The sequence below is a fragment of the Paenibacillus cellulosilyticus genome, assembly GCF_003182255.1.
Lineage (GTDB): Bacteria > Bacillota > Bacilli > Paenibacillales > Paenibacillaceae > Paenibacillus_T > Paenibacillus_T cellulosilyticus.
In genome coordinates, this window is record NZ_QGTQ01000032.1 from 1 (window position 1) to 57,046 (window position 57,046).

61 protein-coding genes, 2 rRNA genes and 1 other annotated feature (1 of these 64 cut by a window edge) are annotated in these 57,046 nt (G+C 50.3%); of the genes, 61 read left to right on the plus strand and 2 right to left on the minus strand.

What is annotated here, in order from left to right:
• The 17 genes from DFQ01_RS25755 to pssA all read left to right on the plus strand — a co-directional run.
• Positions 1-94 (plus strand): 23S ribosomal RNA (locus DFQ01_RS25755); the annotation flags it as partial.
• 237 nt (positions 95-331) lie between these two features.
• A 5S ribosomal RNA gene (rrf, locus tag DFQ01_RS25760) occupies positions 332-448 on the plus strand.
• Between the two features lie 354 nt (positions 449-802).
• Positions 803-2,032: a GNAT family N-acetyltransferase gene (locus tag DFQ01_RS25765; RefSeq protein WP_110046823.1), complete on the plus strand. Its 1,230-nt coding sequence runs from the start codon at positions 803-805 to the stop codon at positions 2,030-2,032.
• A gap of 403 nt (positions 2,033-2,435) precedes the next feature.
• On the plus strand, positions 2,436-2,897 hold the full coding sequence (locus DFQ01_RS25770) for a CtsR family transcriptional regulator (protein ID WP_110046824.1): 462 nt from the start codon (positions 2,436-2,438) through the stop codon (positions 2,895-2,897).
• A gap of 58 nt (positions 2,898-2,955) precedes the next feature.
• The gene (mcsA, locus tag DFQ01_RS25775) at positions 2,956-3,465 is read left to right on the plus strand and encodes a protein-arginine kinase activator protein McsA (RefSeq protein WP_110046825.1); all 510 of its coding nucleotides are present in this window, start codon (positions 2,956-2,958) and stop codon (positions 3,463-3,465) included.
• Between the two features lie 23 nt (positions 3,466-3,488).
• Entirely contained in the window at positions 3,489-4,574 is a 1,086-nt protein-coding gene (gene mcsB, locus DFQ01_RS25780) for a protein-arginine kinase McsB (protein ID WP_110046826.1), read from the plus strand.
• The gene (gene clpC, locus DFQ01_RS25785) at positions 4,571-7,039 is read left to right on the plus strand and encodes an ATP-dependent protease ATP-binding subunit ClpC (RefSeq protein ID WP_110046827.1); all 2,469 of its coding nucleotides are present in this window, start codon (positions 4,571-4,573) and stop codon (positions 7,037-7,039) included. The genes mcsB and clpC overlap by 4 nt, the downstream gene beginning before the upstream one ends.
• 113 nt (positions 7,040-7,152) lie before the next feature.
• A complete protein-coding gene (locus tag DFQ01_RS25790) occupies positions 7,153-7,680 on the plus strand; it encodes a YfiT family bacillithiol transferase (RefSeq protein ID WP_110046900.1) in 528 nt (175 codons plus the stop codon).
• Positions 7,681-8,085: 405 nt separating this feature from the next.
• Positions 8,086-9,087 (plus strand): ABC transporter substrate-binding protein, encoded by a 1,002-nt coding sequence (locus tag DFQ01_RS25795; RefSeq protein ID WP_110046901.1) that lies wholly within the window; start codon positions 8,086-8,088, stop codon positions 9,085-9,087.
• A 399-nt stretch (positions 9,088-9,486) separates the two neighbouring features.
• A complete protein-coding gene (locus tag DFQ01_RS25800) occupies positions 9,487-10,323 on the plus strand; it encodes an ABC transporter ATP-binding protein (RefSeq protein WP_110046828.1) in 837 nt (278 codons plus the stop codon).
• 27 nt (positions 10,324-10,350) lie between these two features.
• Positions 10,351-11,181: an ABC transporter permease gene (locus DFQ01_RS25805; RefSeq protein ID WP_110046829.1), complete on the plus strand. Its 831-nt coding sequence runs from the start codon at positions 10,351-10,353 to the stop codon at positions 11,179-11,181.
• A 35-nt stretch (positions 11,182-11,216) separates the two neighbouring features.
• Positions 11,217-12,626 carry an LLM class flavin-dependent oxidoreductase gene (locus DFQ01_RS25810; RefSeq protein WP_110046830.1) on the plus strand — a complete coding sequence of 470 codons (1,410 nt, stop codon included), beginning with the start codon at positions 11,217-11,219 and terminating at the stop codon, positions 12,624-12,626.
• 50 nt (positions 12,627-12,676) lie between these two features.
• On the plus strand, positions 12,677-14,116 hold the full coding sequence (locus DFQ01_RS25815) for a DHA2 family efflux MFS transporter permease subunit (protein WP_245946888.1): 1,440 nt from the start codon (positions 12,677-12,679) through the stop codon (positions 14,114-14,116).
• 104 nt (positions 14,117-14,220) lie between these two features.
• Positions 14,221-14,613, plus strand: coding sequence for an antibiotic biosynthesis monooxygenase (locus DFQ01_RS25820; protein WP_110046831.1), 393 nt, complete (start codon positions 14,221-14,223; stop codon positions 14,611-14,613).
• Between the two features lie 160 nt (positions 14,614-14,773).
• Complete coding sequence (gene radA / locus DFQ01_RS25825) at positions 14,774-16,144, plus strand: DNA repair protein RadA (RefSeq protein ID WP_110046832.1); 1,371 nt, start codon at positions 14,774-14,776, stop codon at positions 16,142-16,144.
• A gap of 12 nt (positions 16,145-16,156) precedes the next feature.
• Entirely contained in the window at positions 16,157-17,227 is a 1,071-nt protein-coding gene (disA, locus tag DFQ01_RS25830; RefSeq protein WP_110046833.1) for a DNA integrity scanning diadenylate cyclase DisA, read from the plus strand.
• A 111-nt stretch (positions 17,228-17,338) separates the two neighbouring features.
• Positions 17,339-18,082: a CDP-diacylglycerol--serine O-phosphatidyltransferase gene (gene pssA / locus DFQ01_RS25835; RefSeq protein WP_110046834.1), complete on the plus strand. Its 744-nt coding sequence runs from the start codon at positions 17,339-17,341 to the stop codon at positions 18,080-18,082.
• A gap of 311 nt (positions 18,083-18,393) precedes the next feature.
• Here the strand turns inward: pssA and DFQ01_RS25840 are convergent, their stop codons facing one another.
• Positions 18,394-19,083 carry a metal-dependent hydrolase gene (locus DFQ01_RS25840; protein ID WP_110046835.1) on the minus strand — a complete coding sequence of 230 codons (690 nt, stop codon included), beginning with the start codon at positions 19,081-19,083 and terminating at the stop codon, positions 18,394-18,396.
• Between the two features lie 196 nt (positions 19,084-19,279).
• On the minus strand, positions 19,280-19,666 hold the full coding sequence (locus DFQ01_RS25845; RefSeq protein ID WP_425452446.1) for a nucleoside triphosphate pyrophosphohydrolase family protein: 387 nt from the start codon (positions 19,664-19,666) through the stop codon (positions 19,280-19,282).
• Between the two features lie 142 nt (positions 19,667-19,808).
• On the opposite strand from DFQ01_RS25845, the gene DFQ01_RS25850 reads away from it, so the two are divergent.
• From DFQ01_RS25850 to rpsH, 44 genes are all read left to right on the plus strand, one after another.
• Positions 19,809-20,906 carry a PIN/TRAM domain-containing protein gene (locus tag DFQ01_RS25850; protein ID WP_110046837.1) on the plus strand — a complete coding sequence of 366 codons (1,098 nt, stop codon included), beginning with the start codon at positions 19,809-19,811 and terminating at the stop codon, positions 20,904-20,906.
• Positions 20,907-20,983: 77 nt separating this feature from the next.
• Positions 20,984-21,703 (plus strand): 2-C-methyl-D-erythritol 4-phosphate cytidylyltransferase, encoded by a 720-nt coding sequence (ispD, locus tag DFQ01_RS25855; RefSeq protein ID WP_110046838.1) that lies wholly within the window; start codon positions 20,984-20,986, stop codon positions 21,701-21,703.
• 34 nt (positions 21,704-21,737) lie between these two features.
• The gene (gene ispF / locus DFQ01_RS25860; RefSeq protein WP_110046839.1) at positions 21,738-22,229 is read left to right on the plus strand and encodes a 2-C-methyl-D-erythritol 2,4-cyclodiphosphate synthase; all 492 of its coding nucleotides are present in this window, start codon (positions 21,738-21,740) and stop codon (positions 22,227-22,229) included.
• Between the two features lie 352 nt (positions 22,230-22,581).
• Positions 22,582-24,045, plus strand: coding sequence for a glutamate--tRNA ligase (gene gltX, locus DFQ01_RS25865; RefSeq protein ID WP_110046840.1), 1,464 nt, complete (start codon positions 22,582-22,584; stop codon positions 24,043-24,045).
• Between the two features lie 616 nt (positions 24,046-24,661).
• A complete protein-coding gene (gene cysE, locus DFQ01_RS25870; protein ID WP_110046841.1) occupies positions 24,662-25,348 on the plus strand; it encodes a serine O-acetyltransferase in 687 nt (228 codons plus the stop codon).
• Entirely contained in the window at positions 25,348-26,772 is a 1,425-nt protein-coding gene (gene cysS / locus DFQ01_RS25875; RefSeq protein ID WP_110046842.1) for a cysteine--tRNA ligase, read from the plus strand. The genes cysE and cysS overlap by 1 nt, the downstream gene beginning before the upstream one ends.
• A complete protein-coding gene (locus tag DFQ01_RS25880) occupies positions 26,769-27,215 on the plus strand; it encodes a Mini-ribonuclease 3 (RefSeq protein WP_174812864.1) in 447 nt (148 codons plus the stop codon). The genes cysS and DFQ01_RS25880 overlap by 4 nt, the downstream gene beginning before the upstream one ends.
• A gap of 96 nt (positions 27,216-27,311) precedes the next feature.
• The gene (gene rlmB, locus DFQ01_RS25885) at positions 27,312-28,148 is read left to right on the plus strand and encodes a 23S rRNA (guanosine(2251)-2'-O)-methyltransferase RlmB (protein ID WP_110046843.1); all 837 of its coding nucleotides are present in this window, start codon (positions 27,312-27,314) and stop codon (positions 28,146-28,148) included.
• Between the two features lie 2 nt (positions 28,149-28,150).
• Positions 28,151-28,678: an NYN domain-containing protein gene (locus DFQ01_RS25890; RefSeq protein ID WP_110046844.1), complete on the plus strand. Its 528-nt coding sequence runs from the start codon at positions 28,151-28,153 to the stop codon at positions 28,676-28,678.
• A 199-nt stretch (positions 28,679-28,877) separates the two neighbouring features.
• On the plus strand, positions 28,878-29,528 hold the full coding sequence (sigH, locus tag DFQ01_RS25895; protein ID WP_110046845.1) for an RNA polymerase sporulation sigma factor SigH: 651 nt from the start codon (positions 28,878-28,880) through the stop codon (positions 29,526-29,528).
• A 396-nt stretch (positions 29,529-29,924) separates the two neighbouring features.
• Entirely contained in the window at positions 29,925-30,074 is a 150-nt protein-coding gene (rpmG, locus tag DFQ01_RS25900) for a 50S ribosomal protein L33 (RefSeq protein ID WP_110046846.1), read from the plus strand.
• A gap of 18 nt (positions 30,075-30,092) precedes the next feature.
• Complete coding sequence (secE, locus tag DFQ01_RS25905) at positions 30,093-30,302, plus strand: preprotein translocase subunit SecE (RefSeq protein WP_110046847.1); 210 nt, start codon at positions 30,093-30,095, stop codon at positions 30,300-30,302.
• Between the two features lie 23 nt (positions 30,303-30,325).
• Positions 30,326-30,859, plus strand: a complete 534-nt coding sequence (gene nusG, locus DFQ01_RS25910) for a transcription termination/antitermination protein NusG (protein WP_110046848.1) — start codon at positions 30,326-30,328, stop codon at positions 30,857-30,859.
• A gap of 90 nt (positions 30,860-30,949) precedes the next feature.
• Positions 30,950-31,375, plus strand: coding sequence for a 50S ribosomal protein L11 (gene rplK / locus DFQ01_RS25915; protein ID WP_110046849.1), 426 nt, complete (start codon positions 30,950-30,952; stop codon positions 31,373-31,375).
• 138 nt (positions 31,376-31,513) lie between these two features.
• Positions 31,514-32,206, plus strand: a complete 693-nt coding sequence (gene rplA, locus DFQ01_RS25920) for a 50S ribosomal protein L1 (protein WP_110046850.1) — start codon at positions 31,514-31,516, stop codon at positions 32,204-32,206.
• Positions 32,207-32,218: 12 nt separating this feature from the next.
• Positions 32,219-32,379: a sequence feature (ribosomal protein L10 leader region), on the plus strand.
• A 53-nt stretch (positions 32,380-32,432) separates the two neighbouring features.
• A complete protein-coding gene (rplJ, locus tag DFQ01_RS25925; protein WP_110046851.1) occupies positions 32,433-32,936 on the plus strand; it encodes a 50S ribosomal protein L10 in 504 nt (167 codons plus the stop codon).
• A 74-nt stretch (positions 32,937-33,010) separates the two neighbouring features.
• Positions 33,011-33,373 (plus strand): 50S ribosomal protein L7/L12, encoded by a 363-nt coding sequence (gene rplL / locus DFQ01_RS25930; protein WP_110046852.1) that lies wholly within the window; start codon positions 33,011-33,013, stop codon positions 33,371-33,373.
• Positions 33,374-33,465: 92 nt separating this feature from the next.
• Positions 33,466-34,068, plus strand: coding sequence for a class I SAM-dependent methyltransferase (locus DFQ01_RS25935; protein ID WP_110046853.1), 603 nt, complete (start codon positions 33,466-33,468; stop codon positions 34,066-34,068).
• A 549-nt stretch (positions 34,069-34,617) separates the two neighbouring features.
• On the plus strand, positions 34,618-38,163 hold the full coding sequence (gene rpoB, locus DFQ01_RS25940) for a DNA-directed RNA polymerase subunit beta (protein ID WP_110046854.1): 3,546 nt from the start codon (positions 34,618-34,620) through the stop codon (positions 38,161-38,163).
• A gap of 28 nt (positions 38,164-38,191) precedes the next feature.
• Entirely contained in the window at positions 38,192-41,818 is a 3,627-nt protein-coding gene (gene rpoC / locus DFQ01_RS25945; protein WP_110046855.1) for a DNA-directed RNA polymerase subunit beta', read from the plus strand.
• 232 nt (positions 41,819-42,050) lie between these two features.
• Complete coding sequence (locus DFQ01_RS25950) at positions 42,051-42,290, plus strand: ribosomal L7Ae/L30e/S12e/Gadd45 family protein (protein ID WP_110046856.1); 240 nt, start codon at positions 42,051-42,053, stop codon at positions 42,288-42,290.
• A gap of 145 nt (positions 42,291-42,435) precedes the next feature.
• A complete protein-coding gene (rpsL, locus tag DFQ01_RS25955; protein WP_006037954.1) occupies positions 42,436-42,855 on the plus strand; it encodes a 30S ribosomal protein S12 in 420 nt (139 codons plus the stop codon).
• Between the two features lie 67 nt (positions 42,856-42,922).
• Complete coding sequence (gene rpsG / locus DFQ01_RS25960; RefSeq protein ID WP_110046857.1) at positions 42,923-43,393, plus strand: 30S ribosomal protein S7; 471 nt, start codon at positions 42,923-42,925, stop codon at positions 43,391-43,393.
• 35 nt (positions 43,394-43,428) lie between these two features.
• Positions 43,429-45,510: an elongation factor G gene (gene fusA, locus DFQ01_RS25965; RefSeq protein WP_110046858.1), complete on the plus strand. Its 2,082-nt coding sequence runs from the start codon at positions 43,429-43,431 to the stop codon at positions 45,508-45,510.
• A gap of 129 nt (positions 45,511-45,639) precedes the next feature.
• Positions 45,640-46,830, plus strand: a complete 1,191-nt coding sequence (tuf, locus tag DFQ01_RS25970) for an elongation factor Tu (RefSeq protein ID WP_110046859.1) — start codon at positions 45,640-45,642, stop codon at positions 46,828-46,830.
• A 239-nt stretch (positions 46,831-47,069) separates the two neighbouring features.
• Positions 47,070-48,110, plus strand: coding sequence for an ABC transporter substrate-binding protein (locus DFQ01_RS25975; RefSeq protein ID WP_110046860.1), 1,041 nt, complete (start codon positions 47,070-47,072; stop codon positions 48,108-48,110).
• 109 nt (positions 48,111-48,219) lie between these two features.
• Positions 48,220-49,152: an ABC transporter permease gene (locus DFQ01_RS25980; protein WP_110046861.1), complete on the plus strand. Its 933-nt coding sequence runs from the start codon at positions 48,220-48,222 to the stop codon at positions 49,150-49,152.
• 3 nt (positions 49,153-49,155) lie between these two features.
• Positions 49,156-49,950 (plus strand): ABC transporter ATP-binding protein, encoded by a 795-nt coding sequence (locus DFQ01_RS25985; protein ID WP_110046862.1) that lies wholly within the window; start codon positions 49,156-49,158, stop codon positions 49,948-49,950.
• Between the two features lie 263 nt (positions 49,951-50,213).
• Entirely contained in the window at positions 50,214-50,522 is a 309-nt protein-coding gene (gene rpsJ / locus DFQ01_RS25990) for a 30S ribosomal protein S10 (protein WP_006037947.1), read from the plus strand.
• A gap of 39 nt (positions 50,523-50,561) precedes the next feature.
• Positions 50,562-51,185, plus strand: a complete 624-nt coding sequence (gene rplC, locus DFQ01_RS25995; RefSeq protein WP_110046863.1) for a 50S ribosomal protein L3 — start codon at positions 50,562-50,564, stop codon at positions 51,183-51,185.
• A gap of 28 nt (positions 51,186-51,213) precedes the next feature.
• Complete coding sequence (rplD, locus tag DFQ01_RS26000) at positions 51,214-51,837, plus strand: 50S ribosomal protein L4 (protein WP_110046864.1); 624 nt, start codon at positions 51,214-51,216, stop codon at positions 51,835-51,837.
• A complete protein-coding gene (rplW, locus tag DFQ01_RS26005) occupies positions 51,837-52,127 on the plus strand; it encodes a 50S ribosomal protein L23 (RefSeq protein WP_110046865.1) in 291 nt (96 codons plus the stop codon). The genes rplD and rplW overlap by 1 nt, the downstream gene beginning before the upstream one ends.
• Positions 52,128-52,150: 23 nt before the next feature.
• The gene (gene rplB / locus DFQ01_RS26010) at positions 52,151-52,981 is read left to right on the plus strand and encodes a 50S ribosomal protein L2 (RefSeq protein WP_110046866.1); all 831 of its coding nucleotides are present in this window, start codon (positions 52,151-52,153) and stop codon (positions 52,979-52,981) included.
• A gap of 68 nt (positions 52,982-53,049) precedes the next feature.
• Entirely contained in the window at positions 53,050-53,331 is a 282-nt protein-coding gene (gene rpsS / locus DFQ01_RS26015) for a 30S ribosomal protein S19 (RefSeq protein WP_110046867.1), read from the plus strand.
• Positions 53,332-53,371: 40 nt separating this feature from the next.
• The gene (gene rplV, locus DFQ01_RS26020; protein ID WP_110046868.1) at positions 53,372-53,707 is read left to right on the plus strand and encodes a 50S ribosomal protein L22; all 336 of its coding nucleotides are present in this window, start codon (positions 53,372-53,374) and stop codon (positions 53,705-53,707) included.
• A gap of 13 nt (positions 53,708-53,720) precedes the next feature.
• Positions 53,721-54,386: a 30S ribosomal protein S3 gene (rpsC, locus tag DFQ01_RS26025; protein WP_110046869.1), complete on the plus strand. Its 666-nt coding sequence runs from the start codon at positions 53,721-53,723 to the stop codon at positions 54,384-54,386.
• A gap of 2 nt (positions 54,387-54,388) precedes the next feature.
• A complete protein-coding gene (gene rplP / locus DFQ01_RS26030; RefSeq protein WP_110046870.1) occupies positions 54,389-54,823 on the plus strand; it encodes a 50S ribosomal protein L16 in 435 nt (144 codons plus the stop codon).
• Positions 54,813-55,013: a 50S ribosomal protein L29 gene (gene rpmC, locus DFQ01_RS26035; protein ID WP_006037938.1), complete on the plus strand. Its 201-nt coding sequence runs from the start codon at positions 54,813-54,815 to the stop codon at positions 55,011-55,013. Before rplP ends, rpmC begins: the two co-directional genes overlap by 11 nt.
• A 49-nt stretch (positions 55,014-55,062) precedes the next feature.
• Positions 55,063-55,326, plus strand: a complete 264-nt coding sequence (rpsQ, locus tag DFQ01_RS26040; RefSeq protein ID WP_110046871.1) for a 30S ribosomal protein S17 — start codon at positions 55,063-55,065, stop codon at positions 55,324-55,326.
• A gap of 49 nt (positions 55,327-55,375) precedes the next feature.
• Positions 55,376-55,744 (plus strand): 50S ribosomal protein L14, encoded by a 369-nt coding sequence (gene rplN, locus DFQ01_RS26045; RefSeq protein WP_110046872.1) that lies wholly within the window; start codon positions 55,376-55,378, stop codon positions 55,742-55,744.
• Positions 55,745-55,813: 69 nt separating this feature from the next.
• Positions 55,814-56,167: a 50S ribosomal protein L24 gene (rplX, locus tag DFQ01_RS26050; protein WP_110046873.1), complete on the plus strand. Its 354-nt coding sequence runs from the start codon at positions 55,814-55,816 to the stop codon at positions 56,165-56,167.
• 33 nt (positions 56,168-56,200) lie between these two features.
• The gene (rplE, locus tag DFQ01_RS26055; RefSeq protein ID WP_110046874.1) at positions 56,201-56,743 is read left to right on the plus strand and encodes a 50S ribosomal protein L5; all 543 of its coding nucleotides are present in this window, start codon (positions 56,201-56,203) and stop codon (positions 56,741-56,743) included.
• A gap of 21 nt (positions 56,744-56,764) precedes the next feature.
• Positions 56,765-56,950, plus strand: a complete 186-nt coding sequence (locus DFQ01_RS26060) for a type Z 30S ribosomal protein S14 (RefSeq protein WP_006037933.1) — start codon at positions 56,765-56,767, stop codon at positions 56,948-56,950.
• A 32-nt stretch (positions 56,951-56,982) separates the two neighbouring features.
• Positions 56,983-57,046 carry the 5' end (the start) of a 30S ribosomal protein S8 gene (rpsH, locus tag DFQ01_RS26065; protein WP_110046875.1) on the plus strand. It continues 335 nt past the right edge of the window, so 64 of the gene's 399 nt are visible here — the first part of the coding sequence; the start codon lies at positions 56,983-56,985; the stop codon falls past the right edge of the window.

Here is a 57,046-nt window from a genome sequence, read left to right on the forward strand (position 1 = left end):
AGACCCCTGGAAGACGACCAGGTTGATAGGCTCGGGGTGGAAGCGCAGCAATGCGTGCAGCTGACGAGTACTAATAGGTCGAGGGCTTATCCTAAAATCCTTTGCGTAAGTGAAGGTGAAGCAAATGCTAAAGCTAAGGATTCAACATTCGCATCCAGTTTTGAAGGTGTAACCTTCAGGAGACCAATCAGCACCGAGAAGGTTGATTTAGACTGAGGACGAGTAGCGGAGTGTAGGCAAACCCTACATGAGCAACGGAGGCCGAAGGCTGGATCAAGATTCGATGCCGTATATGCTTCACGAGTTACCTCGTGATCATTGGTCGACTACGTTTGGTGTCGATGGCGGAGGGGTTCCACGCGTACCCATACCGAACACGACCGTTAAGTCCTCCAGCGCCAATGGTACTTGGACCGCAGGGTCCTGGGAGAGTAGGACGACGCCAAGCACGAAGTAAGCCGTGTCTTTATGACACGGCTTTTTTGTTGTTTACGGAACGAGATAAAGATATATATTAAGGTCGATCAGCACCGAGAAGGTTGATTTAGACTGAGGAGCATATGCTTCCGATGCTGCTTTTACATTCGTAAAAGCTTAGAGCGTAGGTAACACGTAGCACCTACATGAGCAACGCAGGCGCAGACGGGATCAAGATTCGACGTCGAATATGCTTCACGAATTACTTCGTGATCATCGACCGAGACAAGCGCTAATGGTATTTGGACCGTAGAGTGCTGGAAAAGCAGGACGACGGCAAGCGCAAGGAACCGCTCGTTGTTTACAACGGGCGGCGTATGGTAAGATGATCACTCAAAGCTGGCACTATGCCCGAGGAGGTTCGATTGTTTTGATCATACGTAATATAACGGAGTCTCACTACGAAGAGAGCCTTAATTTGTCCTCTTTCGCTTTTCAGATGTCTTATTCTGACGATGAACGAACTGCGCGACGTGCAAAGTTTCGGCCAGAAGAGAAATGGGGCGCCTTTGAAGGAGATCAATTAATGGCGCAGCTAACTTTGCTGCCATTAACGGTTTACATAAACGGCAGACCGATTCCGATGGGAGGCTTGGCAGGCGTATCTACTTGGCCAGAATTTCGCAGGCAAGGTTTAGTCTCTAAGCTTCTGCGACATTCGCTTGGAGTTATGCGCCGTGACGGTCAGATCATCTCGCTGCTGCATCCGTTCGAGTTTGATTTTTACCGCCGATTCGGTTGGGAGATGTTCTTGGAGCAGCGCCGATATACGATCGCTTCGAACCTGCTGCCTAAGCGATCACAAGCTCCCGGTACAGTTGTACGTCTTAATCAGCCTGACACGCAGACGTTGTCCACGGTTTATGAACAGTATGCACGGCGGTACAATGGCATGCTTTCACGTAATCCACAATGGTGGGAAGAGCGTATCTATGTTAGGAAGCAAGGACAAATCGCTGTATATCGTTCAGAGTCAGGTAAAGCACAGGGCTATATCATTTATGATGTTAAAGAGTCGAAGATGACGGTACATGAATTGGTTTGTTTGAATGAAACAGCTAGACAAAGCTTGTGGACATTTATTGCGAATCACGATTCGATGGCTAAAGAGGTCACAATGGTTGCGCCTATGGATGATGACCTTATTTCCATACTCGACAATCCGCGCATTAAGCATGAGATTATCCCCTACTTCATGGCACGTATTGTGGACATTGAAGCTTTTGCTGCGAACTATCCCTTCGCATCCACAGAAGCTGTGAATGAACTGTGTATTCGCATCGCAGACCGCGATGCAGATTGGAACAATGGCTTTTTTCGTCTACAAGTGGACCCACAGGGTGTTGGTACTTTGACTCGGATCCCTGATCTTCGAGACGAAGATAATCAACATACTGTAACCTGTACCATTCAAACCCTTACTTCTATGCTCATGGGCTATCAAAGACCGAAACGTCTTCACCAATTAGGTCGATTAGCCGGAAACGTTGATACAGTCAAGGTGCTGGAGCGAATCGTTCCATCGGCACAGACGTTTCTATATGACTTCTTCTAACTAACCACAGCCTCATCCACATTCTCCACAAGGCAGCGTCTAATAGCGATGCTGCCTTTGTCATCCACATGTGCAGAACATTTATCATAATGAATGAAAGTTGTGGATATACAAAAAGAGCTGGCTACGTATAAACCTTCAGCATACTTCCCACCCTAGTAATGTCATAGTCACAACGTAGGATGGACGAACTGTCAGACAATTGTGACGAATATGTCTCCAACCTCTTGAAATTCATAAGAAAAGTCGTATAATGAGATCAAGGTCAAAGAAAGTCAAAGTCAACGATGTCGGGTTCGCAGCCCACGCCGCTGATGCGACCTCGCTGTTATCAGCGAATGCAAGCAGGAAACACGCAAGACAACAGACATCCAGTAAGGCGCATCATGAGGGAGGTTGGTGCATGCGTAACATTTCCGATCTCATTGAACAGTATTTGAAACAGCTGCTTCAAGAAAGCACTGAAGGTGCGGTCGAAATTCAACGCAACGATCTGGCCGACCGTTTCTCTTGTGTTCCTTCGCAGATCAATTACGTCATTAGCACACGCTTCACGTTAGAGAAAGGATATGTAGTCGAGAGCAAGCGAGGCGGTGGCGGATATATTCGTATCCAGCGCGCAGAATTACCAGCTCTAAAGACGATTACCTTGTATCTAAGTGAGGTTATTGGTGATCAGATCGACCAGAATGCCGCAGAGGGCCTTATTTATCAGTTGGAGGAAGCCCGCCATATCTCGAAGCGCGAGGCGAATCTGATGAAGGCGGCAATGGCACGCGATACGATTGCGTTGAAGCTGCCGCTGCGTGATGAGGTTCGAGCGAGGCTTATAAAGGCGATGCTGATCTCCTTGTTAGCGAAGTGAAGGATCGAATTGGGCGCAGGAGTCATGGTGCTTAGATAGGCGAAGGAGGGATGGCGGCTTGATCTGTCAGGAATGCGGAAAGAAGCCGGCAACGCTTCATTTTACGAAAATCGTGAACGGAGATAAGAACGAGATTCATATTTGTGAATCATGTGCCCGTGAGAAAGGGGAAGGAATTCCCGGATCCTCCAATGGGTTCTCCATTCACAGCCTGCTGTCCGGCTTGCTTGATTTCGAACGGACAGGACAGGGAGCGAAGCAGGAAACGGTTCGTTGTGAAGATTGTGGTTTGACGTACGCACAGTTCAGCAAGATCGGCCGCTTCGGCTGCAGCTCTTGCTATAAGAGCTTCGAGAACAAGCTCGATCCGTTGTTCAAGCGGGTACATGGCAATACCGTGCATGTTGGTAAAATTCCGAAGCGATCTGGTGGGATTATCCAGACGCGTAGAGAGATCGAACGGCTTCGTCGTGAAATGGCGACCCGTATCGATAACGAGGAATTTGAAGCTGCGGCACAGCTTCGCGATCGAATACGTGAGCTGGAGCGAAGAGTGGAAGGGCTTTAAGCGCGAAGGGAGGATTATTGACTTTGTCCAAGAGACGTTTTGCCGAGCATCCGCTCAGCGATTGGATGAAAGGAAAGGGTCCCGAGTCGGAGATCGTCATTAGCAGTCGTATCCGAGTCGCGCGCAATTTGCGTACGTACCCTTTCCCGATGCTGGCGACAAATCAGCAGTCACTTGAGGTGATGAACCGGTTAACGGGTGTTGCCTCGCAGGGAAAGCTGAGCGGCATTGGCCAATTCGATATATACAAACTAAGCGAGCTAACCGAGCTTGAACGGCGGGTACTGGTCGAGAAGCATCTCATCAGTCCGAACCTGGCGGGCGAGTCACGTAACGGAGCGCTTGTGTTGAACGAAGAAGAATCAGTCAGCATCATGATTAACGAGGAAGATCATTTGCGCATCCAATGTCTCTATCCGGGTTTTCAAATCCGTGAAGCATGGCAGTTGGCCAGCCGCATTGACGATATCTTTGAAGCGGAGGCGGATTACGCCTTCGACGAGCGAAGAGGATTTCTAACAAGCTGTCCTACGAATGTAGGAACCGGCATCCGAGCATCGGTCATGATGCATTTGCCGGCGCTGGTGTTAACCCAGCAAATCAATCGTATTTTATCCGCAGTTGCACAGGTTGGCCTTGCTGTTAGGGGAATTTATGGCGAAGGCAGCGAGTCGACCGGCAACCTGTTTCAAATTTCGAATCAAATTACGCTTGGTCAGTCGGAAACTGAAATTATCGACAACCTGTACAGCGTAGCGCTTCAAATCATTGAACATGAGAAGGCAGCCCGCAAACGGCTGGTCGCTGAGAACCCCATTCGAATCGAGGACCGGGTCAATCGTTCATATGGTGTACTCTCATATGCTGCGATTATGGACTCGAAGGAAGCGGCGCAGCGGCTGTCCGACATTCGACTAGGCATTGATCTGGGGATGATCAACGGGGTATCGACACAAGCGATGAACGAGCTGCTCGTCATGACGCAGCCGGGTTTTCTACAGCAGGTGTTCAATGAGGCGCTTAGTCCGGAGGCGAGGGATATCCGGCGGGCGGAGCTGATTCGGAATCAAATTTCGCAGCACAACAATCATGGGGGTGTATCGCAATGATGTTCGGAAGATTCACGGAACGTGCGCAGAAGGTGCTGGCATTGGCTCAAGAGGAAGCTGTAAGACTTGGTCATAACAATATCGGAACGGAGCATATTCTGCTTGGTCTGATTCGCGAGGGCGAAGGCATCGCAGCGAAAGCACTCATTGGCCTTGGCCTTGGACTGGAAAAAATTCAAGATGAAGTCGAAGCGCTCATCGGCCGCGGCCAAGAGCAGCCTTCGAATATTGCATATACGCCGCGTGCGAAGAAGGTCATTGAGCTCTCGATGGATGAAGCGAGAAAGCTCGGCCACACCTACGTTGGCACAGAGCATATTTTGCTCGGACTCATTCGCGAGGGCGAAGGGGTTGCAGCACGCGTGCTGAACAACCTGGGGATCAGCTTGAACAAAGCACGCCAACAAGTGCTTCAGCTGCTTGGCAGCAGCGAAGCGGTTTCGAGCAGCCACGGTGCGCCATCTAATGTTAGCACGCCTACGCTGGATGGACTCGCACGCGACCTGACGGCATTTGCCCGCGAAGGCAATCTCGATCCGGTCATCGGCCGCAGCAAAGAAATCGAGCGTGTTATTCAAGTCCTTAGCCGCCGCACGAAGAACAATCCGGTTCTGATCGGTGAGCCAGGGGTTGGTAAGACGGCTATCGCAGAAGGATTGGCTCAGAAAATTATTGCAGGGGAAATCCCAGAGACGCTGCGTGACAAACGCGTCATGACGCTCGATATGGGCTCGGTCGTTGCAGGTACGAAGTACCGCGGCGAATTCGAGGATCGTCTGAAAAAGATCATGGACGAAATCCGCCAAGCTAACAATATCATCCTGTTCATCGACGAGCTGCATACGCTGATTGGTGCAGGCGGCGCGGAAGGTGCAATCGACGCATCAAACATTCTCAAGCCGTCGCTGGCGCGCGGCGAGCTGCAGTGCATCGGTGCAACGACGCTGGATGAGTATCGCAAATATATCGAGAAGGACGCTGCGCTGGAGCGCCGCTTCCAACCAATCACGGTTGATCAACCGACGCCAGAAGAAGCGATTCAAATTCTTCACGGTCTGCGCGATCGCTACGAAGCGCATCACCGCGTGAAAATTACGGATGAAGCGATTGAGCAAGCGGTTAAGCTGTCGGATCGTTACATCACGGATCGTTTCTTGCCGGATAAAGCAATCGACCTGATCGACGAGGCTTCGTCCAAAGTACGCCTCAAAACGTATACGGTACCGCCAAACCTGAAACAGCTGGAGAACCGTCTGGAGGATATCCGCAAGGAGAAGGATTCCGCGGTTCAATCGCAGGAGTTCGAGAAAGCGGCGGCGCTGCGAGATACGGAGCAAAAGCTGCGCGAAGAGCTCGACGTCACGCGCAATCAGTGGAAAGAGAAGCAAGGCCGCACTGATTCCGAAGTAACACCGGAGGATATCGCGCAGGTCGTTGCAAGCTGGACCGGCATTCCAGTCAGCAAGCTTGCTGAGGAAGAAACGCAGCGTCTGCTGAAGATGGAAGATATTTTGCACGATCGTGTGATTGGTCAGACCGATGCGGTTAAAGCAGTTGCGAGAGCAATTCGCCGTGCACGCGCTGGTCTGAAGGATCCGAAGCGTCCGATCGGCTCGTTCATCTTCCTCGGCCCTACGGGTGTTGGTAAGACGGAGCTTGCACGTGCGCTTGCGGAATCGATGTTCGGCGATGAGAATGCGGTTATTCGCATCGACATGTCCGAGTACATGGAGAAACATTCGACATCGCGTCTCGTCGGAGCGCCTCCAGGGTATGTTGGTTATGAGGAAGGCGGCCAGCTGACAGAGAAAGTTCGCCGCAAACCATATTCGGTTGTGCTCCTCGATGAGATCGAGAAAGCACATCCAGAAGTATTCAACATCCTGCTGCAAGTGCTGGAAGATGGACGCCTTACGGACTCGAAGGGCCGCGTTGTAGACTTCCGCAATACCCTGATCATCATGACGTCTAACGTTGGTGCGGATCAGATCAAACGGAATTCGACGCTGGGCTTCACGGCTGTACAGGATGCTAGCCGCGAGTTCAACCAAATGAGAGAGAAAGTGCTGGCTGAGCTGAAGAAGAGCTTCCGTCCAGAGTTCCTCAACCGGATCGACGAGACGATCGTATTCCACTCGCTCGAGCAGGAGCATATCGCACAGATCGTTACGCTCATGTCCGATGAGCTGCGTAAACGTCTGAAAGAGCAAGAGGTTGACTTCGTTCTGACGGATGCAGCGAAGACTTTCCTCGCGAAGGAAGGCTTCGATCCGCAATACGGTGCTCGACCACTCCGCCGCGCGATCCAGAAACATATCGAGGACCGCTTGTCCGAAGATCTGTTGATGGGTACCATTACGAAAGGCGACTCGCTCATCATCGATGAGAAGGATGGCGCGCTTGTCGTAAGCCATGCAAGCAAGGAACCGGAGTCGGTTGATAACGCTGAACCGGCGAATAAGTAAGTTTGAATGATTAGTGCAAGACATCGTGCGGCCATGCGCTGCACGATGTCTTTTTTGTTAGAATAGGTTTAGGTCGAAATCATGATGAAGGAGCGAGATGGAGGATGAGTGAGCTGGATGATCTGCGGTTCCCGATTGGACAGTTTGCAACTGTTGAGCCAGTAGATGCGGAGCAACGAGCGCATTGGATGGAAGAGATCGAACGGCTCCCGGAACAATTGTGTGAAGCGGTGGCAGGGCTAAGTGATGAGCAGTTGGATACGCCGTATCGAGCTGGTGGGTGGACGGTCCGTCAAGTGGTCCATCACCTGGCGGACAGCCATATGAATTCGTATATTCGATTTAAACTTGCCGTGACGGAGGAGCTTCCGACGATTAAGCCTTATTACGAAGATCGTTGGGCCGAGCTATCCGACGGGGCGCATGCACCTATCGAGCTGTCTCTGACTTTGCTCAAAGCGCTGCATGCACGGTGGGTCTATTTTATCAAGAGTCTCCGTCCAGAGCAGTTCGAATGTGCATTCATTCATCCGGAGCATGGTCGGGCGATGAAGTTGAATGATGCGCTGGGCATGTATGCGTGGCATGGCAGGCATCACGTCGCACACATTATGGGACTTCGCAGTCGGAACGGCTGGTAGATGTTGAATACAGAGGGGCTCTGTACCGGATAAATTAAATCCGCTGCAGAGCCTTTTATGCTATTGACAGATATGGAAAGGAATACTATGATAATAATCACAGTAAATTCATAGGAATTGTAGTATTAACTAGTCCGACAGGGCTGTTAATACGCCGACCAGACTGCTGGAGGTCTTTACGACGGAATTCATTCCGAGTAAAGGCCTCTTTGCGTTACGGGGGCAGAAGAGAGATAAGTTGGAGAGGGCGTGTTGGAGATGACAAAAGACAGACAATCGCGAGTGAATCATGAGTATGAGGCAAGCTTTAATTGGGATTTGGATCGGCATTTGAGCAGCCGCAGAAGAAGGCCGCTCGGGGGATCGCGCTTGGCGTGGGGAGCTGCAGTTATCTCCCTGCTAGCCATGCTTACGCTGGCCGGATGCGGCGGAACTTCCAAGTCAACAGCCGCAAGCGGTGGCGAGGGGGATTCACAATATGAAACGCTTGAGCTCCGCTATCAAGGCGGCGTCGGCTCAGTTACTTATCCGGAGCTTGCAGAGGCACTTGGTTATTTGGCCCCGATCAAGCTGAAGTGGATTGGCAATACGATTAGTGGTCCACAGGATATTCAGACGGCTGCGACGGGTCAATCGGATTTCGGAGGAGCGTTCAATGGCGCGATCGTGAAGCTCATCTCTGCAGGGGCGCCAGTGAAGGCGGTTATTGGTTATTACGGCGTAGATAAGGATACATACATCGGATTCTACACCCTTGACGATAGTCCGATTAAGACGGCGAAGGATTTGATCGGCAAAAAAATCGGTGTTAACACGTTAGGCGCGCACTCTGAATTCGTCATCAAAGAATACCTTCGCCGCAATGGTCTGACGGAGGATGAGATTAAACAAGTAACACTCGTCGTCATCCCTCCGGTTAACGCAGAGCAGTCATTGCGTCAGAAGCAGATTGACGTCGCCGCATTGGGCAGCATTTTGCGGGATAAGGCGTTGGAGCGCGGTGGCATTCGGCCGCTGTTTACCGACTATGATCTGTTCGGAACATTCACCGCAGGCAGCTACGTCTTCACCGACAAGTTCATTAAAGAAAATCCAAACACGGTGCGCAAATTCGTTGAAGCAACGGGCAAAGCGATCGAGTGGGCACGCACAACGCCACGTGAACAGGTTATCGCTAAGTACAAAGAAATCATCGATAAACGAGACCGCAAAGAAGACACAACCGCGATTCAATACTGGAAAAGCACCGGTATCGCCGGAGCGGGCGGATATATTCGTAAAGATGAGTTCCAAGTTTGGACCGACTGGCTCGTCAAAGACGGCGAACTGAAGGAAGGCCAAATCAAACTCGAAGACCTCTACACCAACGAATTCAGCGCCTTCAAGGACACCGAAGAAAAGAAATAAGCAACCGCAGCACCCAAAAAATAGAGAGCTCGCAAGAGCAGGCGAACGGGATTAATATAACGGGTTTGTAGTAGTCCACACGCAGTATCAGCACACGTACCCCTCTATCCTCGAAAGAAGTAGTCCATACGAATAGTCTGCCGACAAATAATCGTTTCTTAGTCCCACCGGACAAAAGCCTTGTCACACCGTGACAAAGCGGGCACCCGCTCGAAGCACGAAGAGTGCGTCCTTCGGGAGTCCAGAGGGCGACGCCCTCTGGAGCCCTCCCCTCAGGGGAGGGTTTGGGTGGGGTGTAAAAGTGTAAAAGTGTAAAAAAGCTACGGGCGCAGCCCAGTAAATTAAAACTTATCTCTCCCCTTAGCAAGGGGGGGGACTCAAAGGGGGAGGCTACCACCTATGATCCAATTCAACAACGTATCCAAAACATTCAAAGTCCGCAACGCGGCTGAAGGCCGAGGCGCCTTCACCACCTTCACAGCCGTTAAGGACGTGAATCTGGAAGTTAAAGATGGCGAGTTCATGGTCATCGTAGGCCCGAGCGGCTGCGGCAAATCGACGCTGCTCGATATGCTGGGCGGATTGACGAAGCCATCGTCCGGTGAGATTTTGCAGAGCGGTCGGCCGATTACAGGACCTGGGCTCGACCGAGGCATCGTGTTCCAGCAATATGCGTTATTCCCATGGAAGACGGCGAAGCAGAACATCGAGTTTGGACTCGAAGCAAAAGGTGTGCCGCGTAAGGAACGGAGCGAGCGCGCGAGTTATTTTCTCGCATTGGTGGGGCTGGCCGGCTTTGAACAACGTTACCCACATGAATTATCCGGTGGCATGAAGCAGCGGGTCGCGATTGCGCGTAGTCTCGCCTATGACCCCGAGGTGCTGCTCATGGATGAACCGTTTGCCGCGCTGGACGCGCAGACGCGGGAGACGCTGCAGGGTGAGCTGCTTCGCATATGGGAACAGACGAAGAAGACGATTATTTTTATCACGCATGGCATTGATGAGGCGGTTTATCTCGGGCAGCGGGTTGCGGTTATGACGTCACGGCCCGGAACGATCAAAGAGATTATTGATATTCCGATCGATACGCGAGGCGCGGAGGAAGATATACGGTCACTGCCAGAGTTCGGCGAGCTGCGGCATCAAATTTGGGAGCTGCTTCGTGAGGAAGTATCGAAGGCAGAGCTGTTGGAGCGCAGCAAGGCGCAAGGTCCGGTTGGCAAACGTGCTTAACCAATACAAGTAAGGAGATGAGAGCATATGGCTGTTATTGATAAAACGGTATCGGTTCCGCTTGGCACAGGTGCGAGAGTGCCGTCGCTGCCGCTCGGGCTGCTGCTCAAAGCAGTAAAACGCAGCATCGCGATCGTAGTGCTGCTTGCAGTTTGGGAGATCGTCCCTCGGGTCGGTTTGGTACAGGCGACCTTTCTTCCACCGTTCAGCAAAGTGGCCGAAGCGTGGTGGGCGCTCTTCACGGGTGGCGATTTGGCGGTTCATTTTCAAGCGAGTATTGGTCGTTCCTTATTAGGGTTTGGGCTAGCCATTGCAGCGGCAATTCCGCTTGGTCTGTTGATCGGCTGGTATCCGAAGGTTGCTGAAGTGCTGAACCCCCTTCTGGAGCTGTTCCGCAATACGGCCGCGCTGGCGCTGCTGCCTGTATTTACGCTGATCCTCGGTATCGGCGAGACGTCTAAGGTTGCACTTGTGTTCTATTCCTGCTCATGGCCGATTCTACTCAATACGATTAATGGGGTTAAAAATGTCGACCCGCTGCTCATCAAATCCGCTAAATCGATGGGTCTTGGATCGCTGCGGCTGTTCCAGAAGGTTATTCTTCCGGCCTCCGTTCCGACGATCTTCACGGGCATTCGGCTGGCAGGCGCTTACTCGATTCTCGTTCTTATCGCAGCGGAGATGGTAGGGGCGAAGGCAGGCCTTGGTTATTTGATTAACTACACGCAGTTTAACTTTCAAATTCCGGAGATGTATGCGGGCATCATCACGATCTCGCTGCTCGGCATTTTGTTCAACCAGCTGCTAGTGACGCTGGAGCGCCGATTCTCCTCTTGGAAAACGCAATCCAACGATTAATGATTAATCCGATTAATCTCTAGGAGTGATAATTAATGAGCCAAACCAACCTAAATCAATCAAACGCTTCGTCCAGTCCGTCCGAACCTTCCAGACAGATACGCCTTGGTGCATTCATGATGATTCCGGGCCATCACGTTGCAGCATGGCGCCACCCAGAAGCACAGGCAACAGGCGTATTGGACTTTAACTTTTATAAGAAGCTTGCTCAGACAGCGGAGCGGGGCAAGTTCGATATGGTGTTTCTCGCAGATGGCTATGCCGTTGCGGAACGATTCCCTGAGGCACTCGAGCAGACCGTTAACGTAAGGCCGGAGCCGTTCACGCTGTTGTCGGCGCTCAGCTCGGTTACGGAGCGGATCGGTCTCGCGGGTACTGTATCGACGACGTATAACGAACCGTTCCACGTCGCACGTAAATTTGCATCATTGGATTATTTGAGCGGAGGACGTGCAGCATGGAATGTAGTAACCTCAGGTAGTGATGCCGAGGCACGTAATTTCAATCTCGACAAGCATGTCCAGCATGATCTTCGCTATGAACGGGCAGAGGAGTTCGTCGATGTTGTCGCTAAGCTGTGGGACAGCTGGGATGATGATGCGCTGCTGTACGACAAAGCTTCAGCTCGTTTCGCAGATCGCTCGAAGGTGCAGGCGATTGATCACAAAGGGAAGTTTTTCAGCGTTCGAGGTCCACTTAACGTAGCTCGTCCGATACAGGGTCATCCGGTTGTCATTCAAGCTGGCGCGTCCGAACCGGGCAAAGAGCTGGCTGCGCGCACGGCAGAGGTGATCTTCACTGCGTGGCAGACGCTGGAGGAAGCACAGAAGTTCTACGCTGATGTAAAGGGACGTCTGGCGCGATACGGCAGAACACCGGATCAGCTCAAAATTATGCCGGGCGTCTTCCCGATTATCGGTCGGACAGAGGAGGAAGCGTTAGAGAAGAAGGCGCTGTTCGAGCAGCTTATTCCTGAGCAGGCTGGTGTAGCGCTGTTATCTGGACTCATCAGCTTCGACCTGTCTGGTTATCCAGTAGATGGGCCGCTGCCTGAGCTTCCACAGCTATCGCAAATTAATGGCGGCAAGAGCAGATTCCAGCTGCTGAAAGATCTGGCCGACCGCGAGCAGCTTACTATCCGCCAGCTGTATCAGCGCATTGCTGGAGCGCGCGGCCATCGCGAAATCGTTGGAACGCCTTCGCAAATCGCCGATCAGCTGCAGGAATGGTTCGAGAACGGAGCGGCGGACGGCTTCAACATTATGCCGCCTTACCTGCCGGGCGGGCTGGATGAGTTCGTTGATCTCGTTGTGCCAGAGCTTCAGCGCCGCGGCTTGTTCCGACAAGAATACGATGGATCGACCTTAAGAGAAAATCTCGGACTGCAGCGGCCTGCTAGACAGCATGCTTCTACACCAGCAGAGGCTGTGCGGGTGGCGGAGTGAGAGCTGCATCCGCCAGCAGCGTTCAAACATTGGGCCGGGGAGGAAGTCGCATGCTGCTCGCGACGCTCTTCCTCGGCTCGTTTCTATCAATCTACCATGTCGTTTCGTTGAACGCTGTGCTGCCGGGGTTTATTGCAATTTATCAGGCAGATCTGTCGACGGTTCAATGGTTAATGACGGGATTCACGCTTGCAACGGGAATGGCTGCTCCAGTCAGCGCGTATCTGGAGGAGCGCTTCGGCATGCGCAGACTGTTCCTGCTGTGCGTTGTTTTACTGACCGTTTGTTCCATCTTATGCTCACTGGCTTGGAACATCGGGTCACTCATTGTGTTTCGAACGCTGCAGGGGATCTTTTGCGGCATTATGCAGCCGTTGACGCTATCGATCATCTATGGGTCGATGCCGCCTGAACGCCATTCAACGGCACTCGGCTGGTGGACAGCCTCCACTATTCTGGGACCGGCGCTAGCTCCTACGGTCAGCGGATGGCTGATGCAAAATGATTGGCGGCTCATCTTCTGGATTACAGTGCCGCTTGGCTTGATGGTCTGGCAGTTTGGAAGACATACGCTTCCTGCGGGAAGCAAGATCGCTGTGAAGCGGCCGGACTGGTTAAGTCTCATTGCTGTCTCGGGTGGAACGATGGCGATGCTGCTGCTGTTCACCAATTTGAACCGATGGGGGATTGCGTCGTTTCTATCGCTATTTTGTGCCACGTCTTCGATTGTATGGATTGGTTTGTTCGTCTATCGAAGTCTGCGGCAGGAGCACCCGCTGCTGCAATTACGATTGTTCAACAATCGGATGTTTACCGCGAGTCTATCGGCGTCCCTTATTCTTATTACGGGACTCTACTCGGGCATCTACTTCATACCATTGTTTCTTCAGCAAATACAAGGGATGACGCCGATGCATGTTGGTCTGCTTCTGCTGCTTCCTGCTTTATCAATGACGTTAACGACCACGATTTCGACTCGCTACTATGAGCTTATTGGTCCGCGCAAGCTAATTATTGCTGGAACGGTGCTGCTCGTGGCTGCAACCTGGCAGTTCCGTGAGCTTACCCCAAGCACAAGTCACGGGTATGTCATACTGTGGATGACCGTTCGTTATGTTGGCATTGGATTGTCGATGACGCCGTCCATGAATGCAGGGATGTCATCGGTTGAGCAGCATCTATCGGCCCATGCGTCTGCACTTATTAACTGGATTCGCCAAGCAGGCGGTGCGCTTGCTCTCGGTATGATGACGGCTTATTTCACTTCTCGAACGCTGCATTATGGGGGTACGCCAAACACGGGGGCTTCGACACCTGCTGCAACTGCCGCTTACATGCATGGTTTAAGCGATGTTTTTCTACTTGCCAGTATTGTCACAGCTCTCGGAATACCATTAGCGATGCTTCTTCGAAGGAATAAGAGGAAAGGAGAGATGTCACTTATTCTCTCGAATGATGCGGAAGCGGGTATAAGCAGTGGTAAGCCTTAAGAGGTGGCTCCTGTGTTCTCCTCATTTGTTCTGCCTGTCGATGACTGGTATACTACTTCATTAGAATACAAGCCATGAAGTGATTGGCAGAGGGAGGACGCGGTATGATACTTGTAACGAACACGATCTCGATTCGAAAGGGACATGGACGTACGGTTGCTGAGCGGTTTAAGAATCCGAAGGGGGTTCATCAAATGCCAGGCTTCGTTCGGATGGAGCTGCTGCTCTCCGAGGGAGTCGAAGAGCATGACGAGCTGAAGGTCAGCACGCTGTGGGAGTCCAAGGAAGCTTTCGAAGGCTGGAAGAACAGCGATGCTTTCAAGCAGGCTCATGCTCACGCGGGCAAAGGCAAGCCAGCGCAAGCGGGAGCGGAGAAAGCGGGCGAAGCGCCGTCGCATCCACATGCAGGTCAGCACGCCACGTCGGAGGAAGGTCCAATCATGCTGGGCGCGAAGCTATCCATGCATGAGCTGCTGTTCACACAACTGGCTGAATAAAACGTATGGCTGTCTGATGAAACGATATACGTAGCAAGACGTAACGTAGGGGAGGACGCCGCCAGGGCCTCCCCTTTTTGCCGCGCTTTCTAGGGGTTTCTATTGGTACGTGAAAATGGTAAACTTTGATTGTTAACGTTTACTGCTAAGGGAGTCAACAATGGCTAAAATAAAAGTGAAATTCGCCTGTACCGAATGCGGTACCGAGTCCCCTAAATGGATGGGCAAATGCCCAGGCTGCGGCGCTTGGAACTCCATGGTGGAGGAGAAGGAAACGGTAGTTCGTACAGCTGGAGCAGCGGGCGCTTCTGTTTTTCAAACGAAAGAAAAGCCACGTTCCATCATACACATAGAAAGTGATCAAGAACCTCGCATCGATACGAGGCTTGGCGAATTGAATCGCGTCCTCGGTGGCGGTGTAGTGCCAGGCTCGCTAACGCTTGTCGGCGGAGATCCGGGCATCGGCAAATCGACCCTGCTGCTTCAAACTTCACACTCTTTAGCTGCTAGCGGCTTACGGGTGCTCTATATATCGGGCGAGGAATCGGTACGCCAGACGAAGCTGCGTGCCGATCGCCTTGGCTCGCTGTCCGAAGAGTTGTATGTACTGTGCGAGACGAATGTCGAATCGATACGAGAAGCGATCGAAGCTGTCAATCCGGCACTTGTCGTCATCGACTCCATCCAGACGGTATTCGACCCGAATGTACAGTCAGCACCAGGCAGTGTGGCACAGGTTAGAGAATGCACCTCGCACTTCATGCGAATCGCCAAGATCAAAGGAGTGGCTACCGTTCTTGTCGGGCACGTGACGAAGGAAGGGGCAATTGCGGGACCGCGTCTGCTTGAGCATATGGTTGACTGTGTGCTGTACTTCGAAGGCGAACGGCATCATACATACCGGCTGCTGCGTGCGGTGAAGAACCGGTTCGGCTCGACGAATGAGATCGGTATTTTTGAAATGGGAGAGGACGGACTTGGAGAGGTGGCGAACCCATCCGAGTTGTTCCTGTCCGAACGGCCGCTTGGTGTGGCGGGTTCAACGGTTGTTGCGAGTATGGAAGGCACGCGTCCCGTGCTTGTCGAGCTGCAGGCGCTAGTCGCACCGACGAACTTCCCATCTCCACGCCGGATGTCGGCTGGCATCGATCATCATCGAATGGCGCTCCTAATTGCGGTATTAGAGAAGCGAATGGGCATGTTTCTACAAAATCAGGATGCGTACTTGAACGTTGCAGGCGGCGTGAAGCTAGACGAACCAGCTGTTGATCTTGCAGCAGCTGTCAGCATAGCATCCAGCTTCCGAGACGCGCCAACTCGTCCTTTCGATGTGATCTTCGGCGAGGTGGGGTTAACAGGCGAGGTCCGTGCTGTATCCAGAGCAGAGCAGCGTGTAAGGGAAGCAGAGAAGCTGGGCTTTAAACGGGTGATTATGCCTGAGAACAGCTTGAAGGGTTGGAAAGCGCCGTCTGGAATCGAGATTATCGGCGTATCAACCGTAGCGGAGGCGCTCAAGGCAGCGCTCGGATAGAGGGGGCACAATATGAAGGAGCAGAGAGAGCTAGAAGTCATGCATCAATTGCTGCAGCTGGTCGCGCCGGGAACGGCGTTCCGCGACGGATTGGAGAACGTGCTGCGCGCGAAGACAGGTGCACTGCTCGTCGTCGGATACAGTCCTGAAGTAATGGAAGTCGTCGACGGCGGGTTTTCGATCAACTGCGATTTTACGCCAAACTACTTATATGAACTCGCAAAGATGGACGGAGCTATCATTCTGAGCGAGGACTTGAAGCGGATTCTATATGCGAACACACAGCTCATTCCAGACAGCTCGATTTCATCGAGCGAGACAGGTATTCGCCACCGGACGGCGGAGCGGGTTGCGAAGCAGACCGGTAAGCTGGTCGTTTCAATTTCGCAGCGCCGTAACGTCATTACGCTATATCAAGGCAATTTGCGCTATGCGCTTAAAGATATGGGTGTTATTCTTACGAAGGCCAACCAAGCGATTCAGACGCTTGAGAAATATAAGGCCGTGTTGAACCAAGCATTCACGAACCTGTCAGCAGCAGAATTCGAGGAGCTTGTAACGCTGCAGGAAGTAGCCCATGTTATCCACCGTGTTGAGATGGTCGTACGTATCAAGATGGAGATCAAGCGATACGTGACAGAGCTTGGTTCAGAAGGACGCCTGATCGGCATGCAGATGGATGAGCTGGTTGGCGGCGTTGAAGAGGATGCATGGTTCTTGCTCAAGGATTACGCGAAGGATAATTCAGACGATCGAATCCGTGATATCCGGATGGCTTTCAAGAAGCTTAGCAACGATGAACTGATGGACCCTCCGCACATTCTCCGCCTGCTGGGTTATCCGGGAACGTCAGCGGATGACGCTGTTTCTCCGCGCGGTTATCGACTGCTGCACAAGATCCCACGCCTTCCGATCGTGGTCATGCATAATCTGGTTGAACGGTTCCATCACCTCCCGCATATTGTGATGGCAACCTATGAAGAATTGGACGAAGTGGACGGTATTGGCGAGGTGCGCGCGCGTGCCATCAAGGAAGGACTCAAGCGGATTCAAGATCAAATGTTCATTGACAGGCAGATCTAAATCCCATAGAATGAGGGAATGCGTGCCCGAATGGGTGTAGATGGAATTTTATTGTTGAGCGAGTGTACGTGATATGATTTATTGGGCATAGTAGAGATGAGGTGGAACGAAATGATCACAAAGTCGATACCTAGCCTGTTTACGGTAGGCAATCTCTTTCTTGGAATTGTCGCCATAATTCTCGTGTTTAATGAGAAGCCCGAATTGGCGGCCATGATGGTTATTATAGCCATGCTGCTGGATGGCGTGGATGGTCGAATTGCCCGTGCGCTTAATGCACAGAGCGAATTCGGCAAGGAGCTTGATTCATTGTCGGATGTTATATCCTTCGGCGTCGCTCCTGCATTCATTATGTATGTTGTTGCTTTTCAAGATTTGAACCAGGCGGCGTCCTGGATTATCACGGCGTTGTTCCCGATTTGCGGAGCACTGCGGCTGGCCCGCTTTAATGTCATATCCGGTATGCCTGGTTACTTCATCGGACTTCCGATCCCGGCTGCTGGCGGCGTACTCTGTACGCTGGCGTTATTCTACAAGGACATTCCCGCTGCTGTTCTGATGGCGAGCACATTGCTGCTGTCGTTCCTGATGGTTAGCACGGTGAAATATCCGAACTTCAAGAAGATCGGCATTCCGAAAGGCGCAATCTGGGTTGTCCCAATTGTCGTCATCGTGGCGGTTGTTCTTGGCTACTTGTTCCCTAAGCATCTGTCGAAGATCATCTTCGTACCGCTGCTGCTGTATGCATTATATGGCTTAAAAAAAAACGTTAGTGCCGTTGTGCGTCTAACCTCCCGCAAAAATCGCAGACGTCGTGCTGCAGAAGAAGCGGCTAAGTCGGAGCACAGCGCTTAAACGATAACCTCGTTAACGATTAACACCAATAAAGAAGGCTTGGCGATTTCGCCAAGCCTTCTTCTTCTTTTAACAGTGTTTAGAATCACTTATTTCAACACGCTTTTCATGTGCGAACAGAAATTGTGCCCCAAAGGGAACGCGTCTCTTAGCGCGCATCAACTTGAACACCGGTTGTCATAATACCAACCCCTTCCGGGTTCCAGGGGACGGGAGTCCCATGGGTCCTCCCTAGCAGGGAGGATTTAGGCGGGGAGAAATATTGATTTTGAAGGGGGGAGTCCTTCAACGGGGTCCAAGGGGGATTGCCTCTAAACCTCGATACTTTCGCCATCCGCTAGTACATGACTGTTCAGTCCGGCCTCTGCCATTTGACGAGCCCATTCGTTAGGATCCTGCGCAATGAGCGAGAACGTATTGTAGTGCATAGGAAGGGTAAGCTTCGGCTGCAGCCATGTTGCAGCTTTCACCGCGTCCTCGATGCCCATTGTGAAGTTGTCTCCAATTGGGAGACAAGCTACGTCAATGGATGCCCACTCTGCAATGAGCTTCATATCCGAGAACAGCGCCGTATCTCCAGAGTGATAGAGTGTTGTGCCATTAATCGTAATAAGGAACCCAGCGGGAACACCGCCGTATTCGAATTCATTATTGCTTAGTTCAATCCCGCCGGAATGCCATGCAGGCGTAACTTTTACGCGGCCCCATTCGAAGTTGAAAGCTCCGCCAATACCCATCGGATGGACAGCGACGCCTTGTCTAGCGAAATACATCGCCAACTCGAAGGGAGCGACAATCGGACAGCCATTCGATTTTGCGATTTGTGCAGCATCGCCTGTATGATCGGCATGGCCGTGTGTAATGAGCACCGCGGTAAGGCCGCTTAGCTGCTCTGGCTTCGTTGTAGCGGCTGGATTGCCAGATAAGAAGGGATCGATCAGAATGCGTGTGCTGCCCGATTCGACGAGAAAGCATGAATGGCCTAGAAACGTTATTTTCATGGTTGGACAACAGCTCCTTTAAGATATCAGCATGGTGATAGAGATAAGATGGGATAGAGGATGACCGATCGATCGAATCTCTAAACCTTACATTAACTTTATCAAAAAAAAGCCGCTGATCAAAATTTGTATATAAAAATAGCCCGGAGCTTAACTGCCCCGGGCTTTTCGCATAGGCGAAAGTGTATGATGATCGTTATCTCATGTTAAACAGACCAAGTGTTGAACATTTGTCAGACTCACGAGCGACGACTTCTTCAAGATTGATATCAAGCAGATTGCAAAGAGCAGACATGTAGAACAGATTGCGTCCAAGCTCAGCACGCAGCACATCGCTGCATTGTTCGCACAATTGACCGTTCATGTGATTCTCCAGCACGGATTGTGCGGCTGTTAGATCGGTATCTACGGCATAAGCTTGTTTCTTTGCATTTAATTCAATGCAGCCGCATTCCGTTACAGCCTTGGCAACGGCACGATTCACGGCAGAGCCGGTTTGGCCGTATTTGGATAAAACGTCGAGCAGACTGCGATGTCGTAGAAGCAGCTCAGATACTTGTTGTTGGAATTGATCCAATGACACTTGCATCCACCTCTCTCGGATTCGGCTTCACGTATAGCTCTATTATAATCTTCCGACCATGGCATTTCAAAAGAAATTGGTTGAGTCAGCGATTAATGGGCGAATGCGCTGACCATAATGAGTAATGGAGGTGGATAAAGCCATGAAACGAATTATTCAAATCATCGGCATTTGGTTAGGCGGATCGCTCGGAAGTCAGTGGCACGCTTGGATGGGCGGCGATCTTTCCTTGTCTATGCTGGGGACTATGTCGCAAAGCGGCGGGTCTAGCATGAATTACTTGTATATCGCATTAGGTGCATTTTGTGGTTTTGCAGCAGCGACAACATTAGCGACACCAATTATGAAGCGGGTGAAGCAGGGCTCCGAGCGGCTTGCAAGCATTCCGGCTGCCGATCTAGTGGCGGGCGCTGTTGGCGTATTCGCAGGCTTAGTATTTTCTGTGCTTCTGTATCCTGCTGTTGCAAAGATTGATGGTATCGGTCTTCTTGTTCCCGTTATACTGACGTTGCTGCTTGGTTATATGGGGCTGCAGTTAGGTTTGGGTAAAAAAGAAGAGCTGTCCGCAGGGCTATCCGCACTGCTTCAGCGTCGCGCGGTTCAGCCGGAGGATGACGGGAAGAGTAAGTATGAAGAGCACAAAATATTAGATACGAGCGTCATTATCGATGGCCGTATCGCAGACATTTGCAAAACCGGATTTATCGAGGGTACGCTCGTCATTCCGGAATTTGTGCTGGAAGAATTGCAGCATATCGCTGATTCGTCGGATCTGCTCAAGCGCAACCGCGGACGCCGCGGGCTCGATATTTTGAACAAAATTCAGAAAGAGCTTGATGTTCGAGTGTTGATCTATGAGGGAGACTTCGAAGAGATTGGTGAAGTAGACAGCAAGCTGGTGAAGCTGGCGAAGGCGCTGGGCGGCAAAGTCGTGACCAATGATTTCAACCTCAATAAGGTGTGCGAGCTGCAAGGGGTATCTGTCCTCAACATTAATGATCTTGCGAATGCAGTGAAGCCGGTTGTGCTGCCAGGCGAAGAAATTGTTGTCCAAGTCATTAAGGATGGCAAGGAGCACGGACAAGGCGTCGCTTATCTGGATGACGGCACGATGATCGTTGTAGAGGGCGGACGGGATTATATCGGTACGACGATGGAGGTGCTCGTGACGAGCGTTTTGCAGACGTCGGCCGGCAGAATGATATTCGCGAAGCCGAAGCTGTTGGAAAAAGCGCAATAACGAGGTATGATGATACTATAATAGGTTTCGACTACGAAACCTTTATGGATCATACGGCGAGGCGGGTAGCGAATAACATGAATGCACAGTGGGGCGTCGTCATCGTGGCGGCGGGCAAAGGCACGCGGATGGGAACGGCGGAGAGCAAGCAGTATCTAACCTTGCGGGACAAGCCAATCCTCGTCCATACGCTGGAGCTGTTCCAAGCGATGGAGGAGACAGCTGCAATTGCGCTGGTCGTTGGACAAGCCGATATCGGCCGATGCGAGGAATGGGTGGCTCAATACGGGCTAACCAAGGTGACGGCCATTGTACAGGGCGGTTCCGAGCGTCAGCATTCGGTGCATCTTGGCTTGAAGGCACTACCGTCGCATCTGCAATGGGTCATGGTGCATGACGGTGTTCGGCCGCTTGTTACACAAACAGCGGTTCGGGCTTGCTGCGAGGCAGCGATGAAAGGTGAAGACCAGGGAGCAGCGGTTATTGCTGTACCCGTCAAAGATACGATTAAACAGGTGAACGATTCAGGCGTCATTATAGCGACGCCTGACCGCCGAAGCTTGTGGGCGATTCAGACGCCGCAAGCTTTTCGTCGTGAATTGCTCATTCAAGCACATGAAGCGGCGGAAGCAGACAGCTTCCTTGGCACCGACGACGCGATGGTCGTCGAACGGATGAACGTTCCGGTTGTCGTGGCAGAAGGCGAATATACAAACATCAAGATTACGACACCGGACGATTTGCCGTATGCGGAATTTTTACTGGCGATGCGGGAGAGGGCTGCAAGTCAGAACTAGAAGCCATGAAAGTTATTAAGGGGGATATCTCAACATGATTCGAGTAGGACAAGGATTCGACGTTCATCAGCTCGTAGAAGGACGCCCATGCATCATCGGCGGCGTAACGATTCCATATGAGAAAGGATTGCTCGGCCATTCGGATGCAGACGTGTTGCTTCACTCGGTAGCTGATGCGGTTCTCGGCGCGCTCGGACTCGGCGATATCGGCAAGCATTTTCCAGATACAGATCCAGCCTATGAAGGGGCAGACAGCGTGAAGCTGCTGGAGCATGTATGGTCGCTCGCGAAGGAGCGGGGCTATAGGCTCGGCAACATTGATAATACGATCATTGCTCAGCGTCCGAAGATGCTGCCTTATATTCCTCAGATGGTAGAAGTGATTGCTCGCGTGCTGGAAGCAGAAGACCTGTCGCAGGTGAATGTGAAGGCGACGACGACAGAGAAGCTTGGTTTCCCGGGCAGAGGAGAAGGAATCGCGGCGCAAACGGTTGTATGCCTCGTGAAGGATGTGCTATCATCTTAGGCATTATAGAGGTAGTTCAAAAAGTCGTCTTTTGATCACGAAGTGAGACAGGAAGCCTATTCGGCGTCGAAGCTTGCGTTCACCTTCGAAGTCCGGAGGTTATGCTTCCGATGTAGGTTTCCGCTGGAAACCTTGTATCATGTAGGTATTGCCTACACTCCGTTCCTCCTGAAGTTATTTGCGATACTTCAAGCGTTACAACCTGCGAGCAAATAACAGCTTCGTAAGCATACGCTTTTCAGGTTCTCGCAATCTTCTCGGTGCTGAAAACCCAACTTTTTGAACACTCATTTATAGAATTTCGTAAGCTGCCGGCATTACACTGCAGGCAATGAAATGGAGGATAACAGGCATGTCACAGCAGCAAATTCGCGTTCGGTATGCGCCATCGCCTACGGGACATCTACATATCGGTAATGCAAGAACGGCCTTGTTCAATTATTTATACGCGCGCAGTCTTGGCGGACAATTCATCATTCGGATCGAAGATACGGACGTAAAGCGCAACGTAGCGGGCGGTGAAGAAAGTCAGCTGAAGTATTTGCGTTGGCTCGGCATGGATTGGGACGAAAGCGTCGACATCGGCGGCGGCTATGGTCCATATCGTCAGACAGAGCGTCTGGATATTTATGAAGAGTACTGGCAGGATTTGATCAAACGCGGTTTGGCTTACCGCTGCTATTGCACGGAAGAAGAACTCGAGGCAGAGCGTGAAGAGCAAATCGCCCGTGGCGAGACGCCTCGCTATTCCGGCCGCCATCGTGATCTGACAGAAGAGCAGCGCCAAGCATTCGAGGCGGAGGGCCGTGTGCCGAGCATTCGTTTCCGCGTAACAGAAGGTAAGACGTATACGTTCAACGATATGGTCAAAGGCGAAATCAGCTTCGACAGCGAAGGCATGGGCGACTTCGTCATCGTGAAGAAGGACGGTATTCCGACGTACAACTTCGCCGTTGTTCTCGACGACTACTTGATGCGTATCTCGCATGTTCTGCGTGGGGAAGACCATATCTCGAATACGCCGCGTCAGCTGATGATCTATGAAGCATTCGGATGGACGCCGCCGCAGTTCGGCCATATGACGCTGATCGTGAATGAATCGCGCAAAAAGCTCAGCAAACGTGATGAGTCCATCATTCAATTCATTGAGCAATACGATACGCTTGGCTACTTGCCAGAAGCGATGTTCAACTTCATCGCGCTGCTTGGCTGGTCGCCTGAAGGCGAGCAAGAGATGTTTACCCGCGAAGAACTCGTTCAAGTGTTTAACGCTTCGCGCCTGAGCAAGAGCCCAGCTGTATTCGATACGAACAAGCTGGCTTGGATGAACAACGAATATATTAAGAAGGCTGAACCGGATCGCATCGTTGCCATGTGCTTGCCGCATCTTCAAGCTGCGGGCCGTGTGGCTAACCCTACGACGGCAGAGTCCCATGCGTGGGTAACCGATCTTGTGAAGCTGTATCAAGATAAACTTCGTTCCGCTTCCGAAATCGTGCCGCTGACCGAGCTGTTCTTCCGTGATAGCGTGGAGGATGAGAGCGAAGCAGCAGAAGTACTGGCTGAAGAGACAGTACCTGCTGTACTGAGTGCTTATCTTGCACAGGTTGAAGGTTCGGAGTCGTTCACTGCGGACGATCAGAAAGCATTGATTAAAGCCGTGCAGCAGGAGACTGGCTGCAAGGGCAAGTCGCTCTTCATGCCAATCCGTGCAGCACTCACGGGACAAACGCATGGACCGGATTTGAACCAGACGATTGCACTGCTAGGCAAGCAGAAAGTCGTAGACCGACTGAAGCTTCGTCTTGGCCGCTAATCTAAGTAGACAAACAGAGGTTAGAATGGGCGCTGTTCCATCACAGCCTCTCTTGTCACTTTGGTATCGATTCGTTATACTGAACGTAATGAACACATAACCACATACTAGAGTGACTGGCTTTGAACAGGAGAAGTACGCTAATACGGGATTCGCAGAGAGGACAACCGTCATGCCGAATCCGCCTTACCCGCGGAATTCGATTGGCATGTGGGCTGTAAGTTGTCTATTCCCGCAGCGATGCTGTTGCACCTGGGAGCCTTGCTCCGATCCGTCTGCGCATCTTTTTGCAAGGCGGGGTAGGCGGCAACGGGAATGCCCCCGTTATTGGGCAGCTGAGACGAACGGTATGCTTCAAGCCGACGCCCATTTTGGGTATGGCAAACCGTTCAGGCAGAGTGGAACCGCGATTCGAACGCCTCTGTAGTCCTTCATGGACTGCAGAGGCTTTTTTTGCATAAAAGCACTCTATTAGATCTGACTTACATTTCAAGATGGACAATTGCATAGCTGTAACGATGGCGGTGCCATTCTAGTTGCAGTGAATTGCTTTTTTGCATAGATGCACCTTGGAGTGGTTTGTATGGTAGGCGGGAATGGGAGAGGGGGAGTGCGGATGTTTAGACATATACGATCGGATATTCAAGCGGTGTTCGATAACGATCCCGCGGCGCGAAGCAGGCTTGAGGTCATATTAACCTACTCAGGCTTGCATGCGATTTGGGCACATCGGATTGCGCATGGCTTCTATAAAAGGGGCTGGTTCGCGATCGCACGTGGGATTTCACAGGTTAGTCGCTTCATGACAGGGATTGAAATTCATCCAGGAGCGACAATCGGCAATCGACTTTTTATCGACCATGGCATGGGGGTCGTAATCGGTGAAACATGTGAGATTGGTGATGATGTCGTCATTTATCAAGGCGTCACACTTGGTGGTACCGGCAAAGAGAAGGGCAAGCGCCACCCGACGATTGGCAACAATGTTGTTATTGCTTCAGGCGCCAAAGTACTTGGATCGTTCAAGGTTGGCGATAATTCGAATATTGGTGCAAATTCGGTTGTCTTGATCCCTGTGCCGGACAACAGCACAGTTGTCGGCATTCCAGGACGGATCGTGAAGCGAAATGGCGAGCGGGTTGGTGATCGGCTTGATCATAATAAGCTTCCGGATCCGGTCGTCGAGATGCTGCGTAAGATGCAGAAAGAAATTCATGATTTGAAGCACGAAGTACAAGACTTGAGGGCGCAAGCGGGAAAGACGCAGGAGAAGGAGCCCGTACTCGAAGGAGAATCCGTATAATGACAGTTTCGATATACAATACGTTGACACGTGCGCAAGAACCATTTGTTCCGCAAGAGGAAGGCAAGGTCAAAATGTATGTGTGTGGTCCTACGGTTTATGACTACATTCATATTGGCAATGCACGCCCGGTTATCTTCTTTGACGTTGTGAGACGCTATCTAGAGAATACGGGTTATGATGTGTCCTATATCGTCAATTTCACAGACGTTGACGACAAGTTGATTCGTAAAGCGGAACAGCTGGGCACTACGGTTCCGGAAGTAGCTGATAAATTCATTGCAGCTTTTAATGAAGATATTGAAGCGCTTGGCGTTCATAAAGCAACGCGCAACCCGCGTGTAACGGACCATATTCCATTGATCGTTGACTTCATTCAAGGACTGGTCGATAAAGACTATGCGTATGAAAGCGGCGGCGACGTTTATTTCCGTACGAACAAATTCGATGAGTACGGCAAGCTGTCGCATCAGAACACAGAAGAGCTGCAGCATGGCATCCGAATCGAAGTGGATGAGCGCAAAGAGCATGCACAGGACTTCGTGTTGTGGAAAGCAGCAAAGCCAGGCGAGATCTATTGGGCGAGCCCATGGGGCGACGGTCGTCCGGGCTGGCATATCGAATGCTCGGCTATGGCGCGCGAGTACCTTGGCGATACGCTCGATATTCACGGCGGCGGCCATGACCTGCAATTCCCGCATCACGAGTGCGAAGTGGCGCAATCGGAATCGCTGACGGGCAAACCGCTCGCACGGTACTGGATGCATAACGGCTACATTCATATTAATAATGAGAAAATGTCCAAGTCGCTCGGTAACGGCATTTCCGTTCGCGAGCTGCTGAAACGAACCAAGTCGAGCGCTATTCGTTACTTCATGCTCGCTACGCATTATCGCAGCCCGTTGAACTTCAGCGATGATACGATTCAACAAGCAGAGAACAGCATTGAGCGAATCGCGAACTGCGCAGGCAACCTGCGTCACCGTCTGAACTCGCTTGCGTCGGCTGACGTATTCGAAGTAGGCGCTTCCTCCGGAAACGCTGAGCTTGATGCTCGCCTGGCTGCGATTCAAGGTCAGTTCGAAGCGAAGATGAACGACGATTTCAATACGCCAGATGCGATTACGGCATTGTTCGAGCTCGTATCTGAAGCAAACAACACGATGCAGCGGCAAGATGTAACGGCTAATGAGCTGAGTGCGTTGCTTGCGCTTATTGAGCAATTCGACAAGACGCTTGGCTTGCTGCCTAACGTGGCAGCGGATGAGCTGTTGGATGAACAGATCGAGAACCTTATTATTGAACGGACGGAAGCGCGCAAAGCGAAAAACTGGGCTCGTGCCGATGAAATCCGTGATCTGCTGGCAGCGGAGAATATCGTGTTGGAAGATACGCCTCAGGGCATTAAGTGGCGGCGCAAATGATCGAAAATGACAACAAAACAATGACAGAAGCGCTCGACTTGCTCGTTCATGAGCCTTCCAAACCAGCAAGGCTCATGAACCCGGTCGTGCTAGCTTACGCGGGTGATGCTGTCTATGAATTGCTCGTCCGCCAATATTTAATTTCGAAGCCAAATCATCAGTCGCATGAGCTGCATCGTGAAGCGACGAAGCGGGTATCTGCGAAAGCGCAGCGCGTGACACTGGAGAAGCTGGCGCCGCTGCTGACTGAAGAAGAGGCTGATATCGTACGAAGAGGTCGCAATGCGAAGTCCGGCAAGCCGCCGAAGAATGCAGACCCTGCCGACTATCGGCATGCGACGGCACTGGAAACGTTGTTCGGCTACTTGTTCTACGAGCGCCGCGGTGAACGGATCAGGGAACTGCTCGCTGTTGCCCTGGATGATGAAGCAACGATGCGCTAAGCGTATGAAACCTGTAAATTACTAAGCAGAGTGACTTTGGATAGGCAGAGTGACTGATGTCACGTTCAAAGATCCTGTTGTCAGGAGAGAAGAAGCATGAAACAACGTTATCCACACAAACCAGAGCGCCGTCGGGACCGTTCGAATGAACAGGTGCGTGTTGCAGAGCGAGTTCAGGAAGAGGAGCAGGCAGCAAGCGAAGAGATTGTAGCAGGCAAGCACCCTGTACTCGAAGCGCTGCGCTCCGGCAGAGAAATTAATAAAATTTGGGTGGCTGAAGGTGCGCAGAAGCATCTGACGGCTCCGATTATTGCAGAAGCGAAGCAGCTAGGCGTAATTGTACAGTTTGCGGATAAGCGTAAGCTCGACACGCTAGCAGGTGATGTGGCGCATCAGGGCGTAATTGCACAGGTTGCTCCTTATCGCTACTACGAAGTGGACGAGCTGCTGGAAGCGGCGAATGAAAAAGGTGAGACGCCATTCCTGCTGGTGCTTGATGAGATCGAAGACCCGCACAACCTTGGCTCTATTTTGCGGACAGCGGAATGTACGGGAGCGCATGGTGTCATCATTCCGAAGCGCCGTTCAGCTAGCTTGACGGCTACGGTTTCTAAGACGTCGGCAGGTGCTGCGGAATATGTGCGTGTTGCGCGTGTAACAAATCTTGCCCAGACGATTGAATTGCTGAAGGAGAAAGGCGTATGGGTAGCGGGAACGGACGTATCTGCTGAACAGGACGTGTATCGGACGAAGTTTGATATGCCGCTCGCGATTGTCATTGGCAATGAGGGCAAAGGAATGGGCCGTTTGATTCGGGAAAAATGCGATTTTCTCGTCAAGCTGCCAATGGCAGGTAAGCTGAACTCGCTCAATGCCTCAGTAGCTGCAGGAGTATTAATGTACGAAGTTCTGCGCCAGCGAAGAGGTAATTAGCAATGAATCGCAAGGATGTGCTTCTGGTCGACGGCTATAACGTTATCGGCGCATGGCCCATACTGCAGCGGCTTCGTGATGAGGAGCTAGAGGATGCCCGCGATGCGTTACTAGATATGCTAGCCGACTACCAAGGGTTTACGGGAATGCTCGTATACGTCATTTTTGATGCACATCAAGTACCTGGCCACGGTGCCAAGTTCAAGCAGCATAGTATTCAGGTTGTGTATACCAAAGAGAAGGAAACGGCTGACGAATGTATTGAACGGCTTGTTGCAGAGCTTACAATGCGGGGGCGGGACATCTACGTTGCGACTTCGGATTTGACTGAGCAGCACGTTGCATTCGGCAAAGGCGCATTGCGGGTGTCGGCCAGAGAACTTCTGGTCGATGTGCAACAAAAGCGGAAGTTGATTCAAGCAACAATACGGGAGTCTGAAGAACGTCCGCGTAAGCGTAATACAGTTGATGGATCGCTGCCGCTCGATGTACGAGCGCAGTTTGAACAGTGGCGACGAGGCAATATGTAAAGCATATGTAAACAGTTGTGACATACATGTAACACAAAACTGACATTCATTGGCCAAAAACTTACAAATCTACTAGATTGTAAGCGTCCGTCCTCGGCCGGATTGGTTGACGGTTAGAAGTTACATAATGTATACTGTTCCTATGCTTGATAGAGTGCGAGTCGAGCAGTGCACGCCTTGCAGGCCGGAGGGATAGTTCGTGAGCATCGACCTCAGAGAAACGAGTACGGACGGATATGACTGCAGAACGGACGAAGATATCGTAGAGGCGGTCCGCGACGGCGATAGCGAAGCGTTGGAGTATTTGATTAACAAGTACCGCAATTTCGTTCGCGCCAAAGCTCGGTCCTACTTTCTAATCGGCGCTGACCGAGAAGACATTGTTCAAGAAGGTATGATTGGCTTATATAAGTCGATTCGTGATTTTAAGGGAGACAAATTGTCTTCTTTCAAAGCGTTTGCTGAGCTTTGTATCACTCGGCAGATCATTACAGCAATTAAGACAGCGACTCGTCAGAAGCATATTCCACTGAATTCGTACGTCTCGCTGGACAAGCCGATTTACGACGAAGATTCTGATCGGACACTGCTTGATGTGATATGCGGTACACGCGTATCGGATCCAGAAGAGTTGATCATTAATCAGGAAGAGTTCGTTGGATTAGAAGATAAGATGTCGGAGATATTGAGCGATCTTGAACGCAAGGTGCTCATGCTTTATTTGGATGGTCGGTCGTATCAAGAGATTGCAGTCGATTTGGATCGACATGTGAAATCAATCGACAATGCGCTGCAGCGTGTCAAGCGCAAGCTTGAACGCTACTTGGAGATTCGAAACATTGGTGGATGACTTTTATATCGGTTATTGGATAAAGACTCGCGATGCGAGTCTTTTTATTTTTGTGAGAGAGCGTTGTCGATGTTGTTGGCTGGTGGTGCGTAGAGAAGCGTTGTAGATGATAGAAGTTCCGTATATGCACGAGTATGTCTATTTTGCCGAAAATTGGCCATACTGCTCCAAAGGGTGCCCGATGACGCCTTGTTTGTGCGAAATCCAGCGTTGACGCGCGTTTGCTGCTCCTACTGCCAAATATATTGTTGAATATATCGGCATTGACACGAAAATTGCGATATGATAATCTGTTTGGGTAGGTCTAAAACTGCAATTTTCACCTATTGGCTCAGGAATCAATTTTGATTCAACATATTAGAGCAACACTAAGTACAGCGCAGGAGGTGTACTTCAATGCGGGTAATCATTACTTTGGCTTGTACGAACTGCAAACAAAGAAACTACACGAGCAACAAGAACAAGCGCAATCACCCCGACCGCATCGAGATGAAGAAGTTTTGCAAGTTCTGTAACGAGCATACTCCTCATCGCGAGACGCGATAGTCTAATGGAGGTGTGAACGTGGCTTTTTTGGCTAAGATGAAGCAAGGCTTCGGAACGACGTTCAATTTCTTCGCAGACAGTTGGGCAGAACTGAAAAAAGTAAGATGGCCGAGCCGTAAAGAGCTGACAAGCTACACGATTGTCGTTCTTGTTACTATCGTGCTCGTGACAATCTACTTTTGGGTTCTTGACATCGGGATCTCTGAACTGATTGAACTGATTGTTTAAGAAGAGTCCGAAGGTGGATGGTTATGGAAAAGCGATGGTATGTGGTCCATACTTACTCAGGGTATGAGAACAAAGTGAAGGCCAACCTGGAACGCCGCGTAGAATCAATGGGCATGGAAGATAAGATCTTCCGTGTGCTCGTACCGATGGAAGAAGAAGTGGTAAACAAAGACGGTAAGAAAAAAACTGTCATGCGTAAAGTTTACCCTGGCTACGTCCTCGTCGAGATGGTTCAAACGGATGATTCTTGGTATGTCGTTCGCAACACACCTGGTGTTACGGGCTTCGTAGGCTCGACGGGATCTGGCTCTAAGCCGACTCCATTGTTGCCCGAAGAAGTGGATCAGATTCTGAAACACATGGGCATTGAGGAGCCGAAGCCGAAGATCGAATTCGAGCTGAAGGAAACGGTTAATGTCAAGGTGGGACCTTTTGCTGGCTTTGTCGGCACGATCGAAGAGATCTTGCTTGATAAGAGCAAAGTGAAGGTTAGAGTGAACATGTTTGGCAGGGAAACCCCGCTTGAGCTTGATTTTACTCAAGTGGAGAAGATATAATAGTCTGGTTTCTTGATTCGTCGGCGCCTCCGGCGAGACGGAGTTTAGCTCCGAGATCATGGGCATTACTCTTTTAAGGAGGTGTTTAGTATGGCAAAGAAAGTCATCAAGATGGTAAAACTGCAAGTACCAGCAGGTAAAGCGAACCCGGCTCCGCCGATCGGTCCAGCCCTCGGTCAAGCAGGCGTAAACATCATGGCGTTCTGTAAAGAATTCAATGCTCGTACGGCTGACCAAGCGGGCCTGATCATTCCAGTCGTTATCAGCGTATTCGAAGACCGTTCGTTCACGTTCGAAACGAAGACGCCACCGGCTGCTGTATTGCTTCGCGTTGCTGCAGGTATCCCTAAAGGATCCGGCGAACCGAACAAGAAGAAAGTCGCAACGGTTAAACGTGCGAAAGTGCGTGAAATCGCTGAGCAAAAGATGCAAGACCTTAACGCAGCGTCCGTTGAAGCGGCAATGCGCATGGTTGAAGGTACAGCACGCAGCATGGGTGTTGTTATCGAAGACTAATCCGACTGTTGATCTCAACAGATCGCGTCATACCTTAGGGGATGACGGCGTACGACAGCAAAGGCTGTCGGCGTGAAAGTGGGAGGATCATCCGCAAGGAGGATATTCCGCTACTACCACACAAGGAGGTTACTCACAATGGCTAAACACGGTAAGAAATACGTTGAAGCTGCTAAGCTGATTGACAGCGAAGCAACTTATGAAGCACTTGAAGCAATCGAGCTCGTGAAGAAGGCTGCTACGGCAAAATTCGACGAGACGGTTGAGGTTGCGGTACGTCTGGGTGTTGACTCGCGTAAACAAGACCAAGCAGTTCGTGGCGTAGTTGTCCTGCCTAACGGTACGGGTAAAACGAAGCGCGTTCTGGTATTCGCTAAAGGCGAAAAAGCGAAGGAAGCTGAAGCTGCCGGCGCAGATTATGTTGGTGATTCCGACATGATCAACAAAATCCAACAAGGTTGGTTCGACTTCGATGTCTGCGTAGCTACGCCTGACATGATGGCTGAAGTCGGTAAACTCGGTCGTATTCTCGGCGGTAAAGGCCTCATGCCTAACCCGAAAGCCGGTACGGTAACGTTTGACGTTTCCAAAGCCGTAGCTGAGATTAAGGCTGGTAAAATCGAGTACCGTCTCGATCGTGCAGGTCAAATCCTTGCTCCGATCGGTAAAGTATCCTTCGACGCTGAGAAACTCGCAGAGAACCTCAAAACGTTGATCGATGCACTTAACCGTGCTAAACCAGCATCGGCTAAAGGCGTGTACCTGAAAAACATCGCAATCTCTTCGACGATGGGCCCTGGCGCTCGCGTTAACGTGGCTTCGTACCGCTAAGAGATTTGCACTAGACTTCGAATACGCATACCGTAGACAGTAGGTGCCCAAGAGGCTTAATTTCCTACCGAGGTGTTATGATACAGTGTTTGACTTTCGCACTTTTGAAGTGTTGATCGGATCAGACCATCATGGCCTTCGCATTGTCTGCGAAGGCCTTTCTCATGCATCACGGCGGGGAAACGCAAGTGACGGAATGCTCAACAAATTACGGGAGGTGTACAATATGGCAAATGCAAAAATCATCCAGGAGAAACAACTGGCGGTTGAAGAGATTGCAGCGAAACTTCGTAACAGCTCTTCTACTGTTGTAGCGGACTACCGTGGATTGAACGTTGCTCAAGTTACGGAACTCCGTAAGCAGCTGCGTGAGGCAGGCATCGAGTTCCAAGTATTGAAGAACTCGCTCGTTCGTCGCGCAACGGCTTCTGCGGAACTGTCCGAACTCGACGCAGTTCTGACGGGTCCTACGGCTATCGCGTTTGGCGGCGACGACATCGTTGCTCCAGCGAAAATTCTTAGCACTTTCGCTAAGAAGAATGACGCGCTGAAAGTAAAAGGCGGCGTTGTTGAAGGTCGTGTTGTAGACGTTGATCAAATCAAAGCGCTGGCAGACCTGCCATCCCGCGAAGGTTTGCTGTCGATGCTCCTCAGCGTGCTCCAAGCTCCAGTTCGCAACTTCGCACTGGCAGTCAAAGCCGTTTCGGAGAAACAAGAAGCACAAGCTTAATACGCATAGCCAGCTAAGGCTGGCTGTATAGCAACACAACTAAAAAACTAATATAATTTTATGGAGGTTTAACCATGTCTAAAGAGCAAATCTTGGAAGCCATCAAGGCTATGACAGTTCTCGAACTGAACGATCTGGTAAAAGCAATTGAGGAAGAATTCGGCGTAACGGCTGCAGCTCCAGTTGCAGTAGTAGCTGGCGGCGGCGCTGCTGAAGCTGCTGAGCAAACTGAATTCGACGTAATCCTGAACAACGCAGGCGCATCGAAAATCAACGTTATCAAAGTTGTTCGCGAACTGACAGGTCTTGGCCTGAAAGAAGCTAAAGAAGTAGTAGACAACGCTCCTAAAGCGCTGAAAGAAAAAGTTTCCAAAGAGGAAGCTGAAGCAATCAAAGCTAAGCTTGAAGAAGCAGGCGCATCTGTTGAAGTTAAATAATCTCGCTTAAGAGATGGCGAACCCCTTGAGGCTTCCGGGCTTCAAGGGGTTCGTTACTATTTTCCAACCGTACTGCTATCAGGGAGGATTCTATGGCTGATCATTATTATTCGAGAACACCAGGCGTAGAGCATGATCGCAGAACGCATCAGGATGAGCTGCGTGGGTTTCGTTTCAACTATGTAACGGATGCAGGCGTGTTCTCTAAAGCGGGTGTTGATTATGGCAGTCGTGTACTGATCGATGCACTTGAGCTAGATAAGCAAGATCAGGTGTTGGATGTAGGCTGCGGTTATGGTCCGATCGGTATAACGGCAGCACGGTTAGCTGATCAAGGTCATGTTACGATGATTGATATCAATGAGCGAGCAGTCGAACTAGCTAGAGAGAATGCTAAGCTTAATGGTGTTCATAATGTAACGATCGTTCAGAGTGACATCTATGAAGCGGTTCGTGATAAGCGGTTTAACGCGATTGTGACGAATCCGCCGATTCGAGCAGGTAAGATGGTTGTACATCAGATTTTCGAAGAGGGCTATCAACTTCTTCTACCCGGTGGCTCCATGTGGGTTGTCATTCAGAAGAAACAAGGTGCGCCTTCGGCAGAAGCGAAGCTTCTGGAGCTGTTCGGTAACGTAGAAGAGGTCACAAAGGACAAGGGTTATCGCATATTCAGGGCGATCCGTGAAAGTTAGGGAAAATCGCAACTTTTTATTGACTTGACATCTCCGATGTGATAGTATTATAAAATGTCAGTATTAGACTGGGCTAATTCTCTTTAGTTAGCTAAAATGTCAAGAACAAAATTCGGGCGTTTTATGCATAGAAAATCGACAAATGACGTATAATGTTTACGTTTTGGGCAAAATTACATTGTATGAGCCACTATGCGCGCTTCGATTCAACATGCTCCGGTTGGTTGCTCGTTCTTCGAATGAATTTCGAGATCGGCCTTTTCTTTACGAGATAAGGAAGCGATCGCGCTGAGATGACCGCATTCTTATCTCGCAAGGAAAAGCACCGCCTGAACCTGAATGAAGGTTCTGTTAGGAGATGTTTTTCACAAAGATTCACATCCATCAGGCGAAGCTGCGTTTGCATAAGTCGTAAACACGGCTTCGCTTGATGGGCTGAAAACTTCCATTGTTGGACAGAGATCAAGTGTGAAATTAGGATCTGTCTTGGAAGTTTTTGTTGTTTTTCGATACGTAAGCTGTGAAGCAGACATGAGGGGTGAGGTTAAGTTGGCAGGACAACTTGTTCAGTTGGGTCGACGCACGCGGAGGAGTTACGCGCGCATTAACGAAGTGCTCGAAGTCCCGAACCTGATTGAAATCCAACAAAAGTCGTACGAGAAGTTTCTGGATGCTGATTTACTCGAGTTATTCCAGGACATTTCGCCGATTCAGGACTTTACGGGCAATCTGTCACTCGAATTTATCGACTATAGTCTTGGCGAGCCGAAGTATTCGGTCGATGAGTCTAAAGAGCGCGACGTTACGTATGCGGCTCCGCTTCGTGTGAAAGTGCGTCTCCTTAATAAGGAAACGGGCGAAGTAAAAGAACAAGAAGTTTTCATGGGCGATTTCCCGCTTATGACGGAGACAGGCACATTTATTATTAACGGTGCTGAACGCGTCATCGTCAGCCAGTTGGTCCGCTCCCCAAGCGTTTACTTCAGTACGAAAGTCGATAAAAATGGCAAACGTACCTACACGGCGACAGTGATTCCGAACCGTGGCGCATGGCTGGAACTTGAGACGGACGCGAAAGATATTATCTATGTTCGGATCGACCGGACTCGTAAGATCCCGGTAACGGTCTTGCTTCGTGCGCTCGGCTTCGGTACAGATGCTGAGATCTTGGACTTGCTCGGACAAGATGAATATATTCGTAATACGCTGGACAAAGACAACACGGATTCGACCGAGAAAGCGCTCATCGAGATTTACGAGCGTCTCCGTCCGGGCGAACCGCCAACGCTGGATAATGCGAAGAGCTTGCTGGTAGCTCGTTTCTTCGATCCGAAGCGTTACGATCTGGCTAACGTAGGTCGTTACAAAATAAATAAAAAGCTGCACATCAAGAACCGTCTGTTCAATCAACGTCTTGCTGAAACGCTTGTTGACCCATCTACAGGGGAAATTATCGCAGAAGCAGGCCAATTGATCGACCGTCGACTGCTGGATGAGATTTTGCCGAGACTGGAGAGCAATGTCGGCTTTAAAACTTACCACGTCGGAAACGGTGTACTGAATGCAGATGATATTCCGCTGCAGACGATCAACGTATTCTCGCCGATCGAAGATGGCAAGATCGTGAAGGTCGTTTCCAACGGCATTATCGACAAAACGGTGAAGCACATTACGCCGGCGGATATTATCTCGTCGATTAACTACTTCATCAACCTGCTGCACGGCATCGGCAGCACGGACGATATTGACCACCTTGGTAACCGTCGTCTCCGTTCTGTAGGTGAATTGCTGCAAAACCAATTCCGTATCGGTCTGTCCCGGATGGAACGCGTCGTTCGCGAGCGTATGTCCATTCAGGATGCGAACGCGATTACGCCACAGGCGCTTATTAACATTCGCCCTGTAATCGCATCGATTAAGGAATTTTTCGGTTCCTCCCAGCTCTCGCAGTTCATGGATCAGACAAACCCGCTGGCAGAACTCACGCATAAACGCCGTTTGTCCGCACTCGGACCTGGCGGTCTGACGCGTGAACGCGCCGGCTTCGAAGTGCGTGACGTACATCCGTCCCACTACGGTCGTATGTGTCCTATCGAGACGCCAGAGGGTCCGAACATCGGTCTGATCAACTCGTTGTCAACATTTGCCCGCATTAACGAATATGGCTTCATTGAAGCGCCATACCGTTGGGTTGATCCGAAGACGGGAGTCGTAACCGAACATATCGATTACATGACAGCCGATGAAGAAGATAACTACGTCGTTGCTCAGGCGAATGCTAAGCTGACGGATGAAGGTACATTCGCAGATGATGTCGTGCTCGTTCGTTACAACAAACAGCGTGACAACATTCTGACGATGCCAAGCGAACGCGTTGACTACATGGACGTTTCGCCGAAGCAGGTTGTATCCGTTGCAACAGCGCTCATTCCGTTCCTCGAGAACGATGACTCCAACCGCGCGCTCATGGGTTCCAACATGCAGCGTCAAGCGGTACCGCTTCTGATCCCGAAAGCACCGTTTGTCGGTACGGGTATGGAGCATAAGTCGGCTAAGGACTCGGGCGTATGTATCGTTTCCAAGTACGACGGTGTCATTGAACGTGTATCTGCTAATGAGATCTGGCTCCGACGCATCGAGACAATCGATGGCAAGCAAGTTACGGGCGATCTCGTTAAACATAAGCTTCACAAGTTTATGCGTTCCAACCAAGGTACGTGCATCAATCAGCGTCCGCTCGTTCAGAAAGGTGATGTCATCCGTAAAGGCGACATCATGGCTGACGGTCCTTCGACTGAACAAGGCGAACTGGCACTTGGCCGCAACGTAGTCGTTGCCTTCATGACTTGGGAAGGTTACAACTACGAGGATGCTATTCTTCTTAGCGAGAAGCTAGTGAAAGAAGACGTTTATACGTCCATTCACATTGAAGAATACGAGTCCGAAGCCCGTGACACGAAGCTTGGACCAGAAGAAATTACGCGCGACATTCCGAATGTCGGCGAAGAAGCACTCAAGAACCTCGACGAGCGCGGCATTATCCGCGTCGGCGCTGAGATTAGTGCTGGCGACATTCTCGTTGGTAAAGTAACGCCTAAAGGTGTAACGGAACTGACGGCTGAAGAACGTCTCTTGCATGCAATCTTCGGTGAGAAAGCTCGCGAAGTTCGCGACACTAGCCTCCGTGTACCGCATGGTACAGACGGTATTGTCGTAGACGTTAAAGTATTTACTCGTGAGAACGGTGATGAACTGCCTCCTGGCGTTAATCAACTCGTTCGTGCATATATCGCTCAGAAACGTAAGATTTCCGAGGGCGACAAAATGGCAGGACGTCACGGTAACAAGGGTGTTATCGCGCGTATCATGCCAGAAGAAGATATGCCGTTCCTGCCGGACGGTACGCCTGTTGAAGTCGTACTGAACCCGCTGGGTGTACCATCGCGGATGAACATCGGTCAGGTACTCGAGGTTCACCTTGGTATGGCATGTAAACGTCTCGGTATTCATGCAGCAACGCCGGTATTCGACGGTGCTCGTGAGAACGACGTATTCAACGCAATGGAAGAAGCAGGCATGCAGCGCAATGGTAAGACGGTACTGTACGATGGCCGCACGGGCGAAGAGTTCGAACGTGAAGTAACGGTCGGCGTTATGTACATGATCAAGCTGGCGCACATGGTTGATGATAAAATCCATGCTCGTTCGACGGGTCCTTACTCGCTCGTTACGCAGCAGCCACTCGGTGGTAAAGCGCAGTTCGGCGGACAGCGTTTCGGCGAGATGGAAGTATGGGCGCTCGAAGCCTATGGTGCAGCATATACGCTGCAAGAGATTTTGACGGTCAAGTCCGACGACGTCGTAGGCCGCGTGAAGACATACGAATCGATCGTGAAGGGCGAGAATGTGCCTGAACCAGGCGTTCCGGAATCGTTCAAAGTATTGATTAAGGAACTTCAGAGCCTTGGTATGGACGTTAAGATTTTGTCTGAGGACGAGCAAGAAATCGAAATGCTGGAAATCGACGACGAAGACGACGCTGCGAGCGACAAGCTCAATTTGAACTTGGAAGGCTCGGAAGCAGGAGTCGAATAAGCGATACTTGACGAAGGAGGGTTGCTCCTTGTTGGACGTGAACAACTTCGAGTACATGAAGATCGGGCTGGCATCTCCCGATAAAATTCGATCGTGGTCCCGCGGAGAAGTGAAGAAGCCGGAAACTATCAACTATAGGACGTTGAAGCCGGAGAAAGAAGGTCTCTTCTGCGAGAAGATTTTTGGACCTACGAAAGACTGGGAATGTCATTGCGGTAAATATAAACGAGTACGTTACAAAGGCGTTGTCTGCGATCGCTGCGGCGTCGAAGTAACGCGTTCCAAAGTACGCCGTGAGCGGATGGGCCATATTGAGCTCGCCGCTCCGGTATCGCACATCTGGTATTTCAAAGGGATTCCTAGCCGGATGGGCTTGGCGCTTGATATGTCGCCACGCTCGCTGGAAGAGATCATCTACTTTGCATCTTATGTCGTTACGGATCCAGGTGATACGCCTCTCGAGAAGAAGCAATTGCTCTCCGAGAAGGAATACCGCAGCTACCGTGAGAAATACGGTTATGGGTTCCAAGCTGGCATGGGTGCAGAGGCTGTTAAGAAGCTGCTCCAAGACATCGACCTTGAGAAAGAACTTGACCAACTGAAAGAAGAGCTGCGCACGGCACAAGGCCAACGCCGTAACCGCGCGATCAAGCGTCTGGAAGTTATCGAAGCTTTCAACAGCTCGGGCAACCGTCCGGACTGGATGATCCTTGACGTGCTTCCGGTAATTCCGCCGGAACTTCGTCCAATGGTTCAGCTCGATGGTGGACGTTTCGCAACGTCTGACTTGAACGATTTGTATCGTCGAGTCATTAACCGTAACAACCGTCTGAAGCGTCTGCTTGATCTGGGCGCTCCTGACATTATCGTACAGAACGAGAAGCGGATGCTGCAGGAAGCGGTTGACGCGCTGATCGATAACGGTCGCCGCGGTCGCCCTGTAACAGGTCCAGGTAACCGTCCTCTGAAATCGCTCAGCCACATGCTGAAAGGTAAACAAGGACGTTTCCGCCAAAACTTGCTCGGTAAACGTGTAGACTATTCTGGTCGTTCCGTTATCGTCGTTGGTCCATACTTGAAAATGTACCAATGCGGTCTGCCGAAAGAGATGGCACTGGAGTTGTTCAAGCCGTTCGTTATGAAAGAGCTTGTGAACAAAGGCCTCGCTCACAACATTAAGAGCGCGAAGCGCAAAGTTGAACGCGTGAGCGCTGAAGTATGGGACGTTCTTGAAGAAGTCATTAAAGAACACCCGGTTCTTCTGAACCGTGCCCCGACGCTTCACCGACTCGGCATTCAAGCGTTCGAACCAATTTTGGTTGAAGGACGCGCAATTCGTCTGCATCCACTCGTTTGTACGGCATACAATGCCGACTTCGACGGTGACCAGATGGCAGTTCACGTTCCGTTGTCTGCAGAAGCACAAGCTGAAGCGCGCTTGCTCATGCTGGCATCGGGCAATATCTTGAACCCGAAAGACGGTAAGCCGGTCGTTACCCCATCCCAGGATATGGTGCTCGGCAGCTACTATCTGACGTTCGATAACAAAGACGCTAAAGGCAGCGGACTTGTATTCGCTTCGGTTAACGAAGCCGTATCCGCATACCAACGCGGTGCAGCGGCGCTGCACGCACGTGTATATATTCCAGCACGTGTACTTGGCAAAAAATCGTTCACCGAGAAGCAGCAAGACGCTCTTCTGGCTACGACGGTTGGTAAAATCATTTTCAACGAAATCTTCCCGGACACGTTCCCGTACATCAATGAAGCTTCCAAAGCGAACTTGCTGCACGGCACACCGGAAAAATATTTCGTCTACGAGAAGGGCGCAGACCTGCGTGACATCACTGAGAATCTTCCAATTGCTCCGGCGGTCGGCAAAGAGTATCTTGGTCACATTATCGCAGAATGCTTCCGTATCTATGAGACGACAAGAACGTCGGTCATCCTTGACCAAATTAAGAAGCTTGGCTTTACGTACTCCACACGTGCCGGTATTACCGTTGCCGTAGCGGACGTTACCGTTCCAGTCGAGAAGCATCAAATCATGCAGGAATCGGATGAGAAGGTTAAGCTCGTGACGAATCAATATCGTCGCGGTCTGATCACTGACGAAGAACGCTATGATCGTGTTATCGAGATTTGGGGTAAAGCGAAAGACCAAGTTACGGATGCACTCATGAAATCGATGGATCGCTTCAACTCTATCATGCTCATGGTTGACTCCAAAGCACGGGGTAACAAATCGCAGATTACGCAGCTTGGCGGTATGCGCGGTCTGATGGCAACGCCATCCGGTCGTATCTTTGAAATCCCGATCAAATCGAACTTCCGTGACGGTCTGACAGTTCTCGAGTACTTCATCTCGACGCACGGTGCCCGTAAAGGTCTTGCCGATACAGCACTGCGTACAGCCGACTCGGGTTACCTGACTCGTCGTCTCGTAGACGTTGCACAGGACGTTATCGTCCGTGAAGACGACTGCGGAACGGATAAAGGCTTCACTGTAAGTCAAATCCGTGACGGTAAAGAAGTTATCGAAGATCTGTACGACCGTATTGAAGGCCGTTACTGCTTCGAGACCGTTCGCCATCCGGAGACAAGAGAGATCATCGCTCGTCGTAACGAGCTGATTGACTCGAATAAAGCAGAAGAGATCGTCGCTGCAGGGGTACAGAAGCTGCAGATCCGTACGGTTCTTAGCTGCCGTGCTCGTCATGGCGTCTGCAAAATGTGCTACGGCCGTAACTTGGCTACCGGTAAATTCGTTGAGATTGGTGAAGCAGTTGGTATTATCGCTGCTCAATCGATCGGTGAGCCGGGCACGCAGCTCACAATGCGTACATTCCACACCGGCGGTGTTGCCGGCGACGATATCACGCAAGGTTTGCCGCGTATCCAAGAGCTCTTCGAGGCTCGTAACCCGAAAGGCCAAGCAACAATCAGTGAGATCGACGGTGTCGTCAAAGAAGTTCGTGACGGCAAAGACCGCCGTGAAATTGAAGTGCAAGGCGAAGCAGAGACGAAAGTATATCTCGTGCCGTACGGTTCGCGTCTCCGCGTAAGCCAAGGTGCTAAGCTTGATGCCGGCGATGAATTGACGGATGGTTCAATCGATCCGAAGGAAATGCTGCGCATTAAGGGTATCCGAGGCGTACAGAACTACATCCTTCAGGAAGTTCAACGCGTATACCGTAACCAAGGCGTAGAAATTAACGATAAGCACGTCGAAGTTATGATCAAGCAGATGCTTCGTAAGATCCGTATCGTTGACAATGGCGATACGCCGCTTCTGCCAGGTTCGTTCGTCGACATTCATGAATACGAAGCAGCTAACCGCACTGCAATTCTGGCTGGCCTTGAGCCTGCCGTTGCGAAGCCGGTATTGCTCGGTATTACGAAGGCGTCCCTTGAGACGGATTCGTTCTTGTCCGCAGCTTCGTTCCAAGAAACGACTCGTGTCCTGACAGACGCTGCAATCAAAGGTAAAGTCGACCAACTGCTTGGTCTCAAAGAGAATGTCATCATCGGCAAACTCATCCCAGCTGGTACGGGTATGACTCGTTACCGGAGCATCCGCTTCGCTGGACTGGAAGATGAATTACTTGAGAATGATAACTCGGCTGAGAACGAGTCGGTAGCGATTGAATCCTAATCGTTAACAACGGATTGTTTGATGTAACGAAGTAATCGGAAGCCATTGGCGATGGTCGAATGAAATGACTTTCGCCAGTGGGTTCCGTTTCTTTTGAGTGGCATAATTAACAAATCTTTTAAATCGATTAATTCACTTAAATCGCCTTGACATGCATAGGCGCTGGGTGCTAATATATCGAAGTGTGCCTGTGATGTAATCATTATCTAGTCGAACGAAGAGTGGTGATTGCATGCAGTACAAGATCGGCACGAAGCAAACGACGAAGATGGTTGAGTTACACAAGGCTGAACTCGTCTATGTCGCGCAAGATGCAGATCCGCGGTTGACGGACCGAATCGTTCGGTTGTGCGTTGAATCGGGAATCGAAGTCCAATGGGTGAAGACGATGAGAGACCTTGGGGAAACCTGTGGGATCGACGTTGGAGCTGCAATGGCTGCGGTAATTCCGGATTCATCGGAAGACGAATAGAGAATCGTTATTTTTGTTGGCAGTTTATTTTGGATGAACGTGCTGACAGAAATTTTTATTTGTTTCTTTATGAATCGCCTGGATCTGTGGGCTTAACTTTTTAAGCAAGATATGAGCAGTGAGAATAGAGGAAGGGGGTGGCAACATGCCAACTATTAACCAACTGGTCCGCAAAGGCCGTCAAGCGAAAGTAGTTAAGTCGAAATCGCCGGCTCTGCAAAAAGGTTTCAACGCCCTGAAACGTGAGGCTACAAACATCAGCGCTCCTCAAAAACGCGGTGTCTGCACTCGTGTAGGTACGATGACTCCTAAAAAACCGAACTCCGCACTCCGGAAATATGCCCGCGTACGTCTGACGAACAAAGTCGAGGTAACGGCATACATCCCAGGTATCGGTCACAACCTGCAAGAACACAGCGTTGTACTGATCCGCGGTGGTCGTGTAAAAGACCTTCCAGGTGTACGTTATCACATCGTACGTGGTGCGCTTGACACGGCTGGCGTTAACAACCGTAAACAAGCTCGTTCCAAATACGGCACGAAGCGTGCAAAAGTTAAAAAATAATCGAATAGGCACTTGTGCTTATTAGAATGCTACAACAAGTGATTAATCAAGAAAGGGGGACATCCTCATGCCACGTAAAGGTCCTGTAACTAAACGTGATGTACTGCCGGATCCGGTGTACAATAGCAAACTGGTAACTCGTCTGATCAACCGTATCATGATCGACGGTAAACGCGGTGTTGCTCAAACACTGCTGTATGATGCATTCAAGCTTATTCAAGAACGTTCCGGTAAAGATCCTATGGAAGTTTTTGAAGCAGCAATCAAGAACATCATGCCTGTCCTTGAAGTTAAAGCTCGCCGCGTAGGCGGTTCCAACTATCAAGTACCGATCGAAGTGAAACCGGAGCGTCGTACGTCGCTTGGTCTCCGTTGGCTCGTGAACTACTCACGTAACCGCGGTGAGAAAACGATGGTAGAACGTCTGGCTGCTGAAATTCTTGACGCATCGAACAACACTGGTGCAGCAGTTAAGAAGCGCGAAGACACGCACAAAATGGCGGAAGCGAACAAAGCGTTCGCACACTACCGCTGGTAGGATTCACATTCGTATAATCGGAAGGAGACATAATCATGGCAAGAGAGTTCTCCTTGAAAAATACGCGTAACATCGGGATTATGGCGCATATTGATGCGGGTAAAACCACCACTACCGAACGGATCCTGTTCTACACAGGCCGTACCCACAAAATCGGCGAGGTGCACGAAGGTGCAGCTACGATGGACTGGATGGAGCAAGAGCAGGAGCGCGGCATCACGATTACGTCTGCTGCGACAACTGCTCAATGGAATGGTCACCGCATCAATATTATCGACACCCCAGGGCACGTTGACTTCACCGTTGAAGTAGAACGTTCCCTGCGCGTATTGGACGGGGCTGTAGGTGTATTCAGTGCAAAAGAAGGCGTTGAGCCTCAGTCCGAAACTGTATGGCGTCAAGCAGACCGCTACGGCGTTCCGCGTATCGCATACGTTAACAAGATGGACATCATCGGTGCAGACTTCCTGAATGTCGTTAAAGACATGCGTGAGCGTCTGCAAGCGAATGCTGTAGCGATTCAACTGCCAATCGGCGCTGAGAACGATTTCCTCGGCATGATTGACCTCGTTGAGCGTAAAGCATATAAGTACAAAGATGACCTTGGTAAAGATCCTGAGGTAATCGAAATCCCTGCTGAGCTTGCAGACAAAGTTGAAGAGCTCCGCGCGGATCTGGTAGAGAAAGTTGTAGAACTTGATGAAGAACTGACGATGAAGTACCTCGAAGGTGAAGAAATCACAATCGCGGAACTGAAAGCAACGCTCCGTAAAGGCGTTTGCGAAGTTAAAATCTTCCCAGTTGTATGCGGCTCTTCCTACCGTAACAAAGGCGTTCAGTTGATGCTTGACGCTGTCGTTGACTACTTGCCAGCTCCTATCGACGTTCCAGACATCAAGGGTACTCTTGAAGATGGTACGGAGACGACTCGCAAATCGGCTGACGATCAACCGTTCGCAGCACTGGCGTTCAAAATCATGACTGACCCGTATGTTGGTAAACTGACGTTCTTCCGCGTATACTCCGGTGTATTGAACTCCGGTTCGTACGTTGTGAATGCAACGAAAGGTAAACGCGAACGGGTTGGACGTATCCTTCAGATGCACGCTAACAGCCGTCAAGAAATCAGCGAAGTTTACTCCGGTGACATCGCGGCTGCAGTAGGTCTGAAAGACACGACGACCGGCGACACGCTGTGCGACGAGAAAAACCCGGTAATTCTTGAGTCCATGAACTTCCCAGAGCCAGTTATCCAACTCGCGGTTGAGCCTAAAACAAAAGCCGACCAAGATAAAATGGGTATCGCGCTCCAGAAGCTTGCTGAAGAAGATCCGACTTTCCGCGCTCACACAGACGAAGAAACGGGTCAAACGATCATCGCGGGTATGGGCGAGCTCCACTTGGAGATTCTCGTAGACCGTATGCTTCGTGAATTCAAAGTTGAAACGAACGTAGGCGCACCTCAGGTAGCTTACCGTGAGACTTTCAAAACTGCTGCTAAAGTTGAAGGTAAGTTCGTTCGCCAATCCGGCGGCCGTGGCCAATTTGGTCATTGCTGGGTTGAGTTCGAACCACAAGAAGCTGGCGCAGGCTTCACGTTCGAGAATAAAGTCGTTGGCGGCTCTATTCCGCGTGAATTCATCGGTCCAATCCAAGCTGGTATCGAAGAATCGATGAAAAACGGTGTCCTCGCAGGCTTCCCGCTTGTTGACATCAAAGCAACTGTTGTCGATGGTTCGTACCATGACGTTGACTCCTCGGAGATGGCGTTCAAAATTGCTGGTTCGATGGCGCTTAAAGCAGCTAAGGACAAATGTTCCCCTGTACTGCTTGAGCCAATCATGAAAGTCGAAGTTAGTGTTCCGGAAGAATACATGGGTGACGTAATGGGTATGCTTAGCTCCCGTCGTGGCCGCATCGAAGGTTCGGATACGAAACACGGCTCCCTGATCGTTCGTGCGAAGGTACCTCTTTCCGAAATGTTCGGCTACTCGACGGTTCTCCGTTCGGGTACGCAAGGACGCGGCGTATTCTCGATGGAACTTTCTCACTATGAAGAAGTTCCACGTTCGATCTCCGAAGCTATCATCGCGAAGAACAAAGGCGCTCAAGCTTAATTTTTCGTGATTAATAGCTAAACCATAAGGTTTACTTGGTTATTTTGCGGCTTGCGCGACTATTCGTAAGCCGCGGAAACCATCACATACAACAAAAACTATATATTTATTTAAGGAGGCAGAAGTTCAATGGCTAAGGCTAAATTTGAACGTAATAAACCGCACGTTAACATCGGTACGATCGGTCACGTCGACCACGGTAAAACGACTCTGACGGCAGCTATCACGACGGTACTGTCCAAAAAATACGGCGGTGCTGCAGTAGCATTCGACCAAATCGACAAAGCTCCAGAAGAGCGCGAGCGTGGTATCACGATCTCGACAGCTCACGTTGAGTACGAGACGCCTAACCGTCACTACGCTCACGTTGACTGCCCAGGTCACGCCGACTACGTTAAAAACATGATCACGGGTGCAGCACAAATGGACGGCGCTATCCTCGTCGTATCCGCAGCTGACGGCCCAATGCCACAAACGCGCGAGCACATCCTGCTCTCCCGCCAAGTAGGCGTTCCTTACATCGTCGTATTCCTGAACAAATGCGACATGGTTGAAGACGAAGAGCTCCTCGAGCTCGTAGAAATGGAAGTTCGTGACCTCCTCAACGAGTACGAATTCCCAGGCGACGACACGCCAATCATCCGTGGCGCAGCGCGTGAAGCTCTGCAAAACCCAGATGGCGAGTGGGCTAACAAAATCGTTGAACTGTTCGAACAAGTTGACACGTACATCCCTACGCCAGAGCGCGACACGGACAAGCCTTTCCTTATGCCTGTCGAGGACGTGTTCACGATCACGGGCCGTGGTACGGTTGCTACAGGTCGCGTAGAGCGCGGTGTAATCAAAGTTTCCGACGAGGTAGAAATCATCGGTCTCCAAGAAGAAACTCGCAAATCCGTATGTACGGGTGTAGAAATGTTCCGCAAACTGCTTGACTCCGCTCAAGCAGGCGACAACATCGGTGCACTGCTTCGTGGTGTTGACCGTAAAGACATCGAGCGTGGTCAAGTACTTGCTAAGCCAGGTTCCGTTAAACCACACACGAACTTCACGGCTCAAATCTACGTTCTGACAAAAGAAGAGGGTGGCCGTCACAAGCCGTTCTTCACGGGCTACCGTCCACAGTTCTACTTCCGTACAACTGACGTTACGGGCATCATCAACCTGCCAGAAGGTACGGAGATGGTAATGCCAGGCGATAACATCACGGTTACGGTTGAGCTGATCGCTCCAATCGCTATCGAAGAAGGTACGCGTTTCGCTATCCGCGAAGGCGGCCGTACGGTAGGCGCTGGCGCAGTAGCTACGATCCAAAAATAATGCCATGCGGCGGTAACGCCGTGTAGCATATAGAGAGCTGGTATAAGTCATTCATTTGACTTGTGCCAGCTCTTTTTTTTGTTTTTACATATGTGGAAATGGTTATTAGTGGTAAAATATTACTATTATATGCTTGAAAATAATTACATTGACGATGTAATCATACGCAAAGTAGTATAAATATTATGAAATTCGATTGTTATAGTTAGAGAAACATACTTACACCAGGAGGGGTTCTTTTGTTCAACAAGAAAGTATGGGGTTCACTCGTCTTAGCAGCAACATTGCTTGTATCCGCAGGATGCGGCAGCACAGCCAAAACGAATGATGAAAGCAGCACAGATACGGCAGCAGCCAGCGGAGACAAAGTATACAACATCGCGATCTCTCAAATTGTTGAGCATCCGGCGCTCGATGCAACTCGCGAAGGTTTTATTGCAGCGCTAAAGGATGGCGGTTTCGTAGAAGGCCAGAACCTGAAGATTGATTACAACAACGCACAAGGCGATCAAACGAACAATCTCTCGATCGCACAAAAGGTTGCAAGCGACAAGAATGATCTCATACTTGCAATCGCAACACCATCGGCTCAAGCAGTCGTTCAACAAGTGACTGATAAGCCTGTATTGTTCGCAGCAGTAACAGATCCTATTGCGGCTGATATCGTAACGAACCTGGACCAGCCAGGCGGTAACGTAACCGGTGCATCGGATACGAACCCAGAAGCAATCGCGCAATTAATGAAGTTTATCTCCACGAATTTCCCGAATGTGAAGAAGCTCGGCCTCATTATTAATGAAGGTGAGACGAACGCAGTCGTTATGGCAGATAAAGCTAAAGAAGAGCTCGACAAATATGGAATCGAACTGGTCAAAGCGCCGATTACAAATACATCGGAAGTTAAACAAGCGGCAGAATCGCTCGTTGGCCGTGTAGATGCATTTTACGTAACGCTCGATAACATGGTTGTTAACGGATTTGATGCGATTGTTCAAACAGCGAATGACAATCATATCCCACTATTCTCTAGTGACCGAGATACGGTAGAGAATGGTTCGTTCGCAACAGTTGGCTTCAAATATTATGACCATGGCTACCAAGTGGGCCAAATGGCTGTAGATATTTTAAAGAACGGCAAGAATCCTGGTGAAATGAACATTACGGTTCCAGAAAAGCTAGATCTGATCTTGAACCTGAAGGCAGCAGAGGCACAAGGCATCACAGTTACGGATGCAATGAAAGCAGAAGTGAAGGACGCAGCGAACGATATTGTTGAATAAGAGTCTTAGAACAGATTGTCTTCAGTAGATTCGAGAAATGCAAGTATGCTATGCGGGGTGGACCGATCGTCGTGTTCACTCCGCTTATTAATTTAATGGAGGGAATGCAATGCACGGCTGGTTTGGAGGCGCAGTAGAGCTCGGGCTGCTATACGCGTTGATGGCATTAGGGGTTTACATTACGTTTCGTATTCTTGACTTCCCTGACCTTACGGTAGACGGAAGCTTTACAACTGGCGCGGGTATCGCGGCAGTAATGATTTCGCATGGAGCTGAGCCTTGGCTGGCCACTTTGGCGGCGTTTGGCGGGGGATTGGCTGCAGGTGCACTGACAGGTATTTTGCATACAAAGGGTAAAATCAATGGACTACTCTCCGGTATTCTAATGATGATTGCTCTCTATTCTATTAACTTGCGTATTATGGGCAGACCGAACATTTCGCTCATTCGCTCGGAAACAATTTTCACCGGTGTATCGGTTCTTGTCATTATGCCAATCATCGTCATTGCCATTAAACTTCTACTCGATGTTTATTTCCGTACAGATCAAGGTCTTAGCCTGCGCGCGACGGGAGATAATGCACGTATGATTAGAAGCTTTGGGGCTAATACCGATAATACAAAAATTGTAGGGATTAGCTTGTCCAACGGCTTAGTAGCACTGTCTGGTGCAATGGTTGCACAGCAAGGTGGATTCGCTGATATTTCGATGGGTATTGGGATGATCGTTATCGGTCTTGCGTCGGTTATTATTGGTGAGGCCATTTTTGGTGCGAAATCGATTGTCCGTGCTACACTCGCCGTTGTGCTTGGTTCGATCGTATACCGTATTATTGTAGCAATCGCACTGCGGGTCGAATGGCTTAAAGCTTCTGATTTGAAGCTCATCACAGCGATCATCGTTATTGTTGCTCTAGTATTCCCTTCCGTACGTAAATATATGAAGGAAAAATCAAATGCGCGTAAACGTTCGGCGCAGCTTCTTGCTAAGGCAGCAAGCGAGTCGACGACAGCTGGGCGTAATTTGACCAAGGAGGGATAAGCGATGATTGAAATCTCGAAAGTATCCAAACTGTTCAATCCTGGTACGGTCGATGAGAAGATCGCGCTGATCGGGATTAACCTAAAACTAAACCCTGGCGACTTCATCACTGTTATTGGCAGTAACGGCGCGGGCAAGTCGACGCTAATGAATATTATCTCCGGCGTTATGAAGCCAGATACGGGAGACGTAAGTATCGATGGTCGAGTCATTACACAGCAGCCCGAGCATCGCCGCGCACGCTGGATCGGACGTGTGTTCCAAGATCCCATGGCAGGTACAGCACCTAACATGACGATTGAGGAAAATATGGCGATGGCATACAAGCGTGGACAAGCTCGTGGGTTCCAGATCGGCGTTACGAAAGCAAGGCGTGCCATCTTCAAGGAACAGTTGGCGAAGCTCGGCATCGGTCTCGAGAATCGTTTCAAAGCAAAAGTAGGCTTGCTCTCAGGTGGCGAACGACAAGCACTTAGTCTGCTCATGTCTACGTTCACGAAGCCGCAGATTTTGTTGCTAGATGAACATACGGCTGCGCTTGACCCAGCGCGTGCGGAATTGATTACTTCGCTTACGGAAACGCTGGTACGTGAAATGTCGCTTACGACGCTGATGGTTACGCACAATATGGAGCAAGCGATCAAGCTGGGTAATCGTCTTATTATGATGGATAAGGGGCGCATTATTCTAGACGTTGATGCGAAGCAGAAGAAAGATTTGACCGTAGAGCGTCTTCTCGGTGAGTTCGAACGGATTAGCGGCCGTAAGCTGGCTGATGATCGCGTCGTACTCGGTTAATAGTGAGGAAACAGAGTAAATTGGCATTGGTGACGTTTGGTGAATTGGTGCCGATTTACTCATAGGAATTGGTAACGATTAAATGTATAACTTCTAGTTGCAATCGCCCGCCTAATTCGCTATAATATTTCATGTTGGTCTGTGACGTTGCGATGATGTGAGAGGTTGCCGACACACCCGGCCCCTTTGCCATGGGGCAAGTGAGCGGGTTTTCTCACGGAGTATGTCCGATAAAAAATTGGGCGATAGAAGGAGGGACTTATATGGCAAAGCAAAAGATTCGTATTCGCTTGAAAGCATACGATCATAGAATTCTTGACCAATCCGCTGAGAAAATCGTAGAAACAGCAAAACGTTCCGGTGCAGGTGTTTCCGGTCCGATTCCGCTTCCTACGGAAAAGCAAATCATCACCGTTCTCCGCGCGGTACACAAGTACAAGGATTCCCGGGAGCAATTCGAAATGCGCACACACAAGCGTCTTATCGACATTGTAAACCCAACGCCGCAAACGGTTGATGCATTGATGCGACTCGACCTGCCATCCGGTGTAGATATCGAAATCAAACTGTAATACCAAACAATAGAGTAGCAAAGGAAAAGAGGTGTCAACATGAAGGGTATCTTAGGTAAAAAACTCGGCATGACGCAAGTGTTCACGGCAGAAGGTAACGTTGTACCTGTAACGGTAATCGAAGCTGGCCCGAACGTCGTCCTGCAAAAGAAAGACCAAGAAAACGACGGCTACGAAGCTGTTCAACTTGGTTTTGTGGATAAGAAAGAAAAGAATGCAACGAAACCAGCAGTAGGCCACGCGAAAAAAGCCAATACGGCTCCTAAGCGCTACATTCGTGAAATTCGCGGAATCAACCTCGGCGAATATGAAGTTGGCCAAGTTGTTAAGGCTGACCTGTTTACGGAAGGCGAATTTGTTGACGTAACGGGCGTTTCGAAGGGTAAAGGCTTCCAAGGTACGATCAAACGTTGGGGACAAAGCACGGGTCCTATGTCTCACGGTTCCCGTTACCACCGCGGCCCAGGTTCGATGGGTTCCATCCAAGCGAACCGCGTACCAAAAGGTAAGCACCTTCCAGGTCACATGGGTTCGGAAACGATCACGATCCAAAACCTCGAAGTCATTCGCGTTGATGCAGAGCGCAATGTAATCCTGGTTAAAGGTTCGATCCCAGGTCCTAAGAATGCACTTGTTAAAGTCAAATTGACGGTGAAGAAATAATCGTTTCTAAAGAAAGGAGGAACTAGCTATGCCTAAAGTAGCTCTTTACAACGTGAGCGGCTCGCAAGTAGGCGAAGTTGAGCTCGCGGATAGCGTATTCGGTATTCAACCGAACGCGCACGTATTGCACAGCGCGGTACTGTTGCAGCAAGCTGCAGAGCGTCGTGGTACGCATAAGACTAAAGGACGTTCTGAAGTTCGCGGCGGCGGCCGTAAACCTTGGAAACAAAAAGGTACGGGTCGTGCTCGTCAAGGTTCGATTCGTGCTCCACAATGGGTTGGCGGTGGTACGGTATTCGGACCGACTCCACGCAGCTATGCATTCAAGCTTCCAAGAAAAGTTCGCCGTCTGGCGATCAAATCGGCTCTGTCTTCGAAAGTGATCGGCAACGAAATCGTTGTTCTGGATCAACTGACGCTGGCAGCACCAAAAACGAAGGAATTCGCAGCTATCCTGAACAACCTGAAGGTGGCTCGCAAGGCGCTTGTAGTTACGGCTAACTACGAAGACAATGTTGCATTGTCCGCGCGTAACATTCCAGGTGTGAAGTTTGTTGCAGCTGAAGGCATTAACGTGCTCGACGTACTGCAGCATGATCAACTGATCATCACGAAAGAAGCCGTAGAGAAAGTTCAGGAGGTGCTTGCGTAATGAAGAACCCACGCGATATTATCAAGCGCCCGGTTATTACGGAACGCACTAGTGACTTCATGGCTAACAAACGTTATGTCTTTGAAGTTGACATCCGTGCCAACAAAACGGAAATCAAGAGCGCAGTCGAAGCGATCTTCAAAGTGAAAGTCGACAGCGTGAATACGTTGCGCGTACCGGCTAAACCGAAGCGTTATGGCCGTCACAATGGATATACATCCGAATGGAAAAAGGCGATCGTTCAACTGAGCGCCGAAAGCAAAGAACTCGAGTTCTTCGAGTCCGTATAACTTGAAGATAGGAGGGAAACCAAGTGCCGATTAAGAAGTATAAACCGACATCCCCGGCTCGCCGCGCTATGTCCGTCTCGACTTTCGAAGAGATCACAACTAGCCAACCGGAGAAATCGTTGCTTGCGCCGCTTTCGAAGAAAGCAGGCCGCAATAACCAAGGTAAAATTACGGTTCGTCACCATGGCGGCGGACACAAACGTAAATACCGTATCATCGACTTCAAACGGAATAAGGATGGTATCGTAGGTCGCGTAGCGACTATCGAGTATGATCCAAACCGTACGTCGAACATTGCTTTGATCAACTATGCAGACGGCGAGAAGCGTTACATCATCGCTCCTAAAGGTCTGAAAGTTAACGATCAAGTTATGTCCGGTCCAGAAGCCGACATCAAAATCGGTAACGCGTTGCCGCTGGAGAACATTCCAGTAGGTACAGTTATCCACAACATCGAGATGAAGCCTGGTAAAGGTGGTCAGCTCGTTCGTGCAGCGGGTACGGAAGCACAGCTGCTCGGTAAAGAAGAAGACTACGTGGTAATCCGCCTGACGTCCGGCGAAACGCGTCGCATCCTCAAAAAATGCCGCGCTACGGTCGGTTCCGTAGGTAACGAAGACCACGAGCTCGTGAAAATCGGTAAAGCAGGCCGTTCCCGTTGGCTCGGCAAGCGTCCAGAAGTTCGCGGCGTAGTAATGAACCCGAACGATCACCCACACGGTGGTGGCGAAGGTCGCGCTCCAATCGGTCGCAAATCGCCAATGTCCCCTTGGGGCAAACCAACGCTGGGCTTCAAAACCCGCAAAAAGAAAAAAGCATCGAGCCAATACATTGTTCGTCGTCGTACGAAGTAATGATTGCTTGATACAATCTGCGTGACGGGTGACCGTCACGCGCACGTTAAGTGAAGGGAGGATCATCCATGGGTCGCAGTTTGAAGAAAGGTCCGTTTATTGACGGCTACCTGCTCAAGAAAGTTGAAGAGCTTAACGCAGCGAACAAGAAAGTCGTGATTAAGACGTGGTCCCGTCGCTCGACTATTTTCCCGCAATTCATTGGTCACACGCTGGCTGTTTATGACGGTCGTAAGCACGTGCCGGTATATGTCACGGAGGATATGGTCGGACACAAATTCGGTGAATTCGCACCGACGCGTACGTACAAAGGCCATAGCGACGATGATAAGAAAACGGGTCGCCGTTAATTAACGGTCTGACTCTACGTTATGAGAGGAGGTTCCATCCATGGCACAAGCGAAAGCGCAAGTTAATTTCGTTCGTATTGCACCTCGTAAAGCCCAACTGGTCGTTGACTTGATCCGCGGCAAGAAGGTAGGCGAAGCAATCGCGATTTTGCGTCACACGCCAAGATCCGCTTCCCCAATCGTGGAGAAGCTTCTGAACTCTGCTATTGCTAATGCGGAGCATAACTTCCAGCTGGACGTTAACAAGCTGGTTGTAGAGCAAGTATATGTGAACCAAGGTCCTACGTTGAAACGGTTCCGCCCGCGCGCACAAGGCCGCGCAAGCCGTATCAATAAACGTACGAGCCATATCACTTTGATCGTATCCGAGAAATAAGGAGGGAAAACGTGTGGGTCAAAAGGTAAATCCGGTCGGTCTTCGTATCGGGATCATCCGCGACTGGGAATCCAAATGGTTTGCTGGTAAAGATTTCGGCGCACTTCTTATTGAAGACGTCAAAATTCGTGAGTTCCTGAAAAACAAACTGAAAGACGCAGCCGTTTCCCGCATCGAGATCGAGCGTGCCGCTAACCGCGTCAACGTAACGATCAATACGGCGAAACCAGGCATGGTCATCGGTAAAGGCGGTTCGGAAGTTGAAAACCTCCGCAACCAACTTGCTAAAATCACGAACGGCAAAAAAGTGCATATTAACATCACGGAAATCAAACAAGCTGATCTGGACGCTATCCTCGTAGCTGAAAGCATTGCACAACAGCTTGAGCGTCGGACTTCGTTCCGCCGTGCACTGAAACAAGCAATCCAACGCACAATGCGTTCGGGTGCTAAAGGTATCAAAACGTCGGTTAGCGGTCGCCTCGGTGGCGCTGAAATCGCACGTACGGAAGGTTACAGCGAAGGTACAGTTCCACTTCATACGCTGCGCGCAGACATTGACTACGGCACAGCTGAAGCACACACAACTTATGGCCGTATCGGCGTAAAAGTGTGGATCTATCGCGGTGAAGTCCTTCCAACTGCTAAGAAGAAAGCTGTTCAGGAAGGAGGCAACTAAACATGTTGGTACCTAAACGCGTCAAGCACCGTAAGCAACAACGCGGTAACATGAGAGGTAAAGCAAAAGGCGGTACGGAAGTCGCTTTCGGCGAATACGGCCTGCAAGCTCTTGAGCCTTCATGGATTACGAACCGCCAAATCGAAGCTGCCCGTATCGCGATGACTCGTTACATCAAACGTGGCGGTAAAGTGTGGATCAAGATCTTCCCTCACAAACCAATCACGCAAAAGCCGCTTGAAGTCCGGATGGGTAGCGGTAAAGGTAACGTTGAGAAATGGGTAGCGGTTGTAAAACCAGGCAAGATCATGTTTGAACTTGCTGGCGTTCCTGAGGAAATTGCTCGTGAAGCAATGCGCCTCGCAGCCCACAAACTCCCGGTTAAAACGAAGTTCGTGAAACGCGAAGAAGTAGGTGGTGAAGCAAATGAAAGCTAGTGAATTTCGCAACCTAACCTCTGCTGAGATTGAACAAAAAGTCGCAGGCTTCAAGGAAGAACTTTTCAACCTTCGTTTCCAACTGGCAACGGGCCAACTCGACAATCCGACTCGCATTCGTGATGTGCGGAAGGAAATAGCTCGTGCCAAAACCGTCCTGCGTGAAAGAGAACTCGGAATCAGCAGTTAATATTCACACAGTGGATAAGTCAGTAATGGCTTAAGGAAGGAGGAAGAACATGAGCGAACGCAATGCCCGCAAAGTTCAAATCGGCAAAGTGGTAAGCGACAAAATGGACAAAACGATCGTAGTTGCTGTTGAAACATACAAAAAGCACGATCTGTACCATAAACGCATCAAATACACGAAAAAATTCAAAGCGCACGACGAGAACAACCAGGCTAAGATCGGCGACGTCGTGAAAATCATGGAGACTCGTCCGCTTTCCAAAGATAAACGCTTCAGACTCGTAGAGATCGTTGAAGAAGCTATTGTCTTGTAAGAACCTGGACTCGGATTAAAGTGCATTTTTCCGAAAGGAGGACGTACAAATGATTCAACCATTTACGCGTTTGGCTGTAGCTGATAACTCCGGCGCTAAAGAACTGATGTGCATTCGTGTGCTTGGTGGCACGGGTCGTCGTGTTGGCGCAATCGGTGATTTGATCATCTGCTCCGTCAAACAAGCAACACCAGGCGGCGTTGTCAAAAAAGGCGACGTAGTAAAAGCTGTTATCGTTCGTACGAAGCGTTCGGTTCGCCGTAAAGACGGTTCGTACATCGCATTCGACGAGAACGCAGCGGTAATCGTGAAGGAAGACAAGAGCCCACGTGGTACGCGTATCTTCGGACCAGTTGCTCGTGAGCTTCGCGACAAAGACTTCATGAAAATCGTCTCGCTCGCACCAGAAGTTATCTAATGCCCGTAAGGCGCGCAGCGCCACGGTGCTATATAAGCATGATCGATCAAGCATGCAGGAGGTGTACTCATGCCACGGCTGAAAAAAGTTCTTGAATCGCATAACAACAAGCTTCATGTGAAAAAGGACGATAACGTCATCGTTATCAGCGGTAAAGACAAAGGCAAAAAAGGTCGCGTAATCGCAGCTTTCCCTCGCGAAAACCGTGTACTGATTGAAGGCGTCAATATCGTGAAGAAGCACGCTCGTCCGTCCCAAGCGAATCCGCAAGGCGGCATCATCGAGCAAGAAGCTCCGATTCACGTATCGAACGTTATGCACATTGATCCGAAAAGCGGTAAAGTAACGCGCATCGGCTACAAAGTGCTCGACAACGGCAAAAAAGTCCGGGTTGCTAAACGATCCGGCGAAGTGATCGACTAATTGATCCGGAACGGAAAGGAGGTCCATTGAATCATGGCAGCAAGAATGAAAGATCGTTATCTTAACGAAATTACTCCTGCTCTGATGCAGAAGTTCAACTATACGACTGTAATGCAAGTACCTAAGATCGAGAAAGTCGTCATCAACATGGGTGTTGGCGAAGCTACTGCAAACTCCAAAGTACTGGACGTTGCTGTTGCTGAATTGCAACTGATCTCTGGTCAAAAGCCAGTAATCACGCGTGCAAAGAAATCGATCGCAGGCTTTAAGCTTCGTGAGAACATGCCAATCGGTGCGAAAGTAACGCTGCGCGGTGAGCGTATGTACTACTTCCTCGACAAACTGTTCAACATTACGCTTCCACGTGTACGTGACTTCCGCGGTATCTCGACGAAAGCATTCGACGGACGCGGTAACTACACACTGGGCCTGAAAGAGCAAGTGATCTTCCCAGAGATCGAGTACGATAAAGTTGATAAAGTTCGCGGTATGGACATCGTCATTGTAACGACGGCCAAAACGGACGAAGAATCTCGTGAGCTGCTCACCCAACTGGGCATGCCGTTCACGAAGTAATCCACGGGAGGTGTTTACCAAGTGGCAAAAACTTCGATGAAAGTGAAGCAGCAGCGCACTCCGAAGTTCAAAGTGCGTGCGTACACACGTTGCGAGCGCTGCGGTCGTCCGCACTCCGTTTTGCAAAAGTTTAAAGTTTGCCGGATTTGTTTCCGTGAATTAGCATATAAAGGCCAGATTCCTGGCGTCAAAAAAGCAAGCTGGTAATCAGTCTTAGTTCGGGAAGGAGGTTCACATAAATGGTTATGTCTGATCCGATCGCAGATATGCTGACACGCATCCGCAACGCGAATGTCGTTCGTC

What these genes read in the sequence shown, in the direction of transcription:
- DFQ01_RS25765 (WP_110046823.1), top strand. Translation starts at nt 803, where the DNA reads ATGATCACTCAAAGCTGGCACTATGCCCGAGGAGGTTCGATTGTTTTG.
- DFQ01_RS25770 (WP_110046824.1), top strand. Translation starts at nt 2,436, where the DNA reads ATGCGTAACATTTCCGATCTCATTGAACAGTATTTGAAACAGCTGCTT.
- clpC (WP_110046827.1), top strand. Translation starts at nt 4,571, where the DNA reads ATGATGTTCGGAAGATTCACGGAACGTGCGCAGAAGGTGCTGGCATTG.
- DFQ01_RS25795 (WP_110046901.1), top strand. Translation starts at nt 8,086, where the DNA reads ATGCTTACGCTGGCCGGATGCGGCGGAACTTCCAAGTCAACAGCCGCA.
- DFQ01_RS25800 (WP_110046828.1), top strand. Translation starts at nt 9,487, where the DNA reads ATGATCCAATTCAACAACGTATCCAAAACATTCAAAGTCCGCAACGCG.
- DFQ01_RS25805 (WP_110046829.1), top strand. Translation starts at nt 10,351, where the DNA reads ATGGCTGTTATTGATAAAACGGTATCGGTTCCGCTTGGCACAGGTGCG.
- DFQ01_RS25810 (WP_110046830.1), top strand. Translation starts at nt 11,217, where the DNA reads ATGAGCCAAACCAACCTAAATCAATCAAACGCTTCGTCCAGTCCGTCC.
- DFQ01_RS25815 (WP_245946888.1), top strand. Translation starts at nt 12,677, where the DNA reads ATGCTGCTCGCGACGCTCTTCCTCGGCTCGTTTCTATCAATCTACCAT.
- DFQ01_RS25820 (WP_110046831.1), top strand. Translation starts at nt 14,221, where the DNA reads ATGATACTTGTAACGAACACGATCTCGATTCGAAAGGGACATGGACGT.
- radA (WP_110046832.1), top strand. Translation starts at nt 14,774, where the DNA reads ATGGCTAAAATAAAAGTGAAATTCGCCTGTACCGAATGCGGTACCGAG.
- disA (WP_110046833.1), top strand. Translation starts at nt 16,157, where the DNA reads ATGAAGGAGCAGAGAGAGCTAGAAGTCATGCATCAATTGCTGCAGCTG.
- pssA (WP_110046834.1), top strand. Translation starts at nt 17,339, where the DNA reads ATGATCACAAAGTCGATACCTAGCCTGTTTACGGTAGGCAATCTCTTT.
- DFQ01_RS25840 (WP_110046835.1), bottom strand. Translation starts at nt 19,083, where the DNA reads ATGAAAATAACGTTTCTAGGCCATTCATGCTTTCTCGTCGAATCGGGC.
- DFQ01_RS25850 (WP_110046837.1), top strand. Translation starts at nt 19,809, where the DNA reads ATGAAACGAATTATTCAAATCATCGGCATTTGGTTAGGCGGATCGCTC.
- ispD (WP_110046838.1), top strand. Translation starts at nt 20,984, where the DNA reads ATGAATGCACAGTGGGGCGTCGTCATCGTGGCGGCGGGCAAAGGCACG.
- ispF (WP_110046839.1), top strand. Translation starts at nt 21,738, where the DNA reads ATGATTCGAGTAGGACAAGGATTCGACGTTCATCAGCTCGTAGAAGGA.
- gltX (WP_110046840.1), top strand. Translation starts at nt 22,582, where the DNA reads ATGTCACAGCAGCAAATTCGCGTTCGGTATGCGCCATCGCCTACGGGA.
- cysE (WP_110046841.1), top strand. Translation starts at nt 24,662, where the DNA reads ATGTTTAGACATATACGATCGGATATTCAAGCGGTGTTCGATAACGAT.
- cysS (WP_110046842.1), top strand. Translation starts at nt 25,348, where the DNA reads ATGACAGTTTCGATATACAATACGTTGACACGTGCGCAAGAACCATTT.
- DFQ01_RS25880 (WP_174812864.1), top strand. Translation starts at nt 26,769, where the DNA reads ATGATCGAAAATGACAACAAAACAATGACAGAAGCGCTCGACTTGCTC.
- rlmB (WP_110046843.1), top strand. Translation starts at nt 27,312, where the DNA reads ATGAAACAACGTTATCCACACAAACCAGAGCGCCGTCGGGACCGTTCG.
- DFQ01_RS25890 (WP_110046844.1), top strand. Translation starts at nt 28,151, where the DNA reads ATGAATCGCAAGGATGTGCTTCTGGTCGACGGCTATAACGTTATCGGC.
- rpmG (WP_110046846.1), top strand. Translation starts at nt 29,925, where the DNA reads ATGCGGGTAATCATTACTTTGGCTTGTACGAACTGCAAACAAAGAAAC.
- nusG (WP_110046848.1), top strand. Translation starts at nt 30,326, where the DNA reads ATGGAAAAGCGATGGTATGTGGTCCATACTTACTCAGGGTATGAGAAC.
- rplK (WP_110046849.1), top strand. Translation starts at nt 30,950, where the DNA reads ATGGCAAAGAAAGTCATCAAGATGGTAAAACTGCAAGTACCAGCAGGT.
- rplA (WP_110046850.1), top strand. Translation starts at nt 31,514, where the DNA reads ATGGCTAAACACGGTAAGAAATACGTTGAAGCTGCTAAGCTGATTGAC.
- rplJ (WP_110046851.1), top strand. Translation starts at nt 32,433, where the DNA reads ATGGCAAATGCAAAAATCATCCAGGAGAAACAACTGGCGGTTGAAGAG.
- rplL (WP_110046852.1), top strand. Translation starts at nt 33,011, where the DNA reads ATGTCTAAAGAGCAAATCTTGGAAGCCATCAAGGCTATGACAGTTCTC.
- DFQ01_RS25935 (WP_110046853.1), top strand. Translation starts at nt 33,466, where the DNA reads ATGGCTGATCATTATTATTCGAGAACACCAGGCGTAGAGCATGATCGC.
- DFQ01_RS25950 (WP_110046856.1), top strand. Translation starts at nt 42,051, where the DNA reads ATGCAGTACAAGATCGGCACGAAGCAAACGACGAAGATGGTTGAGTTA.
- rpsL (WP_006037954.1), top strand. Translation starts at nt 42,436, where the DNA reads ATGCCAACTATTAACCAACTGGTCCGCAAAGGCCGTCAAGCGAAAGTA.
- rpsG (WP_110046857.1), top strand. Translation starts at nt 42,923, where the DNA reads ATGCCACGTAAAGGTCCTGTAACTAAACGTGATGTACTGCCGGATCCG.
- fusA (WP_110046858.1), top strand. Translation starts at nt 43,429, where the DNA reads ATGGCAAGAGAGTTCTCCTTGAAAAATACGCGTAACATCGGGATTATG.
- tuf (WP_110046859.1), top strand. Translation starts at nt 45,640, where the DNA reads ATGGCTAAGGCTAAATTTGAACGTAATAAACCGCACGTTAACATCGGT.
- DFQ01_RS25980 (WP_110046861.1), top strand. Translation starts at nt 48,220, where the DNA reads ATGCACGGCTGGTTTGGAGGCGCAGTAGAGCTCGGGCTGCTATACGCG.
- DFQ01_RS25985 (WP_110046862.1), top strand. Translation starts at nt 49,156, where the DNA reads ATGATTGAAATCTCGAAAGTATCCAAACTGTTCAATCCTGGTACGGTC.
- rpsJ (WP_006037947.1), top strand. Translation starts at nt 50,214, where the DNA reads ATGGCAAAGCAAAAGATTCGTATTCGCTTGAAAGCATACGATCATAGA.
- rplC (WP_110046863.1), top strand. Translation starts at nt 50,562, where the DNA reads ATGAAGGGTATCTTAGGTAAAAAACTCGGCATGACGCAAGTGTTCACG.
- rplD (WP_110046864.1), top strand. Translation starts at nt 51,214, where the DNA reads ATGCCTAAAGTAGCTCTTTACAACGTGAGCGGCTCGCAAGTAGGCGAA.
- rplW (WP_110046865.1), top strand. Translation starts at nt 51,837, where the DNA reads ATGAAGAACCCACGCGATATTATCAAGCGCCCGGTTATTACGGAACGC.
- rpsS (WP_110046867.1), top strand. Translation starts at nt 53,050, where the DNA reads ATGGGTCGCAGTTTGAAGAAAGGTCCGTTTATTGACGGCTACCTGCTC.
- rplV (WP_110046868.1), top strand. Translation starts at nt 53,372, where the DNA reads ATGGCACAAGCGAAAGCGCAAGTTAATTTCGTTCGTATTGCACCTCGT.
- rplP (WP_110046870.1), top strand. Translation starts at nt 54,389, where the DNA reads ATGTTGGTACCTAAACGCGTCAAGCACCGTAAGCAACAACGCGGTAAC.
- rpmC (WP_006037938.1), top strand. Translation starts at nt 54,813, where the DNA reads ATGAAAGCTAGTGAATTTCGCAACCTAACCTCTGCTGAGATTGAACAA.
- rpsQ (WP_110046871.1), top strand. Translation starts at nt 55,063, where the DNA reads ATGAGCGAACGCAATGCCCGCAAAGTTCAAATCGGCAAAGTGGTAAGC.
- rplN (WP_110046872.1), top strand. Translation starts at nt 55,376, where the DNA reads ATGATTCAACCATTTACGCGTTTGGCTGTAGCTGATAACTCCGGCGCT.
- rplX (WP_110046873.1), top strand. Translation starts at nt 55,814, where the DNA reads ATGCCACGGCTGAAAAAAGTTCTTGAATCGCATAACAACAAGCTTCAT.
- rplE (WP_110046874.1), top strand. Translation starts at nt 56,201, where the DNA reads ATGGCAGCAAGAATGAAAGATCGTTATCTTAACGAAATTACTCCTGCT.